The sequence below is a fragment of the Nocardioides caeni genome (assembly GCF_004912195.1).
In the GTDB taxonomy this organism is placed as follows: Bacteria; Actinomycetota; Actinomycetes; order Propionibacteriales; family Nocardioidaceae; genus Nocardioides; species Nocardioides caeni.
Window position 1 is genome coordinate 86,142 of record NZ_STGW01000011.1, and the last position, 43,149, is coordinate 129,290.

A 43,149-nucleotide genomic window follows, 5' to 3' on the forward strand; every position below is an offset into this window, starting at 1 on the left:
GCCTGGATGCCGTAGGCACCGCGGCCGAAGTAGATCGTGTTGAGGTAGCCCTCGAGGATCTCCTGCTTGCTCAGCTGGTTGCGGATCTTGAGCGACAGGATGGCCTCCTTGGCCTTCCGCTGCCAGCTCCGCTCCTGGGTGAGGTAGAGGATCTTGACGTACTGCTGGGTGATCGTCGACGCGCCCTGCGTCGAGTTGCCCTGGGCGTTGCTGAAGGCGGCGCGCAGGATGCCCTTGGGGTCGATGCCGCGGTCGGTCCAGAAGGTCTGGTTCTCCGCGGCGACGACGCCGTCCTTCACGTACTGCGGCATCTCGTCGTAGTCGATCGAGTCCCGCTTCTGGATCGCGAACTCGCCGAGCTCGCTCTTGCCGTCGGCATAGAGGACCGACGTGGTCTCGGTCAGGAACTCGTCGTTGGGGTCGGGGATGTCGATCGAGCGATAGACGATGTAGAGGGCGAGGATGCCGACCAGACCGAGGGTCACGCAGGTGACCAGGCTCCACAGCGCGACGCGCTTGACCCGCTGCTGCCACGTGCGCGGCGCCTTGGGACCGCCCTTCGACCGGCCCTTCGCGCCCCTGCCGAACAGTCCTCCCGACCGTCCGCTGCTGCGCGTCGACGTCGCGGCTGCCTTGCGTTTTCCCTCAGACACGGACGCAAGAGTACGGCGCGCCGGTCAGTCCTCCCGATTTCCGGCTCGGCCCGCGGGCGCCTCGCCGGCCACCGCCAGGTCGCCCCTGAGGGTGGCGAGCGCGCGGGACGAGTAGCTCTTGACCGTGCCCTCGGAGATCCCCAGCTCGACCGCCGTCTCCGCGACCGGCAGCCCCAGCCAGTGCCGCAGCACGACGACCCGGCGCTGCATCGGCGGCAGCTGCTGCACGGCGGCGAGCAGATCCGTGCGCTCACCCGGGTCGAGCCCGGACCGGGCGGCCGGGTCGTGGCCGTCGAGGACGGCCTGCTCCCGGCGCCACGGACGCCGCCGGTCGTCGAGGTCGGCGTTGACGATGATCCGGCGGACGTAGGCCAGCTCCCGACCCGAGCGCCGCATCCGTGGCCAGGCGACGTAGAGCTTGGCCAGGGCGGTCTGCAGCACGTCGTCCGCGCGGTGCCAGTCGCCGCACACCGCGTACGCGACCCGACGCAGGCGAGCCTGGTGCGCGACCACGAACTCGGTGAACTCCGCATCCCGGGACGCTCGGCTCATCGCAACCCCTCTCCTGACGCGTACTGCCGGCGGGCGTGGTCGAGGAGTGCGGCCATCGTGGGCTCGGCGAGGACGGCGGGGTCGACCAGGACGTTGTCGGAGAAGACCGGGCCCGGGCGGACCAGCACGAACCAGGTCCGTCCGTCGCGCACCACCTCGGCGGCCGCGGTGCGCTCCCCCGGCTCCGCGAAGCCGGGGATGGCCGGGTCGAGCCGCTGGTCGACGATCCGGGCGCCGTTGACGCCGATCAGCCGGTCGGTGCCGGGCTCGAACTCGACCCACACCGCCTGGCCCTCCTGGCTGTCGTCGTCACCCTGCTCCGACTCGCTGCTCCGGGCGAGGTCGACCTGGCTGGTGAGCCAGTCCTCGAGGCGGGCGTAGGCCTTGCCGACCGGGTCCCACGACGCGCCGTTGGAGTCGGCGTCGAAGTCGAGGAGGTACCAGAAGGTCTTCTCCCCGTTGGTGACGACCGCGCCCAGTGAGCCGGCCGGTGCCGTGCGCTCCAACGGGTTGTCGACCCGCCGGACGACCTCCCAGCCCGGGCGTACGACGAGCCGGCCCTCGCCGTCGTAGCCGAGCACCTGGCCGGGGCTGAGCCACTCCCGCACCCTTGTCGCCGGGTCGTCCACCGGCTTCGCGGCGGCCGTGCTGTCCTCCTCCGCGCTCGGGGAGTCCACGACGGGGGTCCGGTCCGGCGCGCCCTGCGGCGTCCCTCCACTGCCGAGCAGGGCGATCGTGGCGATGACCGCCGCGACCCCGAGGGCTCCGCCACCGGTGGCGAGGCGACGCCGGCGCAGGTGACGGCGGCCCGCGGCGACGTACGCCCCGGGCAGCGGGGCCGGCGGCTCACCGTGACCGGCGAAGCCGGCCTCGATGGCCGCGGACAGATCGGCGTCGGGTCCCTCGGATCGCGTGCTCATGACTCTCCTACGTGACCGGACCCCGATCGGTTGCCTCTGCCCTTGTCGCAGTCCCGCGACGACACCCGCGATCCATCGAAAGTTCACGTTCGGCGGATATATCGATACGATAGGTCGTATGGCACGGCGTGGCGACACCATCGAGCTGGCAGTCCTCGGACTGCTGCACGAGGGACCCATGCACGGCTACGAGCTGCGCAAGCGGCTCAACCTCATGCTGGGCTGGGGCCGGTTGCTCTCCTACGGCTCCCTCTACCCGGCGTTGAAGAAGATGCTCCGCAACGGCCTCATCGAGGAGACCGTCCCGTCGGGTCCCCAGACCCGGCGTCAGCGGATCGTCTACAAGGTCACCGAGGCGGGGACGAACGAGTTCGAGCGCCTGATGTCGGAGGTGGGTCCTGCCGCGTGGGAGGACGACAATTTCGACATCCGGTTCCGGTTCTTCTCCTCCACCGACATGGAGATCCGGCTGCGCGTCCTCGAAGGTCGCCGGTCGCGTCTCCAGGAGCGTCTGGACCGGGTCCAGCGCGAGCTCTCGATGACCCAGAAGGAAGCCGACCGCTACGCCGCCGAGCTGCAACGGCACGGCGTCGAATCGGTCGAACGAGAGGTCCGGTGGCTCTCGGACCTCATCAACGCGGAGCGAGGCGTCCCCCTCCAGGACGGACGCCCCGAGACCAGCCAGTCCAGCAAGCCCAGCGAGAAGTTGCCGGAGGCGCCGACGACCTCGGCGACCTCCTGAGCAAGAGAAAATCAAGGAAGGAAACCCCATGGGTTCGGTTCGAGTAGCGATCGCCGGCGTGGGCAACTGCGCCACGTCCCTCATCCAGGGCGTGCAGTACTACCGGGACGCCGATGCCTCGAGCACGGTCCCGGGTCTCATGCACGTCCAGTTCGGCGACTACCACGTCAAGGACGTCCAGTTCGTCGCCGCGTTCGACGTCGACGACAAGAAGGTCGGCAAGGACCTCTCCGAGGCCATCAACGCCTCCGAGAACAACACGATCCAGATCTGCGACGTCCCGACCCTGGGTGTCGAGGTCCAGCGCGGCCCGACCCTCGACGGTCTGGGCAAGTACTACCGGATGACGATCGAGGAGTCGGCCGCCGAGGCCGTCGACGTCGTCCAGGCCCTCAAGGACGCCGAGGTCGACGTCCTCGTGTCCTACCTCCCGGTGGGCTCCGAGGAGGCCGACAAGTTCTACGCCCAGTGCGCGATCGACGCAGGCGTGGCCTTCGTCAACGCCCTCCCCGTCTTCATCGCCTCCGACCCCGAGTGGGCCAAGAAGTTCGAGGACGCCGGCGTCCCGATCGTCGGTGACGACATCAAGTCGCAGGTCGGCGCCACCATCACCCACCGCGTGATGGCGAAGCTGTTCGAGGACCGCGGCGTGACGCTGGACCGCACCTACCAGCTCAACGTCGGCGGCAACATGGACTTCAAGAACATGCTCGAGCGCGAGCGCCTGGAGTCCAAGAAGGTCTCCAAGACCCAGGCCGTCACCTCGAACCTCAACGGTCCGCTGGCCGGCAAGATCGACGACAAGAACGTCCACATCGGCCCGTCCGACTACGTCGCGTGGCTCGACGACCGCAAGTGGGCCTACGTCCGCCTCGAGGGTCGCGCCTTCGGTGACGTCCCGCTCAACCTCGAGTACAAGCTCGAGGTCTGGGACTCCCCGAACTCGGCCGGCATCATCATCGACGCCGTCCGCGCCGCCAAGATCGCCAAGGACCGCGGCGTCGGTGGCCCGATCATCCCCGCCTCGGCGTACCTCATGAAGAGCCCGCCGGTGCAGATCGAGGACACCGAGGGTCGCCTCCAGCTCGAGGCGTTCATTAAGGGCGTCTGAGCAGACCGAGGAACGAGGTCTGATCAGCGAACGCCCGCAGATCGAGTAAGGCCCGCGGCTGAGGAACGAAGCCGCGACGGCCGCATCGAGATCCGGTCCCGAACGCAGCAGATTCTCTGATCTCCCCAGCACCACCTCGAAGCGCCCGTCCCGTCAGGGGCGGGCGCTTCGTCGTTCGCCGCCCCCGCTGGCTCAGCGCTCGCCGACCTGGATGCACTCCAGCTTCTCGCTGAGGACCAGCCGTGACCACACGGCTCGGTGGTCGGAGACACCGGAGCGCAGGACGACCGCCTGCAGCGCGGTGAAGGACCCGTCGTGGAGCACGTAGTCGATGCGGGCGCGGGGGGCGCGGGCGGGGACCGTGGCGCCGGAGCCGCTGCCGGCCGACCAGGCGTCGCCGAGCCCGGCGGCGCGCAGGATGCCGACGGGCACGGTGCCGGGGCCGGCGTTGAAGTCGCCGCCCAGGACCTTCGGTCGCGGGTCCTCGCCGAGGATCTCGGCGACCGCCCGGGCCTGGACGGTCCGTGCGCCGCCGCGACTGTGGTCGAGGTGGAGCGAGTAGAAGCTCAGGTCCTTGCCGTTGACGTCGAGGACGGCGTGCAGCAGCCCGCGCTGCTCGCGGCCGCCCGCCACGGGCAGGAACGAGTTGGTCGACTCCTCGATCGGGAACTTGCTGAGGATCGCGTTGCCGAGCGTCGACCCGCCGCGGCCCCGGGCGTTGCCGCCATAGACCCACGCCATGCCGGTCGCGTCGGCCAACGCCTTCGCCTGACCGACCCCGCCCGTGCGGGGGCGCCCGTCGTCGACCTCCTGCAGCAGCACCACGTCGGGGTCCCAGGTCTTGATCTCCCGGCCGATGGCGGCCAGCTGCACGGACCCGCCGGGGACGGTGGCGTAGTGGATGTTGAAGGCCAGGACGGTGATGGCGTGCTTGAGCGTCGCGGTCGGGCAGAGCAGGGTCGGGATGTCGTCGAGCCCGGGGACCGCGGTGTCATAGACCGTGGGCTCGGGGCCGCCGCTCTGCTGGGGCCCGGTGGTCACGGTCGGCGATGGCCGGCCCTCGGGTGCGTCCGGGCTGCGGGCGTCGTTGAACACGAAGACGAGGGCGACGACGACCAGCACGATCACGGCCGCGGCGATCGTCGCGACCTGCGCGCCCGGCCCTCCGGGGGCGACGGCCCGGGGCAGGTCGAGACGGCCCGAGCCCTCCGGCGCGTCGTCGACGGACTCGTCGGACTCCTCGGACTCCTCCTCGGCGGACTCCTCGGCGGACTCGTCCGGCCGGTCGTCCGCGGACTCGTCCTGGTCGTCCGGCTCCCCCGGACGGTCCTCACTCACCCTCGGCCACCCTCACCCCGCCACCATTCAACCCTGACCTCCAACGCCGACGCGCCGGACCCGGGTCGGGTCCGGCGCGTCGTCACGCACGGTTGATCGGCACGGCCGATCGGAAGCGAAGCCCTTGACGGGCCTCAGGCCTCGGCTTCGGCCTTGATCCGCTCGAGGGTCTGCCGGATGCCGGCGCGCAGCTCCTCGGTGAACTTCGTCTGCCCGCCGAGCGCGACCTTGGTCAGCACGCTGGACAGCTTGGAGACACCGTCGGGGGTCTCGCGCCGCTCGGTGAGGCGGGTGCCGGTGGCGGTCGGCTCGAGCTGGAAGGACCACACGGTGCGGTTCTCGGCGATGCGGAAGGCGAACTCGCCGGCCCCGTCAGCGGGCGGCGTGAAGCGCACGACCTTGCCGTTGGTCGGCCAGCGCTTGAAGCCCTGCTTGTTGAGGTTGGAGAACTTGGCGCCGAGCTTGACCTCGCCGCCCTTGACGGTCGACTTCACGACCTGCGGGCTCCACTTCGCCATCCGCGGGACGTCGCTGACCAGCGCCCAGACCTTGTCGGTGGGCGCGGCGATCTCGATCGAGTCCTCGATGAGCTTCTCGTAGGTGTCGGCCATGGTGGGAGCGTCCTTTCGCGACGACGATGTCGTTCGCAGGCTACCGACAGGTAGCAGAGGCGACGGTATGCCCGCTCAGCCACCGGACGCCTCGGTGTGCGCCGGTCAGGACCGGGCCGCCCACCACTCCTTCAGCGCCGCGGTGGCGTCGTCGGTCTCCATCGGGCCGTTGTCGAGCCGCAGCTCGAGGAGGAACCGGTAGGCCTCGCCGACCTCGCGGCCCGGCCCGATCCCCAGGATCTCCATGATCTGGGTGCCGTCGAGGTCGGGACGGATCGACGCCAGCTCCTCGGCAGCCGCGAGCCGGTCGATGCGGGCCTCGAGGTCGTCATAGGTACGGCGCAGCCGGTCGGCCTTGCGCTGGTTGCGGGTCGTGCAGTCGGCGCGGGTGAGCACGTGCAGCCGCTCGAGCTGGTCGCCGGCGTCGCGGACGTAGCGGCGCACGGCGGAGTCGGTCCACTCACCGGTGCCGTAGCCGTGGAAGCGCAGGTGCAGCTCGACGAGCAGGCCGACGTCCTCGATCTGCTCGTTGGAGAAGCGCAACGCCTTCATCCGCTTGCGGGTGATCTTGGCGCCGACCACGTCGTGGTGGTGGAAGGTGACCGTGCCGTCGTCGACGAAGCGTCGGGTCCTCGGCTTGCCGACGTCGTGCATGAGGGCGGCGAAGCGGGACACGAAGTCCGGGCCGGGCGCGATGTCGCCGCGCTCGGCGAGCCGCGGCTCGAGGTCGATCGCCTGCTCGAGCACCGTCAGCGTGTGCTCATAGACGTCCTTGTGGCGGTGGTGCTCGTCGCGCTCCAGCTTGAGCGCCGGCAGCTCGGGCAGCACCCGCTCGGCCAGGCCGGTCTCGACGAGCAGCTCCAGGCCCAGCCGCGGGTGCGGGGCACAGATCAGCTTCACCAGCTCGTCGCGCACCCGCTCGGCGGAGATGATCTCGATGCGGTCGGCCATCTCCGTCATCGCCCGCACGACCTCGGGGTCGACGGCAAAGCCCAGCTGCGCGGCGAAGCGGGCCGCGCGCATCATCCGCAGCGGGTCGTCGGAGAAGGACTGCTCCGGGGTGCCGGGCGTGCGCAGCACCCGGTGGGCGAGGTCCATGACGCCGCCGAACGGGTCCTCGATCTCCCGACCCGGCAGCCGCACCGCCATGGCGTTGACGGTGAAGTCGCGGCGACCGAGGTCGCCGGCGAGGTGGTCGCCGTACTGCACCTCGGGCTTGCGGGAGTCGCGGTCGTAGGCCTCGGAGCGATAGGTCGTGACCTCGACGACCCAGTCACCCTTGCGGCAGCCGATGGTGCCGAAGTCGCGGCCCATGTCCCACCAGGCGTCGCCCCAGGCGCGGAGGATCCGGTCGGTCTCGTCGGGTCGGGCGGAGGTGGTGAAGTCGAGGTCGTTGGAGCGGCGGCCCAGCATGGCGTCCCGCACAGGCCCGCCGACCAGCGCCAGCTCGTGCCCGGCGGCGGCGAAGCGCTCGCCGAGCTCGTCGATGACCGGAGCGATCCGGTCCAGCTCCGCCGAGACGGCGGCCTGGACGTCGACGAGCCGCAGCGGGGCGGCGTCAGGGGCGGGCGTCACGGGCGACAAGTGTAGGAGCCTCGACGGCCTCGCCCTCATCGCGTGTCGCCGTGGCGATGCCGGAGGCCGAGCAGACCCCACTACCCTCGTGAGGGTGTCCGTCCCCCCTGCCCTGCTGCGCGTGCTCGCAGCGGTGGCGATGGCGGCGGCCCTCACCGGCGGCGTGGTACCGGCCGCGCCCACGGCGCGCGCGGAGCCCGAGCCGGCGGTGCCCGCCACCAGCGGCGCGGTCGCCGAGCCGACCGACGACGACACCAGCGACACTGGCGACGCCAGCGAGGACCCCGACGACCAGGACGCGGCCGACGACTACGACGCGCCGCTCGAGGTGACCATCGACGGGCTCACACCCGGGGTGCTGCCGCGCACCGGACCCCTGGTCGTGGAGGGCACCGTCACCAACGTCGACCTCGAGACCTGGCAGGACGTGCGGATCTATCCGCTCTTCGGCGCCGGTCCCGACTGCGACTTCTGCGGTGAGGTGATGACGACCTCCGCCCAGCTCGAGCTGGCCGCCGACACCGATCCCGAGGCGCCCGTGGGGGACCGCTACGCCGAGGACGAGGCGGTGCGCGCGAGCATCGCCTCGCTGGAGCCGGGTGGGTCCGCGACGTTCTCCATCCGGATCCCGCAGGCCGTGCTGAGGGAGCTCTTCGGCACGCCGGCCGCCGGCGTCTACTGGTTCGGTGTGCAGGCGCTCGGCGAGAGCGACAGCAGCCCCCGCGACCTCCTGTCCGACGGCCGGGCCCGCACCTTCCTGCCCTACCTTCCCGACCGGATCGCCCAGGACCCCGACCGGGTCGTACCCACCGCGATCGTGCTGCCGCTGCGTCACCGCATCGCCTACGACGCCGACGGCTCCGTCGCCGACACCGAGGAGTGGGCGACCGCCGTCGGCCAGGAGGGCGACCTCGGCGGACCGTTGGCGTTCGGCGCGGCCGCCGGGCCGACCCCGCTCACCTGGCTGGTCGACCCAGCCGTCCCGGACGCCGTCCGGGCCCTCGCCCAGGGCAACCCCCCGCGCGCCATCGTGCCGGCCGGCCCGGCCCCCGGCGAGTCCCCCACCGCCGACCCGTCCGGCGACGGCGAGGGCGAGGACGGCGAGGACGGCGAGGACGGCGGCGACGACGGCTCCGACGAGGGGGGCGAGCCCGACCCGGACGACCCGATCGTGGCGGCCGCCCGCTCGTGGCTGGAGCTCCTCGAGCCGGAGCTCACCGGCGACGACGTCGCGCTGCTGCCCTACGGCGACCCGGACCTCGCCGCCCTCGGCGAGGCGATGCCGAGCCTCTATCCCACCGCCCGTGAGCATGTCGCCGACGTCCTCACCGACTGGGAGGTCGAGGGCCTCCCCGTCGTCGGCTCGTCCGACGGCTACCTCGACGTCTCGGGCATCCTCGCCGTCGACGACGACGCGACGCTGCTGCTCGGCGACCGGATGTTCCCGACGGAGACCTTCTCCGCGGAGCCGCCCAGCGATGGTCTCGTCGACCAACGACCGGTGGTCGTGACGTCCACCGAGACCGCTTCCGGTGGCCCCGGCCCCGAGCCCCGGCTGTCGTCGACCGCCCTGCGCCAGCGGATCCTCAGCGAGGCGACGGTGCGCGCGATCCGGGCCCGCGACGGCGACGCCCGACCGCTCGTGGTCGTGCTGCCGCCCGGCCTGGTGACGACCGGCGCCGCGAAGTTCTGGAGCGGGCTCGACGTCGACGGGATCCAGCTGGTCGAGCTCAGCGACCTCGCCACCCCGAGCAGCGACCCCGCCGTCCCCGACTCGGGGCGCCAGATCGACCCGGCGGAGCTGACCTACCCGGTGTCCGAGGACGACGAGGAGCTGTCCGGCAGCGTCGTGGCGGAGGCCTCCCGGTTGATCCGGGCGGCGGGCACGCTGCAGGACGTGCTCGGCGAGGGCTTCCTGGTCCGCGACCAGCTGGTCGGCGAGGCGCTGACCGGGACGTCGTACGCCGTGCGCGGCGACAGCGGCGCCGAGGACCGTCTCACCGCCGCTCGCCAGTGGGTGCAGGACCAGCTGGCCGGCATCACCATCGACGCGCCCGCCGGGGTCACCCTGTCGGGCGAGTCCGGCAGCTTCAACGTCGCCGTCAGCAACAGCCTCGACCACGCCGTGACCGTCCGGATCGTGGCCTCGACCGACGACAGCGGCGCCGCCGTCGAGGTCGCCGACTCGGTCACCCTCGCGCCACACAGCCGCAGCTCGGTGCCGGTGCAGGCCGACACCTCCCGACCGGGGGTCCACAACGTCACCCTCCAGCTGACCGACAGCGCCGGCAATTCCCTCGGTGGCACGGACACGCTGCCGTTGCGCACCGGTCAGGTGAGCATCGTGATCTGGGCGATCATGGGCAGCGGGGTCGCGATCCTGCTCGTCGCGATCGGCATCCGTCTCTTCCGACGTGTCCGGCGGGCCCGTGCCGGCGCCGGGGCGGCCGCGTGACCACCGGCCCCGACCCGGCCCGGTCCGTCGACGGCGGCGAGGCCTCGTCCGCTGAGACCGCCCTGCCATCGACGGAGCAGCGGCGGATCCTCGCCAACACCGCGGTGATGGCGGCCGGGACGCTGGTGTCGCGGCTCAGCGGCTTCGTGCGGCTCACGCTGCTGGCGGCGGCGCTCGGCGTCGGGCTGCACGGCGACATCTTCACCATCGCCAACACCGTGCCCAACATGTTCTACATCCTGCTGGCGGGCGGGGTCTTCAACGCCGTCCTGGTGCCGCAGCTGGTGCGGGCGATGAAGAACGACGACGACGGTGGCGCGGCCTACGTCGACCGGGTGATGACCCTCGCCATCTGCTTCCTCGCCCTGGTGACGGTGGCGCTGGTGGTCGCCGCTCCCTGGGTGATGCAGCTGATGCTGAGCGAGAAGTTCAACGCTCCCGAGCTGGCCGAGCAGCGGCAGTCCGCGATCGACTTCGCCCGCTTCTGCCTGCCGCAGGTGTTCTTCTACGGGATGTTCGTCCTGGTCGGCCAGGTGCTCAACGCCCGTGGCCGGTTCGGCCCGATGATGTGGGCCCCGATCGCCAACAACGTCATCTCGGTGGCGGTGCTGGTCGCCTACCTGGTCGCCTACGGACCGGCGAGCGAGGCCGAGCAGCAGGGCCCGTTCACGTCCGGCCAGGAGGCGCTCCTCGGCATCGGGTCCACGCTCGGGATCGTCGCCCAGCTGCTGATCCTCGTGCCCTACCTGCGCGCGGCCGGCATCCGCTACCGCCCACGCTTCGACGTCCGCGGGGTCGGCCTGGGCCACACCCTGCACCTCGCGATCTGGACGGTGCTGTTCGTCATCGTCAACCAGATCGCCTACGTCGTCGTCGTGCGGCTGGCGTCGTCCGGCACGGCCGGCGCCGACGACGGCACCGGCATCACGATCTACTCCAACGTGATGCTGCTCGTGATGGTCCCCCACTCGATCATCACGGTGTCGTTGGCGACCGCGATCCTGCCGCGGCTCTCCGCCGCGGCCGCCGGCGACGACCTGGCCGGCCTGGCCCGCACCCTCGGCAGCACGCTGCGCACGGCGCTGGTGGTCGTCGTACCGATCGCAGCGGTGCTGCCCGCCGTCGCCCATCCGCTGGCGCAGGTCCTGTGGGCGCACGGCGCGAGCGCCGGCAAGGCCTACCGGTTCGAGGCGCCGATGGTGCTCTTCGGCTTCGCGGTGATCGCGTTCACGGTGCACTACCTGGTGCTGCGCGGCTTCTATGCCCTCGAGCGCAACCGGCTCGTGTTCTTCGTGCAGTGCGCGATCGCCGCCACCAACATCACCCTCGCGATCACCTTCGTCCGGCGGGTCGACCCGTGGGACACGGCTCCCGTCCTGGTCCTCGCCTACGGCTGCGCCTATGCCGTGGGCGCGGTGCTGTCCGGCACCCTGCTCATCAGGCTCGTACGACGAGGAGGGGCCGCCGGCGCCGCCCGCCCGGGTCGCTGGCTGGCCTGGCTGACGCGCCTGCTGCTCGCAGCTGCCGCGGTCTTCGTGGTCGCCACCGGCATCCGTCTCATCGTCGGCGACACCCTCGCCGAGCTGGGCGTCGGCGACGGGCTGGTGACCGCCCTCCTCGAGGTCGCGATCGTCGGTGGCGCGGGCGCCGCCACCCTCCTCGGCGTCGCCGGCCTGCTGCGCCTGAGCGAGGTCACCTCCGTCGTCGACACCGTCACCAGGCGACTGGGCAGGTGAACACCGGCTGGTGTCCTGTCCGACACTAGGGTCGGAGGCATGAATCTCAGGCCCGCCCTGGCGGCGTTCACGCTCGCTCTCGTCCTCACCGGTTGCGGTGATGACTCCCCCGAGGCGTCCGACTCCTCGGAGGCCCCGGACCGCAGCGACACGAGCAGCGACACCGGCAGTGAGGCGAGGGACGAGGCCAGCGACGAGGCGAGCGAGAGCGGCGACGACAGCGGCTCCGCGCCGGCTCCGGCGGCGACCTCGCCGGAGGAGGTCTACACGGCCTTCCGCGCGGCCCTCGAGGACGGCGACGTCGACGCACTCCGCGGACTTGTCCGCGAGGACTACTGGAGCGATCTCCAGAACGACGGCGACACGCTCGACGAGCGACTCGCCGTCACCAGTGCGCAGGTCGCCGAGGGCAGCCTGGTGCTGCCGGAGGAGCCGAGTGAGGTGCAGGTCGGGGCGGAGGAGATCGGGATCCCGCCCGAGTACCTCGACCAGGCGAAGGCCGATGACGTGGCGCTGCTGGTGCTCCCCGACGCCGACCCCGACGGCAGCGCCGACGGGCCGGGCGACGTGCACCTGATCCTGCTCCAGGTGGAGGGCGCCTGGGTGGTCTTCGGCATGGAGCCCAGCTGACGCGCGGCTGCCGACCACGGCGGACGCACGCGATCTGGTGGCGCACTAGTGGCGCGTCCGGGAAGTTCTGGTGCGCTTCGCGCACCCACGGCACGCACCTCGCGGCGTTGCCGACGCTTGCGAGACGACCCGGTATGGCTGCGCGCCGGCGCCTTGCGATGCACGCACCCTGAGCACGTCAACCGTTCCACAACTTCCCGGACGCACCACTAGGATGACCACTGGCAGGGAGGTGTAGGTGGGGACGTCGACGCGGTCGGGGGATGTGCTCGCCGGCCGTTACCGCTTGATCGATCTGCTGAGCGAGAGCGGCGGCGGGCGATTCTGGCGTGCCCACGACAACGTCCTCGAGCGTTTCGTCGCGCTCCACGTCATCGGTGAGGACGATCCCCGCGCCCCCGGGCTCGTCGAGGCGGCGCGAACGTCGGCCGGCGTGCTCGACGCCCGGATCCTGCGGGTCCTCGATGCCGAGCGGGAGGACGGCCGCTGCTTCGTGGTCAACGAGTGGGGCACCGGCATCTCCCTCGACATCCTCGTCACCCACCAGGGGCCGCTGAGCCCCCGTCGGGCGGCGTGGCTCGTGGCCGACGTCGCGGGCGCGATCGCCCGGGCCCACCACGCCGGTGTGAGCCACGGCCGGCTCAACCCCGAGAACGTGCTCATCGACCGGCACGGCTCGCTGCGCGTGATCGGCCTCTGCGTCGACGCGGCCCTCCACGGACTCCCGCCGGGCAGCGAGCAGGCCGACCTCGAGGACCTCGGCGGACTGCTCTACTGCGCGCTCACCGGCGTGTGGCCGGGTCCGTCCGGGTCCATCGTGCCCGCGGCCCCGCGCGAGCACGGCGCGTTCCTCAGCCCGCGGCAGGTGCGGGCCGGCGTACCGAAGTCACTGGACCTGCTCTGGCGCGAGCTCGACCGGCCGGCCGCCAGCGGCCATCGGCGGCGGCTCGGCGCGGGACCCGACGTGTCGTCGGCGGGACGGATCGCGGCCGAGCTGCTGGCGTTCGTGGGCGACCCGTCCGGGATGCAGGAGTCGCTGGCCTCCGCGATCCCGCCGATCAACGAGCTGCGGCCGGTGTGGCTGCCGGCCCTCAACGACCCGCTGCCCCACGACTCGTCCCACGACGACATCCCGATGGTCGACGCGCCGCTCCTCGAGCCCGTGATCGTGCCCGCGCCCGTCGAGGACGAGCCGGGCTCCGACGATCCCCCCATCCCCACGGTGTCCTCGGTGTCCTCGGTGTCCTCGGTGTCCCCCCGCAGCACGCCGCCGACGGAGGAGGGGATCCCGGTCTTCGGTGTCGGTGAGAGCGGCGACGACGTGCAGTGGCTGCGCCCCCGCAGCACGCCGCCACCCCCGCCACCGCCGTTCGAGGACCTGCCGGAGCGCCCGCTCTTCGCCCCCGAGGGCCACCGACGCCCGCCGCCCGAGCTGCCGCCACCCGACCTCCGCGCGTCGGGCACCGGCTTCTGGCCCTGGGACACCGAGACCGGCGACGGTCCGTCCGACACCGCTCCGACTCCCGACGAGGCCGAGCCCGTCCCCGGGCGCAGCTGGCTGCGGCTGGCCATGGTGGTCGGGGTGGCCCTGCTCCTGCTCGTCGCCGTCGCGATCGCCTTCAACCTCGGCCGCGGACGCGACCCGCTCGGCGGCAGCGACCATGACGGCGACGACGCGAATCCCACCTCCTCGACGACACCGGTGGCCCAGCCGCGGGTCCTGGCCGGCGTCACGCCGGGAGCGTTCGACCCGCTGAGCGACGACGGTGTGGAGAACGACGACGCGCTGGCCAACGTCGTCGACGGCGACCCGGAGACGACCTGGTCGACCTCGACCTACACCGCCCAGCTGGGTCCGGAGCCGCCGGCGCTGAAGCCCGCCGTCGGGCTGGTGCTCGACCTGGGCGAGGTCCGCACCGTCACCTCCGTCGAGGTGGCGACGGCCGACGGCACCAGCACCGTCGGGCTCTTCGCCTCCACCGAGGAGCCCACCGCCGCGCCCACGGGCGACCCGCTCGCCACCGCGACGGGCGGCGGCGACCTGCGGCTGGCCCCGTCCGGCGACGCCGGCGTCCGCGCTCGCTACCTTGTCCTGTGGTGGACGGTGCTGCCGACCGTCGACGATGGGTTCCGGGCAGACGTCTCCGAGGTGGTGGTCCGTGGCGAGTGACGCCGCTCCCGACCCGGCCCACCCGGCCCACCCAGCCGAGCCAGCCGAGCCAGCCGAGCCAGCCGAGCCCGCCGATGCGGACCTGCTCGCCGCACACGTCGCCGGCGACCCGGAGGCATTCGGCGTCCTCTTCGCCCGGCACCGCGACCGGCTGTGGGCCGTCGCGCTGCGCACCTGCGGTGACCCGGAGACAGCTGCCGACGGTCTCCAGGACGCGATGATCGCCGCCTTCCGCCGCGCCGACTCCTTCCGCGCCGAGTCGGCCGTCACGACCTGGCTGCACCGCATCGTCGTCAACGCCTGCCTCGACCGCCTCCGCGCCGCGAAGGTACGACGGGCCGAGCCCCTGCCCGACGACATCGACCGGGCCCTCGGATCGACCGGCCCGTCCGGCCACGACCGGGTCGTGGCCGGCGGCGGTGCCTCGGCCGACCCGGAGCAGCAGGCCCTGCGGGGCGAGCAGCGCAGCCGGGTGCTCGCCGCGCTCGCGACCCTGCCGCCCGAGCAGCGCGCGGCGGTGGTGCTGGTCGACATGGAGGGCTACCCGGTCGCGGAGGTCGCGCGGATCCTCGACTGTGCCGAGGGGACGGTCAAGAGCCGCTGCTCCCGGGGCCGGGCACGGCTCGCGCCCCTGCTCGACGACCTGCTGGGCGTCGTACGCACCGAGGAGACGGAGAGCACGTCCGAAGCGGCCGCCGCCGGGAACCCTGCGGCCGACCCGCACGTCGGACCACTGGCGCCGCGCGGACCACCCGCTCCGTCCGGCGCCGACCACTAGCGCTCACCCGGCCCCCCAACCCCGAACCGCACCGCTGCCACCCGGCGGGCAAGGAACCCGATGCCTGATCCGACCCCCACTCCCGACGGCTCCGACGCCGATGGCCCCGAGCTGTCGCCCGAGCAGGACGCCGCCGTCCGGCGCCTGCTCGCCGAGGCCGGCGGGCCCGAGGCGTTGCCGGACGACGTGGCGACGCGGCTCGAGGAGACGCTGGCGGAGCTGCGTGCCGAGCGGGACGCCGCGGACCTGGTGAGCACGGGCGTGGCCGAGGAGCACGGCGTCGTGCTGCCGCGCGACGAGCTGGCCGGGCGCCGTCGCCGCAAGGCGCGCCTGCTGCTGGTGGCGGCTGCGGCCGTCCTGGTGGGCGCGGTCGCGGCCGGTCAGCTGGCCGACCGCCCGACGGACGACGCCGCGGTCGCCGGGCAGAGCGCGGAGGACGACCCGGCCCGCACGGCCGACTCCGCCGGCGGCGCCGCCCTCCAGGAGGGCGCCGAGCTCGAACCGGACGCGAGCATGCCGGGCGACCTCGAAGACAGCGCGCAGGACGACGGGCTCGCCGCACGACCGCTCGAGCGGGTCCCGTCCGACGGGCCACTGCGCAGCATCCGCGCCGACCGGCTCCGTGAGGACCTGGTCGCCCTGCAGCACGTCTCGCTGCCGGATCCCGCCACGGTCGACTACTCGGGCGCGGTGTTCGTCGCGCCCCAGGACTTCATGTGCGAGCCCGCCGACTTCGGCGCCGGCCACCTCGTCGCCGTCGAGTACGCCGGCCGCCCGGCCGTCGTCGCCTTCCGCGCCCCCGCGGGCACGACCCAGGAGGCCGACGTCCTGGCCTGTGGCACCGGCGACACCCTCCACTCGGTCACTCTCGCCACCGCGGGCTGACGGCGGGCTGACGGCGGGAGGGGGAATCGTTCCGCCTACGATCGGGTTGCACCACCAGCAGGCCGTCGTACCCCTCGACCCAGGAAGATCTCTCATGACCGAGTCCACCGAAACCCGCAACGTCATCGTCATCGGGTCGGGCCCGTCGGGCTACACGGCCGCCGTCTACGCCGCCCGCGCCCAGCTCTCGCCCCTGGTGTTCGAGGGCTCGGTGACCGCGGGTGGCGCGCTGATGAACACCACCGAGGTGGAGAACTTCCCCGGCTTCCGCGACGGCATCATGGGTCCGGCCCTGATGGACGAGATGCGCGCCCAGGCCGAGCGGTTCGGTGCCGAGCTGGTCGCCGACGACGTCGTCGAGGTGGACCTCACCGGTGACGTCAAGATCGTGAAGACCGCGACCGACACCTACACCGCCAAGGCCGTGATCCTCGCGACCGGCTCGGGCTACCGCAAGCTCGACCTGCCCGACGAGGAGCGCCTGTCCGGACGGGGCGTGTCCTACTGCGCGACCTGCGACGGCTTCTTCTTCCGCGAGCAGCACATCGCCGTGGTCGGCGGCGGCGACTCCGCCGTCGAGGAGGCCACCTTCCTCACCCGCTTCGGCTCGAAGGTGTCGCTGATCGTGCGCCGCGACGAGCTGCGGGCCTCCAAGATCATGCAGGAGCGGGCGTTCGCCGACCCCAAGCTCGAGATCGTCTGGAACTCGGTCGTCGAGTCCATCAACGGCGCCGACTCGCTCGAGTCGCTGACGCTGAAGGACACCGTCACCGGCGAGACCAGCGACCTGCCGGCCACCGGCCTGTTCATCGCGATCGGCCACGAGCCCCGCTCCGAGCTGCTCGCGGGCCAGGTCGACCTCGACGACAACGGCTACGTGCTCGTCCGGCCCGGCACCACCGCGACCAACCTGCCCGGAGTCTTCGCGGCCGGCGACCTCGTCGACCACACCTACCGCCAGGCGATCACCGCCGCCGGCACCGGCTGCTCCGCCGCCCTCGACGCCGAGCGCTACCTCGCCGAGCTCGAGCACCTCGCGCTGACCGCCGGGAATGTCCCGGCCGGCGCGTAGGTTCTAGACACCAGACGTTTCGTTCACCATCTCCTGAAGGGTGCCCACCGTGGCTGACAACATCTCCGCAGTGACCGACGCCGAGTTCGAGGCGCAGGTCCTCAAGTCCGACAAGCCCGTCCTGGTGGACTTCTGGGCCGAGTGGTGCGGCCCGTGCCGCCAGGTCGCCCCGATCCTCGACGAGATCGCCGGCGCCCACGGTGACAAGATCACGTTCCTCAAGATGAACGTCGACGAGAACCCGGTCACCCCGGCCTCCTACCGCGTCACCGGCATCCCGACGATCAACGTCTACAGCGGCGGCGAGGTCGCCAAGACCATCGTCGGCGCCCGCCCGAAGGCCGCGATCCTCAAGGAGCTCGAGGACTTCATCAACGCCTGAGCGTCGCTCACGAGATCGACCCGACAGCCCCCGGAGCTCCGCTCCGGGGGCTGTTGGCGTGAGCGGGGCGATGCGGGCTGCGTAATTCACGGGTTAACCCGTGAATTACGCACTTCTCACGGGAAACTTCCCGTCAGAAGTGACCATTTCACGGGTTAACCCGTGAAATAGGCACCCTCTGCACCACTTCCCGGGGCACGGGCGCCGGGGCGGGTCGCGGGCGTCGTACGACGCCGACGATCCGCTCCCAGGCGGCCTCGACCTCGCCGCGCCAGGTGACCAGCGAGCGCATCTCCATCCGCATCCGCGGCGTGAGGGGGTGGGGGCGGTGGGTCTTGAACCCCACGTGGGCGAGGAAGTCGGCGGGTACGGCGCAGTCGGCGCCCGGGCCGACGACCCGCCGGCCGGTGTGGGCGAAGGCCTCGACGGCGCGGACGTGCTCGCGCCCGATGAGGTCACGGGCCATGCCCTGCACCAGGAGTCGGCCGATGCCGCCGCGCCGATGACCGGGTCGCACCCACGCCGCGGTGAGGAGCACGGCGTCGGCGGACACCGGTGCGGTGGGGAACGCCGCCGCCGCCGGCACCCAGGACGGCGGCGCATAGACGAGGTGCCCGACCGGCTCCCCGTCGACCAGCGCGACGCGGCCGCAGGAGCCCCATTCGCGCAGTACTTCGGAGACCCACAGCTCCTTCTCGTGTCGCCGCTCGTGGGTGTCGAGGCCGTCGCGGTGGAAGGGCGGGTGCTCCCAGAACAGGCAGTCGCGGCAGGGCGCGTCGAGCGCGGTGAGCAGGTCCAGGGTGAGCGGGACCGTTGTACGGGTCATCCGGCCTCCGTAGGTAAACAGGTGGCACCCACCTGCGAGAATGCTCCTCGTGAGGCAGATCCGCCAGAGCAAGAAGCTCGCCAATGTCCGCTACGACGTCCGGGGTCCCATCCTCGTCGAGGCTCAGCGGCTGGAGGCCGAGGGTCACCGGATCCTCAAGCTCAACATCGGCAACCCGGCTCCGTTCGGCTTCGAGGCGCCGGAGGCGATCGTCGCCGACATCACCCACCACCTGCCCGAGGCGCAGGGCTACAGCGACTCGCGCGGCATCTACTCCGCCCGCACCGCGGTCGCGCAGTACTACCAGTCGCGCGGTCTGCAGCACACCGACGTCGAGGACGTCTTCATCGGCAACGGCGTCTCCGAAATGATCTCGATGGTCCTCCAGACCTTCCTCGACGACGGCAACGAGATCCTCGTGCCCGCCCCGGACTACCCGCTGTGGACGGGTGCGGTGTCGCTGTCCGGCGGTACGCCGGTCCACTACCGCTGCGACGAGGACAACGGCTGGATGCCCGACCTCGCCGACATCGAGGCCAAGATCACCGAGAACACGCACGGCCTGGTGATCATCAACCCCAACAACCCCACGGGTGCGGTCTACAGCAAGGACATGGTCACCCAGCTGGTCGACATCGCCCGGCGCCACGACCTCGTGGTCTTCGCCGACGAGATCTACGAGAAGATCCTGTTCGACGACGCGGTGCACCACCACGCGGCGGCGGCCGCCGGCAACGACGTGCTGTGCCTGACGTTCAGCGGTCTGTCGAAGGCCTACCGGGTCTGCGGCTACCGCGCGGGCTGGGTGATGGTCTCCGGGCCGAAGGAGCTCGCCGCGGACTTCCTGGAGGGGCTCACGACGCTCTCCAACATGCGCATGTGCGCCAACGTCCCGGCGCAGCACGCGATCCAGACCGCCCTGGGCGGCTACCAGTCGATCAATGAGCTGATCGTGCCGGGCGGGCGGTTCTACGAGCAGGCGATGCTGGCCCACCGCCTCCTCAACGAGATCCCGGGGGTCTCCTCGGTGAAGCCCAGCGGTGCGCTCTACTGCTTCCCGCGCCTGGACCCGGCCGTCTATCCGATCGACGACGACGAGCAGTTCGTGATCGAGCTGCTGCGGGCCAAGAAGATCCTCGTCACCCACGGCACCGGCTTCAACTGGTTCGAGCCCGACCACTTCCGCCTGGTCACCCTCCCCGACGTGGACATGCTCGAGGAGGCCATCGGCCGGATCGCCGAGTTCCTCGCGACCCGCCGCTGACACCTCGTCCCGTGAGGGCGGTACGCCGTCCCTTCACCCCCGACGAACAATTCCAGGCCATCGATCTGCCGGTGGACGCACTGCCATCTGTTCGCAGGGCCTGACAGACTCTCCCGGTGCTCGACATCACCTACCCGCCCGTCATCGTCGCCGCCAAGACGCTCTTCAAGCTGATGCGTCAGGACGTCGTGGTCAGCGGTTCCGAGAACGTCCCCCGCAAGGGCGGCGCGCTCCTCGCCATCAACCACACCGGCTACGTCGACTTCATCTACGGCGGCGCCGGCGCCGAGCCGCAGAAGCGCCTGGTCCGCTTCATGATCAAGAAGGAGATGATGGACGCCCCCGGCGTCGGTCACCTGCTCCGCTCCTTCCACCACATCCGCGTGGACCGCGGCTCGGGCGAGCAGTCCGCCCGCACCGCCATCGAGTACCTCAACGCCGGCGAGGTCGTCGGCATCTACCCCGAGGCGACGATCTCCCGCTCGTTCGAGATCAAGGAGCTGAAGTCGGGTGCCACGAGGATCGCTGCCGAGGCCGACGTACCGCTCATCCCGGTCATCGTCTGGGGCGCCCACCGGCTGATGACCAAGGACCACGACAAGGACTTCTCCCGCTCCCCCAAGACGATCATCGTCAAGGTCGGCGAGCCGATGTATCCCCAGGCCGGCAACGCCGCCGAGGACACCCAGCAGCTCCGCGCAACCATGCAGCGCATGCTCGACGAGGTCATCGCGAACTACCCCGAGTCCGAGAAGCAGCCCGGCTCCTGGTGGATCCCCGCACGCTTCGGCGGCAGCGCCCCGACCCCGGAGAAGGCCGCGGAGCTCGATGCAGCCGAGCTGCGCGAGCGCGCGGCGAAGCGCGCCGCCAAGGCCGCCGAGAAGAAGTCCGGCAAGAAGTAGGACGTTTCACGTAGAACAATCGACAAACCGACAAGTCGCCCTAGCGACTTGTCGGTTTGTTGTTTTGTCGACAAAGGGCCGCGATCGGTCTCGAGGAGCAAGCGCCAGCGAGCGTCTCTAGATGCCGGTGCGGACCTCGACGAGGCAACCACAGGCGGGGCGGCGCCTGCGGTGCCGTACGGGGCGTCCCCCGCCGGCGCATCGGGGTGCCCTCGGCTGGAGACACAAGTCAGCCAGGCACGACGGTGGCCGAGGGCGGGGACCCCGCTCTGCGCCGCCGGGGGAGTCACGGGAGGCGCCGCAGGCGCCGCCCCACCCACCCAGCGGCCACAGTCAGGCGCAGAGGCTACGGAGGTCTCGAGACGGCCGTAGCTGGCCTCCTCGACCAACGATGGAGGACGGGAGGCGCCGCAGGCGCCGACCCGACCAGGCGCGGTCAGATCGGGCGGTCGGAGCGGTTGCGTGTGTCGATCAGGTCGACGATGCGCTGCAGGTCGCCGGTGTTGGCGAACTCGATCGTGATCTTGCCCTTGGTCCTGCCGAGGTCGATCTTGACCCGGGTCTCCAGCCGGTCGCCCAGGCGCTCGGAGAGCTCGTTGAGGCCGGGTGCCTGTGGCTTGGCACGGCGCGGCCGCGAGGTGGCCTCGCCGCCGGTGTCGCCGACCGCGACGATCTCCTCCAGGCCCCGCACCGAGATGCCCTCGGCGACGACGCGCTGCGCGAGCCGGTCCTGGCTGTCGGCGTCCGCGACACCGAGCAGGGCCCGGGCGTGGCCGGCGGACAGCACGCCGGCGGCGACCCGGCGCTGCACGGCCGGGGTGAGCTTGAGCAGGCGCAGCGTGTTGCTGATCTGCGGGCGGGAGCGGCCGATGCGCCGGGCCAGCTCGTCGTGGGTGCAGGAGAAGTCCTCGAGCAGCTGCTGGTAGGCCGCAGCCTCCTCGAGCGGGTTGAGGTTGCTGCGGTGGAGGTTCTCCAGCAGCGCGTCGCGGAGCATGTCGGTGTCGTCGGTCTCGCGCACGATCGCGGGGATCGTGTCGAGGCCGGCCTTCTGGGTGGCGCGCCAGCGCCGCTCCCCCATGACGAGCTCATAGCTCTCGGGGCCCGTCCTGCGGACGACGACGGGCTGGAGCAGTCCGATCTCCTTGATGGAGTGGACCAGCTCGGCCATCGCCTCCTCGTCGAAGACCGTCCGGGGGTTGACGGCGTTGGGCCGGATGGCCCCGACGGGCAGCTCGGCGAACCAGGCGCCGTCGACCGGCGTCAGGCCGCTGTCGTCGGCCCCGGAAGACGAATTCGCCGTCTGAGCGCCTGACGCGGCACCGGTGGACGTGGGGTCCACCGACGTGCTGGAAGGCCCGCTGGCGCCAAGGTCCGCACTCCGGTCGGCGGGGTTGACAACCCCGGCTCCGTTGCCGCCGGATCCGGCTTCCTGCTCGGGGGTCGGCGGTGCGGTCGGGATCAGGGATCCGAGGCCTCGACCGAGCCCTCGACGGGGTGCTCCACCACTCACGACAGCCTCCCTCCGGCCACGATCTCACGCGCTGCTTCCAGATAGCTGAGGGCTCCCGGCGAGCCCGGGTCGTAGGTCATCACGGTCTGTCCGTAGGACGGTGCCTCGGACACGCGCACCGACCGCGGGATCGCCGTCTTCAGGACCTGGTCGCCGAAGTGCTCGCGCACCTCCTGGGCGACACCGGCGGCCAGGCGGGTCCGCGCGTCGTACATCGTGAGCACGATGGTGGACACCGCCAGCTCGGGATTGAGGTGCGCGCGCACCATGTCGACCGTCGCGAGCAGCTGGCCGAGTCCCTCCAGCGCGTAGTACTCCGCCTGGATCGGGATCAGCATCTCCGCGCCGGCAACGAGGGCGTTGAGGGTCAGCAGACCGAGCGACGGCGGGCAGTCGACGAAGACGTAGTCGAACCGGTCCTCCCCTGCGTCAGCAGCACTGCCGATCCGCGGGTGGGCGTCGATCGCCTTCTTCAGCCGCTGCTCACGGGCGACGACGCTGACGAGCTCGATCTCGGCACCGGCCAGGTCGATGGTCGCGGGCACCACCCAGAGGCCGGCGGCGTCGGGGCACGGCTGCGCGAGGTCGACCAACGAGAGGCCGTCGACCAGCAGCTCGTACGTCGACGGCGTGCCCTGGCGGTGCTCGATGTTGAGCGCCGTGGAGGCGTTGCCCTGAGGGTCGAGGTCGATCACCAGCACCCGCTGCCCGAGCTGGGTCAGCGCGGCGGCTAGGTTGACGGTGGACGTCGTCTTGCCGACGCCGCCCTTCTGGTTGGCGACGACGAAGACCCGGGTCTCCGACGGCCGGTCCAGGTTCTCCTGGGGGATGCCCGCCCGGACCATGACGGTGGCCTGCGCAGCGCGCGCGAGCGGGGTCTGGTCGTCATCGAAGCCCGCAGCGCGTTCGGCGAGCTGGGCGGCCGTCAGCACCGGCGTCGGACCGGGAGCCGTTTCACGTGAAACGTCCGACCCGTCATCGGGCGTCGTTTCACGTGAAACCTCGTACGAGCCGTGATAGGTCACCGCGTCGTCCACCTGTGGAAAACCAGGGGCGCCCTGTGGATGGCTACGCTCAGGAGTGGTCCTGTCACCGGTGGAAAACTCTCCGGGAGACGACGGGTCGTTCACGACTTCCTCCTCTTGTTTCGCGACCTGGCAGACGCGGACCGACGGCGGTCAGCCTGGTCGCGAGGTCGCAACGATACGCGGGTACGGGACGGATCGGACCAGCGGATCCGGGCGATGTGGACAGCGTCGATCCCGGCGCCCTCCGGGCCCGGAACCACCTCGATCTGGGGCTCGGTGCCGCCGAGTCCCCGGATCACGTCGAGCGCCGGCGACACCTCGTCGGCGACCGAGGATCCCTTGAGGGCGATCATCTCGCCGTGGGGCGCCACCAACGGCAGGCACCACGACGTCAGTCGATCGAGGGGGGCGACCGCACGGGAGGTCACCACGTCGAACGTCGCCTCGCCGTGCAGGGCATCGGCCCGGTCTCGACGGACGGTCACGTTGGTCAGCGCCAGCGCCTCGACGACCTCTTCCAGGAAGGTCGTACGGCGCAGCAGCGGCTCGACCAGGGTCAGCCGCAGGTCAGGACGCGCGATGGCCAGGACCAGTCCCGGCAGCCCGGCGCCCGATCCGACGTCGGCCACTGTGGCGTCCTGCGGCAGCACGGCGCCGAGGAGCGCGCAGTTGATCAGGTGCCGCTCCCACAGGCGCGGCGCTTCGCGCGGTCCGATGAGACCGCGGACGACGCCGTCGGCGGCCAGCAGGGCGGCGTACTGCTCGGCGAGGACCAGTCGGTCCCCGGGAAAGACGACGGCCGCCGCCGGAGGGGGCGGCGGCACGTCGATGGGTTGTTTCACGTGAAACCAGGTGTCGAACCGAGTCGCGGGGACTCAGCTGGCCGGGTGCACCACGACATAGCGGCGGGGCTCGACGCCCGCCGACTCCGACGTGAGGCCGGCGGCGGCGACCGCGTCGTGGACGATCTTGCGCTCGAACGGCGACATGGGCTCGAGGGAGACCGGCTCACCCGACTCAGCGACCTTGGCGGCCGTCTCGATCCCGAGCTGGGTCAACCGGGAGCGCTTGTCCGCGCGGAAGCCGGACACGTCGAGCATGAGGCGCGAGCGCTCACCGGTCTCGCGATAGACCGCGAGGCGGGTCAGCTCCTGCAGCGCCTCCAGCACCTTGCCGTCGCGTCCGACGAGCTGGTTGAGGTCGGCGCCGACGATGGAGACCGCCGCGCGGTCCGCTTCGACGTCGATGTCCAGGTCGCCGTCGAGGTCGGCGATGTCCAGGAGCTCCTCGAGGTAGTCGGCGGCGATGTCGCCCTCCTGCTCGAGGCGGTTGACCTTGTCGGTGCCCTGGGGGGCCTCGTCGGCGGTCTCGGTCAGCGTCGCCGTGTCGGCGATCGTCTCGGGGGCGGTCTCAGCGCTCACTTGCTGTCTCCCTTGTTGGTGTTCTTGTCCAGATCGACACGGGGCTCGTTGCCCGAGGTCGATCCGTTGGGGTTCTTGGGGGCGGGGCCCGTCTTGCGCTGCGAGCGCGTCTGCCGCTTCGGCTGCTGGCGGGTGGCCGGACGGCGCTCGGTGACCGTCTCGACCTCCTCGGCCTCGAGGACGACGCCGTGCTTGGCAGCCTTGGCCTTGTCGCGCTCCTGCTTCGCCGTGAAGGCCGGCGTACCCGGGGCGGGGTTGTTGCGGATCACGTAGAACTGCTGGCTCATGGTCCACAGGTTCGAGGTCGTCCAGTAGAGGAGGACACCGATCGGGAAGGCGACGCCACCGAGGCCGAAGGCCACGGGCAGGATGTAGAGGAGCATCTTCTGCTGCTGGGCGTAGGGACCGCTCATCGCCTCGGCCGGCATGTTCTTGGCCATCAGCTGTCGCTGGGTGAAGAAGGTCGTCGCCGTCATCGCGAGCACCAGGATGAGCGCCACGACCATCACGACGTGGTTGGGGTCGCTGGTCCACCAGCCGTTGTTCCAGAACGTCTCCGACAGCGGGATCTTGCCGAAGGCCTGCGACTCACCGAATTGCCGCGCCCGCTCCTCGTCGAGGAAGCCGTGGGCCGTGCCCTTCTTGGCGGCCTGGTCGAGCAGGCGGAAGAGCGCGAAGAAGATCGGCATCTGCAGCAGGATCGGCAGGCAGGACGCGAACGGGTTGGTGCCCGCGTCCTTGTAGAGCTTCATCGTCTCCTCGGCCAGCTTCTGCCGGTCGTGGCCGTACTTCTTCTGCAGCTCCTTGACCTTCGGCTGCAGCAGCTGCATGTTGCGGCTGGACTTGATCTGCTTGACGAACAGCGGGATCAGCGCGGCGCGGATGACGAGGGTGAGGCCGATGATCGACAGCGCCCACGACACGCCGCCCTCGGGGTCCAGGCCGAGCACCGTGAAGAGCTCGTGCCAACCGATCATGACGGCCGAGATGATGTAGTAGAGCGGCGTCATGATGAAGCCGCCGATGTCACCGAAGATGTTGAGGGGCACCACGGGTCAGGCTCCTTGTGGGGAGTCGGGTCCGCCGGCGGGTGCCGGCCGGAGGGACGAGGGGCGCTCCGAGCGGGAGCGACGCGGCGGGACGTGGTCCACGCCGCCGGGTGACCACGGGTGGCACCGCAGGAGACGACGGCCCGCGAGCCAGGTCCCCCGGATCGCGCCGTGCGTCTGGAGAGCCTGGACGGCGTACGCCGAGCAGGACGGGTAGTAGCGGCAGCTCGGCCCGAGCAGCGGACTGATCAGCAGCTGGTAGAGACGCACCAGACCGATCAGCAGCCACTTCACCGGGCCTCCCGGGTGGGGGACAGCACGCGTCGCAGGCAGTGGTCGAGATCCGCCACCAGCTCGTCGTACGACGCCACGGCGGCCTTCGGCTGGGCGCGCACCACGAGCACGGACCCGGCGGGCAGCTGGTCGAGCCGCTCCCGCACCGCGTGCCGCAGCCGGCGCTTGACCCGGTTGCGCACCACGGCGACGCCGACGGCCTTGCTGACGACGAACCCGGCGCGGATGGGCATGCCGACGACCTGCTCCTCCGATGGGGGGAGCAGGTGGGCGACCACGGTGCGGGCCCCGGCTCGACGGCCGCGGCGGCTGGCAGCCCGGTAAGTGTCCGGGTCGGTCAGCCGATGCGCAGACGCGAGCACGTCAGGTCCGCGGGGCCCGGCGAGCGGGCACCCACGACGCCATGAGCTGTCCTCAGACGGACAGGCTCGAGCGGCCCTTCCGGCGACGGTTGGCCAGGATGGCCCGACCGGCGCGGGTGCGCATGCGCAGTCGGAAGCCGTGGACCTTGTGGCGACGACGGTTGTTCGGCTGGTACGTCCGCTTGCTCACGAATCGACCTCTCAGTGCAATGATCGGGAAGGGTCGGCCGGCAGCCTCGCGCAGGCTCTTCTGTCTGAGCTGCGAGACCTGTCGGCCGCCACCGCGCAGCCACGAAGAATCTTCGTGGACATGCGGCACCGGTCGACTCCGGTTGACCAAGAAACGGTACGCGGCGAGAGGTCGGCGGGTCAAACCGGCGAGGCCGCCTGCAGCGCAGTTGGGACGACGCTCACGCCGCCCCCGTCCTCCACCGGTCCACCAACCTGTGGATAGCGGCTTGATCGAGTGCCTGACCGGCGGCTAGATTCGTCCGATCCGGGTTTCCCCGCCGGTCTCCGAGGTTCTCCGCCGCCACCTTGCGTCGCAGTGCGATCGATGTCCACCACATCGGGCCTGACCTGCGCAAACACAGCGTGTGAGGGGTCCCCGGGACGGTCTCGGTCAGTCATCACCGCACCGGTGATGCAAATGTTCACAACCTGTGGACAAACTTGTGGAGCCGAGACCGGGACCGTCGCCGAGGCGGGCCGGAAGCGGGCTGCAGAGCTCCCTCGATCATCCATGTGTGCCATCCGGAGAAGCAACGACAGCGAGAGGTGTGAGGCGTGACCGGTCACCCCGATCAGCCGCAGGACCACCCCCACGAGCCCCACGACAGCAGGGACGCCGCGAGCGCTCCCGGCGACCGCCTCGACCAGGAGTGGTCGGCGGTGATCTCCGAGCTCCAGGCCCACCAGCGCGCCTGGCTGCAGACCAGCAAGGCAGTGACCCTGCACGGCACGACCGCGATCGTGGCCGTGCCCGACGACTTCACCCGCAAGCGCCTCGAGGGGCGGATGCGTGGCCAGCTCGAGGACGCCCTCACCGAGCGGTTCGGACACGAGGTGCAGCTCGCGGTCACGGTCGACAGCGCGCTGCAGCACGAGCCCGGACCGGAGTCGGCGACGTCGTACGACACCGGCACCGGTGCCGACGACTTCGCCGCAGCCCACCCGACCATCGGGTCGATGAATCCACAGATCGACTTGTCGACAAAGTCACAGATCGACACCGACTCCTACAGCGCCAGCGGCACCGGCCTCCAGGCCGAGCCCCTCGCCACTCCCGCGATGCCGCCGGCGATGCCGAACATGCCGCCGGCCATGCCCACGACCCCGAACGCGCCGGCCATGCCCACGATGCCGTCGCCGCCCTCGGCCCAGCCCGCGGCGACCACTGCCGGCGAGTCACGCCTCAACCCGAAGTACACCTTCGAGACCTTCGTCATCGGCTCCTCCAACCGCTTCCCCCACGCGGCCGCGGTGGCCGTCAGCGAGGCACCGGGCCGCAGCTACAACCCGCTCCTGATCTACGGAGACAGCGGACTGGGCAAGACCCACCTGCTGCACGCGATCGGCCACTACGTCCGGATGATCTACGCCGGCAGCAAGGTGCGCTACGTCTCGAGCGAGGAGTTCACCAACGAGTTCATCAACGCGATCCGCGACGACCGGCAGGACCGGTTCAAGCGGAAGTACCGCGAGGTGGACGTGCTCCTCATCGACGACATCCAGTTCCTGGCGGGCAAGACCCAGACCCAGGAGGAGTTCTTCCACACCTTCAACACGCTCCACAACGCCAACAAGCAGATCGTGCTGACGTCCGACCGTCCGCCCAAGCTGCTCGAGGCGCTGGAGGACCGGCTGCGCAACCGCTTCGAGTGGGGCCTGATCACCGACGTCCAGGCGCCCGACCTCGAGACCCGCATCGCGATCCTGCGCAAGAAGGCCGCGATGGACCGCCTCACCGCGCCCTCCGACGTGCTGGAGTTCATCGCCAGCAAGATCCAGACCAACATCCGCGAGCTCGAGGGCGCCCTGATCCGGGTCACCGCCTTCGCCAACCTCAACCGCCAGGACGTCGACATGACGCTGGCCGAGATCGTGCTCAAGGACCTGATCCCCGAGGGCGGCGAGCCGGAGATCACCGCGCCGCTGATCATCGCCCAGACCGCGGCGTACTTCGGGCTGTCCATCGAGGAGCTCACCGGCAAGAGCCGCGGACGTCACCTGGTGATGGCCCGTCAGATCGCGATGTACCTGTGCCGCGAGCTGACCGGCCTGTCCCTGCCCAAGATCGGCCAGCAGTTCGGCGGTCGCGACCACACGACCGTGATGTACGCCGAGCGCAAGATCGGCCAGCAGCTCGGCGAGCGTCGCGCCGTCTTCAACCAGGTCAGCGAGCTCACCAACCGCGTCAAGATGCAGGCGCGGCAGGGCTGAGCCAACGTCTCGTGTCATTTCGCACCTGTGGACAACCCACCCGAAACGGTGCGAACTACACGGGGAGGATTCCGTGCAGCGTCCAGGGCACTCGTCCACACGACGCCGTCGGTCCACAGCACGAAGCACTCGTCCCGATCTCGTCCACACCTTTCGTCCACCGGTGAAATCACACCTGACCTGCGGCGACGGGCGATATCCACAGTTTCCACCGCGCCTACGACCACTCCCTGACCTCCTGCAGATCAGATCCTCGTGGAACTCCACCCGGCCCCCGACCTGTGGATCACCGACCCTCGGACCACCGCCCATCACCCCGACCATCAGCCCGACCCTGACCGGCCCGTGTCGCACCACGCGAGGACGTGGCAGGATGCTTCCCCACACGCGCGCGAACTGCAGAGATGTCATTCGTCCGGACTCCCCGGGCAGCTCGCAGCGCCCACCGACATGAGAGGTACGACGACGTGAAGTTCCGGGTCGACCGTGATGTGCTCGCCGATGCCGTCGCCTGGGCTGCTCGCAGCCTGCCCGTGCGCCCGAGCGCCCCGGTGCTCGCCGGTCTCCTCATCGAAGCCGGCGACGAGGGTCTCGTCCTCTCGACCTTCGACTACGAGACCTCGGCCCGCGCCACCCTGCAGGCGGAGGTCCACGACGAGGGCCGCGCACTCGTCAGCGGCCGGCTGCTCGCCGACATCTGCCGCAGCCTGCCCAACAAGCCCGTCGAGCTGACCCTCGACGGCGCCCGCGTCTCGCTCACGTGCGGCTCGTCGCGGTTCTCCCTGCAGACGCTGCCGGTCGAGGACTATCCGTCGATGCCGGACATGCCGGCCGCGAGCGGCACCGTCGCCAGCGACGTCTTCGCCCACGCGGTCGCCCAGGCGGTCACGGCGGCCGGTCGCGACGACATGCTGCCGGTCCTCACCGGTGTCCGGATCGAGATCGAGGGCGAGACGATCGCCCTGCTCGCCACCGACCGCTTCCGGCTCTCGCAGCGCGAGCTGACCTGGAGCCCGCAGACCCCCGACGCCAGCCTGGCCGCGCTGGTGCCGGCGAAGGTGCTCAGCGACACCGCGAAGTCGCTCACCGCCGGTCCCGAGGTGACGATCGCGCTGTCCGCCTCGGGCTCGGGTGACGGGATCATCGGGTTCGAGGGCACCGGACCCGGCGGCGTGCGCCGTACGACGACCCGACTCCTCGACGGCGAGTTCCCCAAGGTCCGCAGCCTCTTCCCCAGCGAGAAGCTGACGACGGCGACCATCGACCGGCTCGAGCTGATCGACTCGATCAAGCGCGTCTCCCTGGTCGCCGACCGCAACACGGCCGTGCAGCTGGCCTTCGCCGACGGTGCGCTCACGCTCGACGCCGGCTCCGGCGACGACGCCCAGGCGACCGAGTCGGTGCAGGCGACCATCAACGGCGAGGAGCTGGTCACCGGCTTCAACCCGTCGTTCCTGCTCGACGGTCTCACCGCGACCGACGAGGCCGTCGTCGAGCTGGCCTTCACCCAGGCCTCGAAGCCGGTCGTCATCAGCGGCACCGCCGACGAGGCGGCGCAGGACAGCGGGACCTTCCGCTACCTGCTCATGCCGCGCCGCCTGCTGAGCTGAGCTGAGCTGACCCGAGCTGACACGGCGGGCCGAGGCCCGTCACCCCGCCGAAACCACCGCTCCCCCCGCGGCGCGTAACGTCACAGATGTCCCGCAACTCAAGCCGCCCCTCGTAGGAGGAACGATGCACCTCGGACTGGTCGGACTCGGCAAGATGGGTGGCAACATGCGCACCCGCCTGCGCAATGCCGGGCACACGGTCACCGGCTTCGACTTCAACCCGGAGCTCGCCGACGTCGACAGCCTGGCCGCGATGGTCGAGGCGCTCGGTGCCGACGGGTCGCCGAAGGTCGTGTGGGTGATGGTCCCGGCCGGCGACGCCACCCGCTCGACGATCGCGCAGCTCAAGGACCTCCTCGGCGAGGGCGACCTGGTCGTCGACGGCGGCAACTCCAAGTACACCGACGACGCGATCAACGCCGCCTCGCTCGCCGAGAAGGGCATCGGCTTCGTCGACTGCGGCGTCTCCGGCGGCGTGTGGGGCCTGCAGAACGGCTATGCGCTGATGTACGGCGGCGCCGGCTGCGACGTCGCGAAGGTGATGCCGGCCTTCGAGGCACTGAAGCCGGCGGACACCCCCGACGGCCTGGTCCACTGCGGCGAGAAGCCCGGCGCGGGCCACTTCGCGAAGATGGTCCACAACGGCATCGAGTACGCGATGATGCAGGCCTACGCCGAGGGCTGGGAGCTGCTCGACAAGGTCGACATCGTCGACAACGTGCCCGAGATCTTCGCCTCCTGGCGCACCGGCACGGTGGTCCGCTCCTGGCTGCTGGACCTGCTGGTCGACCAGCTCCGCGCCGACGAGCACCTCGACGGCGTGCGCGGCTATGCCGAGGACTCCGGCGAGGGCCGGTGGACTGTCGAGGCCGCGATCGAGAACGCCGTACCGATGCCCGCCATCTCCGCCTCCCTCTTCGCCCGCTTCGTCTCCCGCCAGGAGGACGACCACGCGATGAAGGCGATCGCGGCGATGCGGGCGGGCTTCGGCGGCCACGCCATCCAGTCCATGCCGCCCGCTGGGGCATGACCGACTCCCCCTCCTCCCCCGTCTGGGCCGTCGTCGCGATGGCCGTCGCGATCGTCGTCCTCGCCGTGATCGGGGTCGTGCTCGTGGCCGTGCAGCACGACGACCCCGTGGAGCTGCCCGAGCCCGAGCCCACGACGTCGGTGATCTCACCCGGGAGCTCGACGGGCTCGCCGTCGACCCTGGGCGGTGGGGGATGATGGACCGGTGCACGTCACGCACCTGTCCCTCCACGACTTCCGGTCCTACGCCGCGCTCGAGCTGACCCTCGAGCCGGGCGTGACCGCGTTCGTCGGGCGCAACGGGCAGGGCAAGACCAACCTCGTCGAGGCGGTCGACTACCTCTCCCGGCTCGCCAGCCACCGGGTCGCGACCGATGCGCCGCTGATCCGGGCCGGCGCCGACCAGGCGGTGGTGCGGGCCGCGGTCGTGCGTGACGGCCGGACCGCGATCCTCGAGGTCGAGCTCAACCCCGGCAAGGCCAACCGGGCGCGGATCAACCGCTCCCCGCTGACCCGCGCCCGCGACCTCGCCGGGATCGTCCGCACCGTCGTGTTCTCACCCGAGGACCTCGCCCTGGTGAAGGGCGATCCCGCGCAGCGACGCCGCTTCCTCGGCGACCTGCTGGTGCTGCGCACCCCGCGGTACGCCGGAGTGCAGGCCGACTACGACCGCGTGCTCAAGCAGCGCAACACCCTGCTCAAGACGCTCTACAACGCCCGCGGCTCCAGCCGGGAGGCGGCGCTGGCCACGCTCGACGTGTGGGACGACCACCTCGTCACCACGGGCAGTGAGCTGCTGGCGGCACGCCAGGCGCTGGTGACCGACCTGGCGCCGTACCTGGGGAAGGCGTATGAGGCCGTCGCCCGTGGTGCGACCCGCGACGACGCCCGGATCGAGTACGCCGCCTCCGTCCCGCCGGTGGTCGACCCCCCGGTGGTCGAGGAGCTTGCGCAGCAAGCGTCTCGAGACCCCCGCAGCCTCCTCGAGGAGTCCTTCCGCGCCGAGCTCGCCCGTCGCCGCGACGACGAGATCCAGCGCGGGTCGACCTTGGTGGGGCCGCACCGCGACGACGTGCTGTGCACCCTCGGCCCGGGCGACGAGCAGCGGCTGCCGGTGCGCGGCTACGCCAGCCACGGGGAGTCGTGGTCGTTCGCGCTCGCGCTGCGGCTGGCGTCCTACGACCTGCTCCGCGCCGACGGCGACGACCCGATCCTGATCCTCGACGACGTCTTCGCCGAGCTCGACGGCGACCGGCGCGACCAGCTGGCCGAGCTGGTCGCGGGAGCCGAGCAGGTCCTGGTCACCGCGGCCGTCGGCGCCGACGTGCCCGCGCGGCTCAGCGGCGCGACCTTCCACGTCGCGGCCGGTGAGGTCACACCGCAAGCCTGAGAGTCCTCGAAGCAGCCGGCTGGGCAGCGCACCCGGAGAGGGCCGGAGGGCCCACGTCGACGACGTGGGCCCTCCGTGTGGGGTGGGAGAGGAAGATCAGCTCCAGGGGTTGAGCCTGGCTCCGGTGCTCGGCACACCCGGGAGCGGAGCGATGGCGACGACGCGGGCCGTCGACGGCGCCGACTCCACCAGCTGACCGCTCGGGGTGCGGCCCCGGACGGTGGCGGTGTTGTCGATGCGGCCGCGGCGCAGGTCCGCGCGGGTGACCGTGTAGGTCGCCTTGCAGATGATCACTTTGGCCGGGGCGAGACCGCGGGGCGACAGCTTCGGGCACTTCGGGCGGAGCGTGCCGTTGCCGGAGAACGAGCCTTCGACGATGCGGATCGGGTTCAGGGCGATGTTGCCGGTGTTGCGGACCCGGAAGGTGTAGGTGATCTTCTGGCCCACGTGGTTGACCTTGCGGGTGCTCGCCGTCTTGACCAGGCGCAGGCCGGGCTTGGCGGCCTTGACCACGGCGGCGGCGACGTTGTTGTCCTGGTCGCCCCGGTCCGTCACGCTCGCGGTGTTCTTGACCGCGTGCGTCTCGGTGTAGGTCTGGCTGTAGCGCACGAAGAGCTCCTCACCGACGTCCAGTCCGCGCACGCCGACCGTGCCGACCGGCTGCGAGCAGTCCAGGACACCCGTCGTGATCGGGTCACCGACCGCGACGTCGCAGGTGAACGGCGCGCCGGTGCTCGAGCGGACGCTCAGGAGGGTGGCGCCGACGGCCTTGTCGTCGGTGATGGTGACGGTGTCGCCGAGACCCATGGGCTGGTCGCCCTCGTTGGTGACCTTCACGCGGAAGGTGACCGGGACGCCCGGCTCGAAGACCGTCGTGTTGGCGACCTTGTCGAGCGACAGGTCGTAGGCGCACGGCTCCCAGTCGAGCTCGGCCGTGCCGTTGCGGCCGGCGCCGTTGGGCGCCAGCGCCTCGCCGGAGTCGGGCGCGGGCGCGACGAAGACCGCGCCGGTGTTGTCGGCGTCGAAGTAGCTGGAGCCACCGCCGCCGCCACCGCCGATGATGCCGCCGTTGACGCCGCTCACGTTGCCCTCGGTGGAGGCGCCGCCGCCACCGCCGGCGTACCCGGCACCGCCGCCGCCGCCCTGGTCGGCCGAGCCGTCGACGCCGCCGACGCCGCCGTTGCGGTCGACTCCGGCGGTGCCGTTGTAGGCAGGGGTCACCGTGTGGACGCCACCGGCGCCCGGCACGGTGGTACCGCCGCCACCGCCGCCGGGAGCATCCACGGCAGCGTTGTCGATGCCGTCAGCGCCCTCCTGGCCGGGCCACACGCCTGCGCCCTCGACCACACCGGCGTGTCCGCCGCCACCGGCGTCGGGGTTGTGACCGCCGCCGGAGCCGCCGCCGCCGCCGACGAGCGCGACCTCGGTGCCGTTGAGGACGAAGCTGGTGTAGCCGCCGCCGCCACCACCGGGGTGGGTGCCAGCGCCACCGTTGCCGCCGGCGTCATCGCCGGAGGTGCCGCCGGTGCCGCCGTTGGTGCCGCCGGTGCCGACGATGATGTCGAGCTCGTCGGTCGCGGAGACGGGGATGCGGAAGGAGATCCGCGCGCCCTGGCCGCCGCCGACCTGGTCGGGGTCGTCTTCGCCGGGGTTCTCGTCGTCGTCGCCGCCCGAGACGGCCGTGCCGCCGTTGGCGCCTTCGAGGGTGACGATCGCGGCGCACGCACCGAGCGCGGGGATCAGCTCATGGGTGCCGGGGCCGAGGATGGTGGTCTCCGGGTCGGCCGCCGGGTCCGCCTGTGCCGTGGGTAGGCCGAGCGGGCTCAGGAGCAGGGCTCCCGCAGCGAGCGCCGCCAGTCCGGCAACACGTCCGGGTCGTCGTGATCTGGTGAAGGGTGTGGAGAAGTCCATGGATGCGAGTCTGTTTCGAATCCTGTGGCGCGATCCGACGTTCACCCGGCGCTGGCCCGAAATGACCCCCGCACGGGGGACAGAGGACCGCATCGGGTGACCCCGTCCGGGCGGCGTCAGTAGCGAGGACCTGCGGACCGGGGGCGGGGACTACGCACGCACCTCGCGCCATCGGCGCACGCATGACCCGCGTACGTCGGCGGGCTCCATCGTCGGTGTCCATTGTCGGGGCCACGACCGACAGCGTCTACGCTGGCACGGTAGGTCAGACTGACGCCGACATCCGAGAGGATGTGTGTCCATGGGCGAGGAGACGCCCCCGGGCTCGCAGGACCCCGTGGTGCCCGGCGCCGACGCCCCCCGGCGCGACGGGCTGGACCTGGCTCGCTCACAGATGCTCGGCACGGCCGGCGCGAGTACGACGCCGGCGCGGCGTCGTACTCCTCGCAAGGACGGTCGCGCTCCGGGCTCCGGGAGACGCAGCGGCGAGAGCCGTTTCAGCGGCGCCCATCCCGACGGCCGCGACCCGCAGACGCTCGGACCGGAGGTGCAGCGGCTGATCGACCAGCGCGGCTGGGCCCTGGACCTCCAGGTCCGTGGGGTGTTCGGTCGCTGGACCGACATCGTCGGCGCCGAGATCGGCGCGCACTCGACGCCGGAGACGCTGGTCGACGGCGTGCTGGTCGTCCGCACGGACTCGACGGCGTGGGCCACCCAGCTCAAGCTGCTCGCCGCGACCATCGTGAAGCGGCTCAACGAGGAGCTCGGCGACGGTGTGGTGACCGTGGTCGAGGTGCTCGGCCCCCGCGCCCCCACCTGGAAACACGGTCGACGGGGCATCAGTGACGCGCGCGGACCGCGCGACACCTACGGTTGAGCGGTTCTTGCTCAGCCCCGAACGTGCTCGTCGGCACCATGATCTCGCTACGATGCTGCGACGTGCCCGCTCGGGCCCAGCAGCAGTGCCCCGAACCCTTGATGAGGAGACACCGCACATGAGCAACTACCAGCCTCCCACTCCGCCCCCGCCCGGAGGTGGCGGCGGCTACGGCGCTCCGCCCCCGGCCGGCCCTCCCGGAGGTGGCTACGGCGGTCCTCCGCAGGGTGGTGGCTATGGCGGTCCCCCGCCGGGCGGTCCCTACGGCGGCGGCTACGGCGGTCAGCCGTCGGCGCCCTACAGCATCGGCAACGCGTTCAACTACGGCTGGACCAAGTTCCAGGCCAATGTCGGGCCGATCATCCTGGCCGTCCTGGCGATCGTGCTGTCGGTCGTCGTCATCTACGCGATCATGTGGTTCGGCCTGTTCGCCGCCGCGTCGTCGGGTGGTGACGGTGGCTTCATCCTCGCCCTGGTCTTCGGCGCGTTGATGATGTTCGTGATCTGGGCCGTGGTCTACGTCATCGGTGCCGGGATCGTCCGGGCCGCACTCGACATCACCTACGGCCGGCAGGTCGAGGTCGGCACGATCTTCAAGTTCGACAACATCGGCCAGCTCCTGCTGGCCGGGCTCCTCGTGGGCATCATGACCGCGGTCGGCACGATCCTGTGCTACATCCCCGGTCTTATCGTCGGCTTCTTCACGCAGTTCACGCTGTTCTTCCTGATCGACAAGAACATGCCGGCGATCGAGGCCATCAAGGCGAGCTTTGCGTTCGTCAACAAGAACCTCGGCAGCCTGATCGGGTTCTACATCGCGGGTGCGATCGCGATCTTCATCGGCTCGCTCCTGTGCGGCATCGGCGCGCTCGTCGCGATCCCGGTGGTCGTGATCGGTGCGGCCTACACCTACCGCACGCTGCAGGGCGAGCCCGTCGCTCCCTGACCGCAGCAGCACGTGAACGTCGGACCAGGCTGGTACCCGGACCCCACCGGAGAGCATCGCGAACGGTGGTGGGACGGGGCCGCCTGGTCCGTTCATGTCAGGACCGGTCGATGGACCGGCGAGGTGCCCTGTGAACCCACCCCGATCCCGGAGGTGGAGGAGGTCGTGTGGAGCGACCAGCGGCACCAGCTCACGACGCACGCGGCCTGGGTCCTCGAGGGACGTGCCCGGATCCCCGTCCCGTGGTGGTCGGTGGCGGACGTCGCCGTCCGGGTGGGGATGGGCCGATCGCTCGCCGGCACCGGTGACGTCGTCCTGATCGTCGACTATCCCGGCTACACCGACCGCCGCGAGCGTCGGCTCAACGGCGTCCCGGACGCCGACGGGCTCGCGGCGCTCTGCTTCGCGTGGAGCCGGCGTCACCGCAAGGCGGCCGGCTACCTCTGACAGAGGCTCGCACCCCGACCCCTGTTCGGGGGTCATCCCGGACCCCCGCACCGAGGTCCGCGCGGGATCGGCTGCGACGGCCACTACCGTCGCTCCTGTCGGTGGGCCTGGGGCGTCGTTGGATCGAGGAGGAACGGGTGGTGGATTGGCGACGGACCGGCCGTCGTTTCCTCGGGGACCTCTTCGGTGACGACAGCCTTGCCGGTCCGACGACGATCACGGCCACGGCGTCGATGAGGCGTGCCCTGCTGCGCGGCATGGCCCTGTGGCAGGTCGTGATGGTGCTGGCGATCCTCACGGAGGCGGTCGGTCCCGTCGTGCGCGCGGCGCTGGTCGCCGGACACCTGGGCCTGGCCGGTGTCGCGCTGCTCGCGGCCGTCGGTCGTGTGCCGGGCTGGCTCGTCGTGCTCCTGGCCTACGCCGCCTTCCTCGTCGACTGGGTCGTGGTGAACGACCCCGACCACCCGCTGCTGCTGGCCGCCTGCTGGCTCGCGAACGTCGCCGCCATCCTGCCGAGCTTCGTGATGCGGGGCAGGGCAGCCCTGCTCACGCCCGTGGCGATCGCCGTCGTCGTCCCCGTCGCGATGGTGCTGTCATGGCCGGACTCGGGCAGCACCCTGCCGCCGGCCGTGGCGGCGACGGGCCTGGCGATCATGGCGGCCTCCCGCCTGGCCCTGCCGGTGCTGCTCGACTTCACCCGGAGTGCCGACGCCGAGCACTCGCTGGTGGAGGCGGAGCAGCGTGCGGTGGACGTACGGCGGGCAGCGAGCCGTCGTGCCGCGGAGGACGCGCGGATCCTGCACGACACGGTCATCAACACCTTGGCGGCGCTCGCGGTCGGGGGCGCCGCGGTCGCCGACGGGCAAGCGGTGCGGGCGCGGTGCGCGCGCGACGTCGCCACGGTGGAGGCCCTGACCATGGACGACGAGCTCCCGCAGCACGGCCACGGGATCCACGGCGGCCTGGAGGTCGACGGCATCCGGGTGGAGCGACGCGGACTGGCCGGCGACGAGCTGGCCCGGCAGGAGGCACTTCTCCCCGAGGCCGTGCTCGAGGCGCTCTCCGGTGCCGTCACGGAGCTGGTCCGCAACGCGGCGAAGCACTCGGGGGCGGCCGCGGTCGTGGTCGACGTACGACCCCACGGTGATGGTGGTGGTGGCATGGTCGTGGCGGTGGCCGACGACGGCGTCGGCTTCGACGGCACGATGCCCCGCGGACGGGGCCTGGCGGAGTCGGTCCTCGGCCGCCTCGAGGGCACCGGCCTGACGATGTCGCTGGTCACTGCGCCGGGTCAGGGCACGACGGCCACCCTGACGTGGGGCGGTCCGTCGGTCGGACCAGCCGCCGAGACCACTGAGCTGTCGGAGCCGCCGGTGTCGGCAGCGTCGCTGATGGCGGCCACCGAGGGCCTGCAGCGCCGGGCGAGCGGACTGTTCGCGCTGGCTCTGGTGTTCGTCGGGATCTGGCTGGCGGTCACCAACCATCGGGGGGCGCCGACCGAGGAGTACCCCATGGTGGTGGTCGTCGCCGTCGTCTGTGCGATCGCCTGGTGGTCCGGCGACGGCGGGCGGTTGCGCAGGCTCGCGGTCGCAACGCTGTTGACCCTCGGCGCGTGCGTCGCCTTCGTGCTGTCGGCCGCTTCGGTGGACTTCGGTCGCGACGACGTGGTCTTCTGGCAGGCGATCTGTCCGGCCGGCCCGCTGCTGCTGATGCTCGGCGACCCTCGCTGGCGGGCCGCGGCGGGACCGGCGATCGCGCTGCTGGGGCTGACGGTCGTGGGGCTGGCGGTCGGCTTGGCACCGAGCTCGGGGCTCGCCGCGGTGTCGACCCTGGTCGCGGGCGCTGCCTGCATCGGCCTGGTGGGCGGCTGGGCAGGGTTCCAGGCGCTGTTGAGGACCATCGGCGCGCAGGTGGGCGCCGACCAGGCGGCGATGGCGCGGCTGCGCGGCGAGGTCGAGCAGCGCGACGCGGCGAGCCGGGCCCGCCGGCGGTGGACGGCCGCCGGGCTCGAGGAGTCGATCGAGCTGTTGCGCCAGGTCGCCGACGGGCGGGCTGACCCGGCGGACCAGGAGGTGCGGTCGTCCTGCGCCGAGGAGGAGACCTACCTGCGGCAGTTGACCCAGCTCAACCCGGACCTGATCCGGATGGGCGACTGGTTCGCCCGCTCCCTCGCGGAGGCGCGGTCGCGGCACACCCGGCTCGCGATCCGGTCGGGCTCCGACGATGCCGACGACGCGCTCGCTCCGTCGCTGGGCGGACTGCTGCTCGCGTCGGTGACCGCCGCTCCGGCGGGGGCCCAGCTGACCACGACCCTCTTCCCCGCCCCCGACACGCTGCGGTTCACGCTGGTCGGGCCCCACCCGGAGCTCTCGTCGGTGGCCGAGGCGTGGGCCCCGCCGTCCGCTGTCGAGCTCACCGTCCAGAGCCTCGGCGCCCAGGACCTCGTGGAGGTGGTGGCTCACCGCGGCTCCGCCTCGGCGACCCGACGACAAGGAGACCACCGATGACCACCCCCCCGGGCCAGGGCGTGCGCCGCTACGAGTGGCGGATCGCCATCGTCGAGGACCACATGCTCCAGCGACGACGGACCGAGGAGCTGGTCGGCATGCAGCCGGGCCTGCGGGTGGTCTGGGGCGGCGCCACACTGCCGGAGTACGTCGACTGGGTCGCCACCGTCCCGGAGCCCCAGCGGCCGCAGTTGCTGATCCTCGACCTGATGGTGGAGCGCGGTCCGAGTGTCGATCCCGACGTGGTGCGCTCCATCACCCGGTCCGGGACCCGGGTGCTGGTGCTCTCGGCGATGGCGTCGCCGGAGCTCGTCCGCAAGGTGCTGCGGGCCGGCATCGGGGGCATCGCTGGCAAGCGGGACTCCGAGGAGGACATCGTCGCGGCGATCTGGACGGTGCTGGGGCGGGGCCAGTGGTTGACGCCGGAGCTGGCCAGCGTGATCGCCGGCGACGGCGATCGGCCGCAGCTGAGCGACCAGGAGGAGCGGGCGCTCGTGCTCTACGCCTCGGGGCTCACTCTGGACGCGGTCGCCGAGGCGATCGGCGTGCAGAAGGACACCGCGAAGAAGTACCTGAGCCGGGTGAAGGCGAAGTACGCCGCCGCGGGCCGCGACGTCCGCACCAAGATCGACCTCAACCAGGCCGCCCAGCGCGACGGCTACCTCGACGGACCGAGTCGATGACGCCGATGAGGACGCCGATGAGGACGCCGATGGGGTCAGTGCTCCGCGCCTCCTGACCCCCGCACGGAGGTCTTCTGGCGCGAGGAGCCCGGATCGGGCCGGGAGCCCCGTCCGGAGTGCCTAGTTTCGGCCCGGAAGTTGCCCCGGGCGATGAGCGCGCAGGGCATGGGCTGAATCGTGGGAGCGATCGACTGGTGTCCCGAACTCGCGGCCCCCGATCCGCGCCGCCCGTCCGCTACCGCTGGCGGATCGCGATCGTCGAGGACCACCTGCTGCAGCGCCAGCGCACCGAGGAGCTGATCATCGCGCAGTCGGGGCTCCAGGTCGTCTGGAGCGGTGAGACCCTCCCGGCGTTCCTCGCCTGGTTGGCGACGTCGCCGCCCGACCGGCGGCCCCACCTGCTGATCCTCGACCTGATGGTGGAGCGGGGTCCGAGCGTCGACCCGGACCAGGTGCGGGAGCTGGTGCGCTCGGGCACCCGGGTGCTGGTGCTCTCGGCCATGTCGTCCGCCGAGCTGGTGCGCAAGGTGCTCCGTGCCGGTGTCGCGGGCTTCGTCGGCAAGCGGGACTCCGAGGAGGACATCGTGGCCGCGATCTGGACGGTGCTGGGGCGGGGCCAGTGGTTGACGCCGGAGCTGGCCAGCGTGATCGCCGGCGACGGCGATCGGCCGCAGCTGAGCGACCAGGAGGAGCGGGCGCTCGTGCTCTACGCCTCGGGCCTGACCCTGGATGCGGTGGCGAGGGCGATCGGCGTGCAGAGGGACACCGCGAAGAAGTACCTGGCCCGGGTGAAGGCGAAGTACGCCGCGGTGGGGCGCGACGTGCGGACCAAGATCGACCTCAACCAGGCCGCTCAGCGCGACGGTTATCTCGACGGTCCGCTCTCGGAGTCCTGACCGGCGGCGGCTCCAGCGAGAGGAACGGCCGACCCCCGCTCGGGGGTCATTTCGCCGTGGGGGGGCTTGTTCGGGCGGAGTCGGAGGGGTGACGTGCCTACGGTCGCCCAGGCGTCCGGCGTGATGACGCCGGCCAGGACGCAGCCGATCCCGGGGAGGGATGTCATGAGGAGCAGAGCGGGAGCCGTCGTCGTCGGCATGCTCATGGTGGCTGGACTGCTCGCCGGTGGCGAAGCGGGCGCCACGGCACAGGAGGGCGAGGCCGTCACTGCGCGTGCGGCAGCTCGTGCGCTGGCCTGTGCGCGACCGTCCCGCTCGTTCGTCCCGGATCGGGCGCGCGTCACGCCGATCGGACGCGTGCTGCCGGTCCGCCGCGTCGCGCGCACCGCGTCGGGCGCCATCGGCGCTCCCCCGTTGACGAGGGCCGGCAAGTGGATGGTCGGCATGGATCCCGAGGTCCGACCGGGCAGCGGCCGTGGCTCGGTGATCCTCGTGGCCCACACCTACCCCGACGGCTCCGCGCTGGGCAACCGGCTGCTGCGCCAGACCCGCGCGGGCCACTCGATCGTGCTGCGCAACGCGGCCGGCACCAAGGCGTGCTACCGGATCAGCGAGCGTCGGTCCTACCGGGCCGACCGGGTCCCCCGGGACCGCGCGTTCCGCTCCTGGGGCCCCGAGCAGGTCGTCATCGTGGTCTGCTCGGGCCGTCGCCTCGGTCCGGGTCGGTGGTCTCACCGCACCCTCTGGTACGCCGTGCCGGCGACCCGCTGACGACGCTGCTCCGTGGGCGACGGAGCGGCTCCCTCGCCGTACAGGGAGTCATCCGACCCCCCACTGGGCGCTCCCAGCCGCCTTTTCGGGCCGCTGAGGGGATGTTTTCCACAACCGACCCCCTCCCGGACGGGTCGCACACGTGTCCTGAGGCCCGCAACGGGCTAGAATGGCGATCTGGCCGGGAACGCATCCAACTGGGCGCACGCTCGGCCTTCGCCATGCCCCGGCGAGCGGCCTCCAGGCTGCACGCCAGGGCCCGCACAAGAAGAGGTCCTGCGTGTCCAGTGACGACCAGATGCCCGAGTACGACGCCTCCGCGATCCAGGTCCTCGAGGGCCTCGAAGCGGTCCGGAAGCGGCCGGGCATGTACATCGGATCGACCGGGGAGCGCGGCCTCCACCACCTGATCTGGGAGATCGTCGACAACGCGGTGGACGAGGCGCTGGCCGGCCACTGCGACACCATCAAGGTCACCCTCAACGACGACGGCTCGGTCAGCGTCGTCGACAACGGTCGTGGCATCCCGACCGACACCGCGCCCGGTCAGGAGCTGCCGGCGGCGACGCTGGCGCTGACCGTGCTGCACGCGGGCGGCAAGTTCGGCGGCGGCGGCTACAAGGTCTCCGGTGGTCTGCACGGTGTCGGCTCCTCGGTCGTCAACGCGCTGTCCGACCGCCTGCACCTGGAGGTGAAGAACCGCGGCTTCCTCTGGGAGCAGGAGTTCTCCCTCGGTGTGCCCGACTACACGCTGCGCCAGGTGCGCCCGCTGGAGGACGGCGAGCGGACCGGCACGACGGTGACGTGGTGGGCCTCCCCCGACATCTTCGAGACCACCGACTACACGCTCGAGACGATCTCGACCCGCTTCCGCGAGATGGCCTTCCTCAACAAGGGCCTGCGCATCGAGCTGCTCGACGCGCGCGCGAAGGCCGAGGAGCTGGCCGAGGCGGTCGAGGACGGCACGGCCGACGAGGCCGACGGCATCGCCGACAGCGCGTCGGCGATCCACGCGACCGAGGTCGAGGGCCACAAGGCGCTGGAGCAGGTCTTCCAGTACGAGCGCGGCCTGGCCGACTACGTCGACTTCCTCAACCGTCGCAAGACCCCGATCAGCCCGATCATCTCCTTCGAGTCCGAGACCGGCGACGACGCCCCGAACCCGATGAGCCTCGAGCTCGCGATGCAGTGGCAGGCCTCGTCGTACAACGAGTCGGTGCACACCTTCGCCAACACCATCAACACCCCCGAGGGCGGCACGCACGAGGAGGGCTTCCGGGCGGCGCTGACCTCGCTGGTCAACCGGTGGGGCGAGGAGTGGGGCCTCATCAAGAAGAAGGAGGACCGGCTGACCGGTGACGACATCCGCGAGGG

At 71.4% G+C, this 43,149-nt stretch carries 41 protein-coding genes and 1 pseudogene; 26 read left to right on the forward strand and 16 right to left on the reverse strand.

The window, feature by feature from the left end; translation table 11 throughout:
• The 3 genes from E9934_RS14970 to E9934_RS14980 all read right to left on the reverse strand — a co-directional run.
• On the reverse strand, nt 1-653 hold a 653-nt coding region (locus E9934_RS14970), incomplete at its 3' end, for a biosynthetic peptidoglycan transglycosylase (RefSeq protein ID WP_238694980.1).
• A gap of 24 nt (nt 654-677) precedes the next feature.
• Complete coding sequence (locus E9934_RS14975) at nt 678-1,205, reverse strand: SigE family RNA polymerase sigma factor (RefSeq protein ID WP_136563704.1); 528 nt, start codon at nt 1,203-1,205, stop codon at nt 678-680.
• Nucleotides 1,202-2,125, reverse strand: coding sequence for a hypothetical protein (locus E9934_RS14980; RefSeq protein WP_136563705.1), 924 nt, complete (start codon nt 2,123-2,125; stop codon nt 1,202-1,204). The genes E9934_RS14975 and E9934_RS14980 overlap by 4 nt, the downstream gene beginning before the upstream one ends.
• Before the next feature lie 118 nt (nt 2,126-2,243).
• On the opposite strand from E9934_RS14980, the gene E9934_RS14985 reads away from it, so the two are divergent.
• Both E9934_RS14985 and E9934_RS14990 read left to right on the forward strand, forming a co-directional pair.
• Nucleotides 2,244-2,867, forward strand: coding sequence for a PadR family transcriptional regulator (locus E9934_RS14985; RefSeq protein WP_136563706.1), 624 nt, complete (start codon nt 2,244-2,246; stop codon nt 2,865-2,867).
• Between the two features lie 28 nt (nt 2,868-2,895).
• Nucleotides 2,896-3,978: an inositol-3-phosphate synthase gene (locus tag E9934_RS14990; protein WP_136563707.1), complete on the forward strand. Its 1,083-nt coding sequence runs from the start codon at nt 2,896-2,898 to the stop codon at nt 3,976-3,978.
• 192 nt (nt 3,979-4,170) lie between these two features.
• Here the strand turns inward: E9934_RS14990 and E9934_RS14995 are convergent, their stop codons facing one another.
• The 3 genes from E9934_RS14995 to E9934_RS15005 form a co-directional block, all read right to left on the reverse strand.
• Nucleotides 4,171-5,316, reverse strand: coding sequence for an endonuclease/exonuclease/phosphatase family protein (locus tag E9934_RS14995; RefSeq protein ID WP_136563708.1), 1,146 nt, complete (start codon nt 5,314-5,316; stop codon nt 4,171-4,173).
• Nucleotides 5,317-5,450: 134 nt separating this feature from the next.
• Nucleotides 5,451-5,927: an SRPBCC family protein gene (locus tag E9934_RS15000; protein WP_136563709.1), complete on the reverse strand. Its 477-nt coding sequence runs from the start codon at nt 5,925-5,927 to the stop codon at nt 5,451-5,453.
• Nucleotides 5,928-6,032: 105 nt separating this feature from the next.
• Nucleotides 6,033-7,541, reverse strand: a complete 1,509-nt coding sequence (locus E9934_RS15005; protein WP_136563710.1) for a CCA tRNA nucleotidyltransferase — start codon at nt 7,539-7,541, stop codon at nt 6,033-6,035.
• Between the two features lie 55 nt (nt 7,542-7,596).
• Between E9934_RS15005 and E9934_RS15010 the strand changes: the two genes are divergently transcribed.
• The 8 genes from E9934_RS15010 (at nt 7,597) to trxA (ending at nt 17,610) form a co-directional block, all read left to right on the forward strand.
• Complete coding sequence (locus E9934_RS15010; protein WP_136563711.1) at nt 7,597-9,957, forward strand: DUF6049 family protein; 2,361 nt, start codon at nt 7,597-7,599, stop codon at nt 9,955-9,957.
• Nucleotides 9,954-11,693: a murein biosynthesis integral membrane protein MurJ gene (murJ, locus tag E9934_RS15015; protein WP_238694981.1), complete on the forward strand. Its 1,740-nt coding sequence runs from the start codon at nt 9,954-9,956 to the stop codon at nt 11,691-11,693. The genes E9934_RS15010 and murJ overlap by 4 nt, the downstream gene beginning before the upstream one ends.
• Nucleotides 11,694-11,732: 39 nt before the next feature.
• On the forward strand, nt 11,733-12,323 hold the full coding sequence (locus E9934_RS19675; protein ID WP_158295017.1) for a hypothetical protein: 591 nt from the start codon (nt 11,733-11,735) through the stop codon (nt 12,321-12,323).
• A 238-nt stretch (nt 12,324-12,561) separates the two neighbouring features.
• On the forward strand, nt 12,562-14,493 hold the full coding sequence (locus E9934_RS15025) for a protein kinase family protein (protein ID WP_136563712.1): 1,932 nt from the start codon (nt 12,562-12,564) through the stop codon (nt 14,491-14,493).
• Nucleotides 14,483-15,271, forward strand: coding sequence for an RNA polymerase sigma factor SigM (gene sigM, locus E9934_RS15030; RefSeq protein ID WP_238694982.1), 789 nt, complete (start codon nt 14,483-14,485; stop codon nt 15,269-15,271). Before E9934_RS15025 ends, sigM begins: the two co-directional genes overlap by 11 nt.
• A gap of 60 nt (nt 15,272-15,331) precedes the next feature.
• Nucleotides 15,332-16,156: a hypothetical protein gene (locus E9934_RS15035; RefSeq protein ID WP_136563714.1), complete on the forward strand. Its 825-nt coding sequence runs from the start codon at nt 15,332-15,334 to the stop codon at nt 16,154-16,156.
• Nucleotides 16,157-16,250: 94 nt separating this feature from the next.
• Nucleotides 16,251-17,228: a thioredoxin-disulfide reductase gene (trxB, locus tag E9934_RS15040; protein ID WP_136563715.1), complete on the forward strand. Its 978-nt coding sequence runs from the start codon at nt 16,251-16,253 to the stop codon at nt 17,226-17,228.
• Between the two features lie 49 nt (nt 17,229-17,277).
• A complete protein-coding gene (gene trxA, locus E9934_RS15045; protein ID WP_136563716.1) occupies nt 17,278-17,610 on the forward strand; it encodes a thioredoxin in 333 nt (110 codons plus the stop codon).
• 148 nt (nt 17,611-17,758) lie between these two features.
• On the opposite strand, the gene E9934_RS15050 is transcribed toward trxA, so the two are convergent.
• On the reverse strand, nt 17,759-18,436 hold the full coding sequence (locus E9934_RS15050; RefSeq protein WP_136563717.1) for a GNAT family N-acetyltransferase: 678 nt from the start codon (nt 18,434-18,436) through the stop codon (nt 17,759-17,761).
• Between the two features lie 49 nt (nt 18,437-18,485).
• Between E9934_RS15050 and E9934_RS15055 the strand changes: the two genes are divergently transcribed.
• Both E9934_RS15055 and E9934_RS15060 read left to right on the forward strand, forming a co-directional pair.
• Nucleotides 18,486-19,700, forward strand: coding sequence for a pyridoxal phosphate-dependent aminotransferase (locus E9934_RS15055; protein WP_136563718.1), 1,215 nt, complete (start codon nt 18,486-18,488; stop codon nt 19,698-19,700).
• 116 nt (nt 19,701-19,816) lie between these two features.
• The gene (locus E9934_RS15060; protein ID WP_136563719.1) at nt 19,817-20,602 is read left to right on the forward strand and encodes a lysophospholipid acyltransferase family protein; all 786 of its coding nucleotides are present in this window, start codon (nt 19,817-19,819) and stop codon (nt 20,600-20,602) included.
• Nucleotides 20,603-21,038: 436 nt separating this feature from the next.
• Here E9934_RS15060 and E9934_RS15065 read toward each other — a convergent pair whose 3' ends face one another.
• From E9934_RS15065 to rpmH, 8 genes are all read right to left on the reverse strand, one after another.
• Nucleotides 21,039-22,112 (reverse strand): ParB/RepB/Spo0J family partition protein, encoded by a 1,074-nt coding sequence (locus tag E9934_RS15065; protein ID WP_136563720.1) that lies wholly within the window; start codon nt 22,110-22,112, stop codon nt 21,039-21,041.
• Nucleotides 22,109-23,044: a ParA family protein gene (locus tag E9934_RS15070; protein ID WP_275106638.1), complete on the reverse strand. Its 936-nt coding sequence runs from the start codon at nt 23,042-23,044 to the stop codon at nt 22,109-22,111. Before E9934_RS15070 ends, E9934_RS15065 begins: the two co-directional genes overlap by 4 nt.
• Nucleotides 23,045-23,238: 194 nt before the next feature.
• On the reverse strand, nt 23,239-23,982 hold the full coding sequence (rsmG, locus tag E9934_RS15075; protein ID WP_136563721.1) for a 16S rRNA (guanine(527)-N(7))-methyltransferase RsmG: 744 nt from the start codon (nt 23,980-23,982) through the stop codon (nt 23,239-23,241).
• A 33-nt stretch (nt 23,983-24,015) separates the two neighbouring features.
• A complete protein-coding gene (locus tag E9934_RS15080; RefSeq protein ID WP_379191237.1) occupies nt 24,016-24,624 on the reverse strand; it encodes a Jag family protein in 609 nt (202 codons plus the stop codon).
• Nucleotides 24,558-25,613: a membrane protein insertase YidC gene (yidC, locus tag E9934_RS15085; protein WP_238694983.1), complete on the reverse strand. Its 1,056-nt coding sequence runs from the start codon at nt 25,611-25,613 to the stop codon at nt 24,558-24,560. Before yidC ends, E9934_RS15080 begins: the two co-directional genes overlap by 67 nt.
• 3 nt (nt 25,614-25,616) lie before the next feature.
• Nucleotides 25,617-25,904, reverse strand: a complete 288-nt coding sequence (gene yidD, locus E9934_RS15090; RefSeq protein ID WP_136563722.1) for a membrane protein insertion efficiency factor YidD — start codon at nt 25,902-25,904, stop codon at nt 25,617-25,619.
• Nucleotides 25,901-26,266, reverse strand: a complete 366-nt coding sequence (gene rnpA, locus E9934_RS15095) for a ribonuclease P protein component (protein WP_136563723.1) — start codon at nt 26,264-26,266, stop codon at nt 25,901-25,903. Before rnpA ends, yidD begins: the two co-directional genes overlap by 4 nt.
• 52 nt (nt 26,267-26,318) lie before the next feature.
• Nucleotides 26,319-26,456 (reverse strand): 50S ribosomal protein L34, encoded by a 138-nt coding sequence (gene rpmH / locus E9934_RS15100; protein WP_075018668.1) that lies wholly within the window; start codon nt 26,454-26,456, stop codon nt 26,319-26,321.
• A gap of 596 nt (nt 26,457-27,052) precedes the next feature.
• On the opposite strand from rpmH, the gene dnaA reads away from it, so the two are divergent.
• From dnaA to recF, 5 genes are all read left to right on the forward strand, one after another.
• Entirely contained in the window at nt 27,053-28,708 is a 1,656-nt protein-coding gene (gene dnaA / locus E9934_RS15105; RefSeq protein ID WP_136563724.1) for a chromosomal replication initiator protein DnaA, read from the forward strand.
• 467 nt (nt 28,709-29,175) lie between these two features.
• Complete coding sequence (gene dnaN, locus E9934_RS15110) at nt 29,176-30,318, forward strand: DNA polymerase III subunit beta (protein ID WP_136563725.1); 1,143 nt, start codon at nt 29,176-29,178, stop codon at nt 30,316-30,318.
• A 124-nt stretch (nt 30,319-30,442) separates the two neighbouring features.
• The gene (gene gnd / locus E9934_RS15115) at nt 30,443-31,348 is read left to right on the forward strand and encodes a phosphogluconate dehydrogenase (NAD(+)-dependent, decarboxylating) (RefSeq protein WP_136563726.1); all 906 of its coding nucleotides are present in this window, start codon (nt 30,443-30,445) and stop codon (nt 31,346-31,348) included.
• Nucleotides 31,345-31,545 carry a hypothetical protein gene (locus E9934_RS15120; protein WP_136563727.1) on the forward strand — a complete coding sequence of 67 codons (201 nt, stop codon included), beginning with the start codon at nt 31,345-31,347 and terminating at the stop codon, nt 31,543-31,545. Before gnd ends, E9934_RS15120 begins: the two co-directional genes overlap by 4 nt.
• A 7-nt stretch (nt 31,546-31,552) precedes the next feature.
• Complete coding sequence (gene recF / locus E9934_RS15125; protein ID WP_136563728.1) at nt 31,553-32,737, forward strand: DNA replication/repair protein RecF; 1,185 nt, start codon at nt 31,553-31,555, stop codon at nt 32,735-32,737.
• A 96-nt stretch (nt 32,738-32,833) separates the two neighbouring features.
• Here recF and E9934_RS20485 read toward each other — a convergent pair whose 3' ends face one another.
• On the reverse strand, nt 32,834-34,648 hold the full coding sequence (locus E9934_RS20485) for a DUF7507 domain-containing protein (protein WP_158295018.1): 1,815 nt from the start codon (nt 34,646-34,648) through the stop codon (nt 32,834-32,836).
• Nucleotides 34,649-34,949: 301 nt separating this feature from the next.
• Between E9934_RS20485 and E9934_RS15145 the strand changes: the two genes are divergently transcribed.
• The 9 genes and pseudogenes from E9934_RS15145 to E9934_RS15180 form a co-directional block, all read left to right on the forward strand.
• Entirely contained in the window at nt 34,950-35,525 is a 576-nt protein-coding gene (locus E9934_RS15145; protein WP_136563729.1) for a DciA family protein, read from the forward strand.
• Between the two features lie 118 nt (nt 35,526-35,643).
• Nucleotides 35,644-36,471, forward strand: coding sequence for a hypothetical protein (locus E9934_RS15150; protein ID WP_136563730.1), 828 nt, complete (start codon nt 35,644-35,646; stop codon nt 36,469-36,471).
• Between the two features lie 12 nt (nt 36,472-36,483).
• Nucleotides 36,484-36,564, forward strand: a pseudogene (locus E9934_RS20590) (DUF2510 domain-containing protein); the annotation flags it as partial.
• A gap of 30 nt (nt 36,565-36,594) precedes the next feature.
• Nucleotides 36,595-36,918 (forward strand): hypothetical protein, encoded by a 324-nt coding sequence (locus E9934_RS19845; RefSeq protein ID WP_162851556.1) that lies wholly within the window; start codon nt 36,595-36,597, stop codon nt 36,916-36,918.
• A 137-nt stretch (nt 36,919-37,055) separates the two neighbouring features.
• A complete protein-coding gene (locus E9934_RS15160) occupies nt 37,056-39,425 on the forward strand; it encodes a sensor histidine kinase (protein WP_136563731.1) in 2,370 nt (789 codons plus the stop codon).
• Nucleotides 39,422-40,108, forward strand: coding sequence for a response regulator transcription factor (locus E9934_RS15165; RefSeq protein ID WP_136563732.1), 687 nt, complete (start codon nt 39,422-39,424; stop codon nt 40,106-40,108). Before E9934_RS15160 ends, E9934_RS15165 begins: the two co-directional genes overlap by 4 nt.
• 194 nt (nt 40,109-40,302) lie before the next feature.
• A complete protein-coding gene (locus E9934_RS15170) occupies nt 40,303-41,004 on the forward strand; it encodes a response regulator transcription factor (RefSeq protein ID WP_158295019.1) in 702 nt (233 codons plus the stop codon).
• A 165-nt stretch (nt 41,005-41,169) separates the two neighbouring features.
• The gene (locus E9934_RS15175) at nt 41,170-41,775 is read left to right on the forward strand and encodes a class F sortase (RefSeq protein WP_136563734.1); all 606 of its coding nucleotides are present in this window, start codon (nt 41,170-41,172) and stop codon (nt 41,773-41,775) included.
• A gap of 298 nt (nt 41,776-42,073) precedes the next feature.
• Nucleotides 42,074-43,149: ATP-binding protein (locus E9934_RS15180; protein ID WP_238694989.1), on the forward strand; the 1,076-nt coding region annotated here is incomplete at its 3' end.

What these genes read in the sequence shown, in the direction of transcription:
- E9934_RS14985 (WP_136563706.1), top strand. Translation starts at nt 2,244, where the DNA reads ATGGCACGGCGTGGCGACACCATCGAGCTGGCAGTCCTCGGACTGCTG.
- E9934_RS15035 (WP_136563714.1), top strand. Translation starts at nt 15,332, where the DNA reads ATGCCTGATCCGACCCCCACTCCCGACGGCTCCGACGCCGATGGCCCC.
- E9934_RS15000 (WP_136563709.1), bottom strand. Translation starts at nt 5,927, where the DNA reads ATGGCCGACACCTACGAGAAGCTCATCGAGGACTCGATCGAGATCGCC.
- trxB (WP_136563715.1), top strand. Translation starts at nt 16,251, where the DNA reads ATGACCGAGTCCACCGAAACCCGCAACGTCATCGTCATCGGGTCGGGC.
- E9934_RS19675 (WP_158295017.1), top strand. Translation starts at nt 11,733, where the DNA reads ATGAATCTCAGGCCCGCCCTGGCGGCGTTCACGCTCGCTCTCGTCCTC.
- gnd (WP_136563726.1), top strand. Translation starts at nt 30,443, where the DNA reads ATGCACCTCGGACTGGTCGGACTCGGCAAGATGGGTGGCAACATGCGC.
- E9934_RS15150 (WP_136563730.1), top strand. Translation starts at nt 35,644, where the DNA reads ATGAGCAACTACCAGCCTCCCACTCCGCCCCCGCCCGGAGGTGGCGGC.
- E9934_RS14990 (WP_136563707.1), top strand. Translation starts at nt 2,896, where the DNA reads ATGGGTTCGGTTCGAGTAGCGATCGCCGGCGTGGGCAACTGCGCCACG.
- E9934_RS20485 (WP_158295018.1), bottom strand. Translation starts at nt 34,648, where the DNA reads ATGGACTTCTCCACACCCTTCACCAGATCACGACGACCCGGACGTGTT.
- E9934_RS15120 (WP_136563727.1), top strand. Translation starts at nt 31,345, where the DNA reads ATGACCGACTCCCCCTCCTCCCCCGTCTGGGCCGTCGTCGCGATGGCC.
- E9934_RS14975 (WP_136563704.1), bottom strand. Translation starts at nt 1,205, where the DNA reads ATGAGCCGAGCGTCCCGGGATGCGGAGTTCACCGAGTTCGTGGTCGCG.
- E9934_RS14980 (WP_136563705.1), bottom strand. Translation starts at nt 2,125, where the DNA reads ATGAGCACGCGATCCGAGGGACCCGACGCCGATCTGTCCGCGGCCATC.
- E9934_RS15175 (WP_136563734.1), top strand. Translation starts at nt 41,170, where the DNA reads ATGAGGAGCAGAGCGGGAGCCGTCGTCGTCGGCATGCTCATGGTGGCT.
- E9934_RS15050 (WP_136563717.1), bottom strand. Translation starts at nt 18,436, where the DNA reads ATGACCCGTACAACGGTCCCGCTCACCCTGGACCTGCTCACCGCGCTC.
- E9934_RS15165 (WP_136563732.1), top strand. Translation starts at nt 39,422, where the DNA reads ATGACCACCCCCCCGGGCCAGGGCGTGCGCCGCTACGAGTGGCGGATC.
- E9934_RS15005 (WP_136563710.1), bottom strand. Translation starts at nt 7,541, where the DNA reads ATGAGGGCGAGGCCGTCGAGGCTCCTACACTTGTCGCCCGTGACGCCC.
- E9934_RS15145 (WP_136563729.1), top strand. Translation starts at nt 34,950, where the DNA reads ATGGGCGAGGAGACGCCCCCGGGCTCGCAGGACCCCGTGGTGCCCGGC.